General features: G+C 65.2%; 54 protein-coding genes (1 of these 54 only partly in view). 26 read left to right on the plus strand and 28 right to left on the minus strand.

Features of this window, described 5'->3' with window-relative positions:
* Positions 1-132: 132 nt before the first annotated feature.
* The 3 genes from ACQR1F_RS16145 to mbfA all read right to left on the minus strand — a co-directional run bounded on the left by ACQR1F_RS16145 (position 133) and on the right by mbfA (position 3,264).
* Positions 133-1,602 (minus strand): amidase, encoded by a 1,470-nt coding sequence (locus ACQR1F_RS16145; RefSeq protein ID WP_316216413.1) that lies wholly within the window; start codon positions 1,600-1,602, stop codon positions 133-135.
* Between the two features lie 82 nt (positions 1,603-1,684).
* The gene (locus ACQR1F_RS16150; protein WP_315805201.1) at positions 1,685-2,215 is read right to left on the minus strand and encodes a cytochrome b; all 531 of its coding nucleotides are present in this window, start codon (positions 2,213-2,215) and stop codon (positions 1,685-1,687) included.
* A 77-nt stretch (positions 2,216-2,292) separates the two neighbouring features.
* On the minus strand, positions 2,293-3,264 hold the full coding sequence (mbfA, locus tag ACQR1F_RS16155; protein ID WP_315805200.1) for an iron exporter MbfA: 972 nt from the start codon (positions 3,262-3,264) through the stop codon (positions 2,293-2,295).
* Between the two features lie 201 nt (positions 3,265-3,465).
* Here mbfA and ACQR1F_RS16160 point away from each other — a divergent pair, with 201 nt between their 5' ends.
* Positions 3,466-4,188 carry a hypothetical protein gene (locus ACQR1F_RS16160; RefSeq protein WP_315805199.1) on the plus strand — a complete coding sequence of 241 codons (723 nt, stop codon included), beginning with the start codon at positions 3,466-3,468 and terminating at the stop codon, positions 4,186-4,188.
* Between the two features lie 69 nt (positions 4,189-4,257).
* On the opposite strand, the gene ACQR1F_RS16165 is transcribed toward ACQR1F_RS16160, so the two are convergent.
* From ACQR1F_RS16165 to ACQR1F_RS16180, 4 genes are all read right to left on the minus strand, one after another.
* Positions 4,258-4,644 carry a hypothetical protein gene (locus tag ACQR1F_RS16165; RefSeq protein WP_316216414.1) on the minus strand — a complete coding sequence of 129 codons (387 nt, stop codon included), beginning with the start codon at positions 4,642-4,644 and terminating at the stop codon, positions 4,258-4,260.
* A 95-nt stretch (positions 4,645-4,739) separates the two neighbouring features.
* Complete coding sequence (locus ACQR1F_RS16170; protein WP_316216662.1) at positions 4,740-5,810, minus strand: alpha/beta fold hydrolase; 1,071 nt, start codon at positions 5,808-5,810, stop codon at positions 4,740-4,742.
* A 229-nt stretch (positions 5,811-6,039) separates the two neighbouring features.
* A complete protein-coding gene (locus ACQR1F_RS16175; RefSeq protein WP_316216415.1) occupies positions 6,040-7,578 on the minus strand; it encodes an acyl-CoA synthetase in 1,539 nt (512 codons plus the stop codon).
* Positions 7,579-7,748: 170 nt separating this feature from the next.
* The gene (locus tag ACQR1F_RS16180; protein WP_315805196.1) at positions 7,749-8,921 is read right to left on the minus strand and encodes an acetyl-CoA C-acetyltransferase; all 1,173 of its coding nucleotides are present in this window, start codon (positions 8,919-8,921) and stop codon (positions 7,749-7,751) included.
* Between the two features lie 138 nt (positions 8,922-9,059).
* Here ACQR1F_RS16180 and ACQR1F_RS16185 point away from each other — a divergent pair, with 138 nt between their 5' ends.
* The 8 genes from ACQR1F_RS16185 (at position 9,060) to ACQR1F_RS16220 (ending at position 18,273) form a co-directional block, all read left to right on the plus strand.
* Positions 9,060-9,719 (plus strand): TetR family transcriptional regulator, encoded by a 660-nt coding sequence (locus ACQR1F_RS16185; RefSeq protein ID WP_316182859.1) that lies wholly within the window; start codon positions 9,060-9,062, stop codon positions 9,717-9,719.
* Between the two features lie 90 nt (positions 9,720-9,809).
* Complete coding sequence (locus ACQR1F_RS16190; RefSeq protein ID WP_316216416.1) at positions 9,810-10,568, plus strand: SDR family NAD(P)-dependent oxidoreductase; 759 nt, start codon at positions 9,810-9,812, stop codon at positions 10,566-10,568.
* Between the two features lie 156 nt (positions 10,569-10,724).
* Positions 10,725-11,531, plus strand: a complete 807-nt coding sequence (locus tag ACQR1F_RS16195) for an enoyl-CoA hydratase/isomerase family protein (RefSeq protein WP_316216417.1) — start codon at positions 10,725-10,727, stop codon at positions 11,529-11,531.
* Positions 11,532-11,572: 41 nt separating this feature from the next.
* Complete coding sequence (locus ACQR1F_RS16200; protein WP_434913453.1) at positions 11,573-13,441, plus strand: AMP-binding protein; 1,869 nt, start codon at positions 11,573-11,575, stop codon at positions 13,439-13,441.
* A gap of 135 nt (positions 13,442-13,576) precedes the next feature.
* Positions 13,577-14,704: an acyl-CoA dehydrogenase family protein gene (locus ACQR1F_RS16205; protein WP_315805191.1), complete on the plus strand. Its 1,128-nt coding sequence runs from the start codon at positions 13,577-13,579 to the stop codon at positions 14,702-14,704.
* Between the two features lie 122 nt (positions 14,705-14,826).
* Positions 14,827-16,071, plus strand: a complete 1,245-nt coding sequence (locus ACQR1F_RS16210; protein ID WP_434913454.1) for an acyl-CoA dehydrogenase — start codon at positions 14,827-14,829, stop codon at positions 16,069-16,071.
* Positions 16,072-16,193: 122 nt separating this feature from the next.
* Positions 16,194-17,441 carry an acyl-CoA dehydrogenase gene (locus ACQR1F_RS16215; protein WP_434913455.1) on the plus strand — a complete coding sequence of 416 codons (1,248 nt, stop codon included), beginning with the start codon at positions 16,194-16,196 and terminating at the stop codon, positions 17,439-17,441.
* Positions 17,442-17,625: 184 nt separating this feature from the next.
* The gene (locus ACQR1F_RS16220; protein WP_315805269.1) at positions 17,626-18,273 is read left to right on the plus strand and encodes a nitroreductase; all 648 of its coding nucleotides are present in this window, start codon (positions 17,626-17,628) and stop codon (positions 18,271-18,273) included.
* Between the two features lie 636 nt (positions 18,274-18,909).
* Here the strand turns inward: ACQR1F_RS16220 and ACQR1F_RS16225 are convergent.
* The 4 genes from ACQR1F_RS16225 to ACQR1F_RS16240 all read right to left on the minus strand — a co-directional run bounded on the left by ACQR1F_RS16225 (position 18,910) and on the right by ACQR1F_RS16240 (position 22,471).
* Positions 18,910-19,593 (minus strand): acyl-homoserine-lactone synthase, encoded by a 684-nt coding sequence (locus ACQR1F_RS16225; RefSeq protein WP_434913456.1) that lies wholly within the window; start codon positions 19,591-19,593, stop codon positions 18,910-18,912.
* Positions 19,594-19,675: 82 nt separating this feature from the next.
* On the minus strand, positions 19,676-20,410 hold the full coding sequence (locus ACQR1F_RS16230; protein ID WP_315805187.1) for a LuxR family transcriptional regulator: 735 nt from the start codon (positions 20,408-20,410) through the stop codon (positions 19,676-19,678).
* Positions 20,411-20,567: 157 nt separating this feature from the next.
* The gene (locus ACQR1F_RS16235) at positions 20,568-21,362 is read right to left on the minus strand and encodes an enoyl-CoA hydratase/isomerase family protein (RefSeq protein ID WP_434848591.1); all 795 of its coding nucleotides are present in this window, start codon (positions 21,360-21,362) and stop codon (positions 20,568-20,570) included.
* A complete protein-coding gene (locus tag ACQR1F_RS16240; RefSeq protein ID WP_434913457.1) occupies positions 21,359-22,471 on the minus strand; it encodes an ion transporter in 1,113 nt (370 codons plus the stop codon). The genes ACQR1F_RS16235 and ACQR1F_RS16240 overlap by 4 nt, the downstream gene beginning before the upstream one ends.
* Before the next feature lie 293 nt (positions 22,472-22,764).
* Between ACQR1F_RS16240 and ACQR1F_RS16245 the strand changes: the two genes are divergently transcribed.
* From ACQR1F_RS16245 to ACQR1F_RS16260, 4 genes are all read left to right on the plus strand, one after another.
* A complete protein-coding gene (locus tag ACQR1F_RS16245) occupies positions 22,765-23,433 on the plus strand; it encodes a Crp/Fnr family transcriptional regulator (protein ID WP_315713745.1) in 669 nt (222 codons plus the stop codon).
* Positions 23,434-23,453: 20 nt separating this feature from the next.
* Positions 23,454-24,335, plus strand: coding sequence for a DUF6537 domain-containing protein (locus ACQR1F_RS16250; protein ID WP_434846269.1), 882 nt, complete (start codon positions 23,454-23,456; stop codon positions 24,333-24,335).
* A 316-nt stretch (positions 24,336-24,651) separates the two neighbouring features.
* Entirely contained in the window at positions 24,652-25,002 is a 351-nt protein-coding gene (locus ACQR1F_RS16255) for a DUF3307 domain-containing protein (protein WP_315805268.1), read from the plus strand.
* A 139-nt stretch (positions 25,003-25,141) separates the two neighbouring features.
* Positions 25,142-25,534 carry a hypothetical protein gene (locus ACQR1F_RS16260; RefSeq protein WP_315805267.1) on the plus strand — a complete coding sequence of 131 codons (393 nt, stop codon included), beginning with the start codon at positions 25,142-25,144 and terminating at the stop codon, positions 25,532-25,534.
* A gap of 24 nt (positions 25,535-25,558) precedes the next feature.
* Here ACQR1F_RS16260 and ACQR1F_RS16265 read toward each other — a convergent pair whose 3' ends face one another.
* Positions 25,559-25,879: a YkgJ family cysteine cluster protein gene (locus ACQR1F_RS16265; RefSeq protein WP_434848588.1), complete on the minus strand. Its 321-nt coding sequence runs from the start codon at positions 25,877-25,879 to the stop codon at positions 25,559-25,561.
* The gene (locus ACQR1F_RS16270) at positions 25,872-26,570 is read right to left on the minus strand and encodes a helix-turn-helix transcriptional regulator (RefSeq protein WP_315713748.1); all 699 of its coding nucleotides are present in this window, start codon (positions 26,568-26,570) and stop codon (positions 25,872-25,874) included. The genes ACQR1F_RS16265 and ACQR1F_RS16270 overlap by 8 nt, the downstream gene beginning before the upstream one ends.
* A gap of 219 nt (positions 26,571-26,789) precedes the next feature.
* Here ACQR1F_RS16270 and ACQR1F_RS16275 point away from each other — a divergent pair, with 219 nt between their 5' ends.
* The gene (locus ACQR1F_RS16275; protein WP_316182870.1) at positions 26,790-27,518 is read left to right on the plus strand and encodes a glutathione S-transferase family protein; all 729 of its coding nucleotides are present in this window, start codon (positions 26,790-26,792) and stop codon (positions 27,516-27,518) included.
* A 190-nt stretch (positions 27,519-27,708) separates the two neighbouring features.
* Here ACQR1F_RS16275 and ACQR1F_RS16280 read toward each other — a convergent pair whose 3' ends face one another.
* Positions 27,709-28,332, minus strand: coding sequence for a pyridoxamine 5'-phosphate oxidase family protein (locus ACQR1F_RS16280; protein WP_434913458.1), 624 nt, complete (start codon positions 28,330-28,332; stop codon positions 27,709-27,711).
* A 120-nt stretch (positions 28,333-28,452) separates the two neighbouring features.
* Between ACQR1F_RS16280 and ACQR1F_RS16285 the strand changes: the two genes are divergently transcribed.
* The gene (locus ACQR1F_RS16285; protein ID WP_316238204.1) at positions 28,453-29,337 is read left to right on the plus strand and encodes a LysR family transcriptional regulator; all 885 of its coding nucleotides are present in this window, start codon (positions 28,453-28,455) and stop codon (positions 29,335-29,337) included.
* 5 nt (positions 29,338-29,342) lie between these two features.
* On the opposite strand, the gene ACQR1F_RS16290 is transcribed toward ACQR1F_RS16285, so the two are convergent.
* A complete protein-coding gene (locus ACQR1F_RS16290) occupies positions 29,343-29,756 on the minus strand; it encodes a PaaI family thioesterase (RefSeq protein ID WP_315805179.1) in 414 nt (137 codons plus the stop codon).
* 407 nt (positions 29,757-30,163) lie between these two features.
* On the opposite strand from ACQR1F_RS16290, the gene ACQR1F_RS16295 reads away from it, so the two are divergent.
* From ACQR1F_RS16295 to ACQR1F_RS16310, 4 genes are all read left to right on the plus strand, one after another.
* Entirely contained in the window at positions 30,164-31,183 is a 1,020-nt protein-coding gene (locus ACQR1F_RS16295; protein ID WP_316182874.1) for a TRAP transporter substrate-binding protein, read from the plus strand.
* A 252-nt stretch (positions 31,184-31,435) separates the two neighbouring features.
* The gene (locus ACQR1F_RS16300; RefSeq protein WP_315805177.1) at positions 31,436-31,945 is read left to right on the plus strand and encodes a TRAP transporter small permease; all 510 of its coding nucleotides are present in this window, start codon (positions 31,436-31,438) and stop codon (positions 31,943-31,945) included.
* Positions 31,946-31,951: 6 nt separating this feature from the next.
* Positions 31,952-33,271: a TRAP transporter large permease gene (locus ACQR1F_RS16305; RefSeq protein WP_315805176.1), complete on the plus strand. Its 1,320-nt coding sequence runs from the start codon at positions 31,952-31,954 to the stop codon at positions 33,269-33,271.
* The gene (locus tag ACQR1F_RS16310; RefSeq protein ID WP_434913459.1) at positions 33,271-33,750 is read left to right on the plus strand and encodes a DUF3237 domain-containing protein; all 480 of its coding nucleotides are present in this window, start codon (positions 33,271-33,273) and stop codon (positions 33,748-33,750) included. The genes ACQR1F_RS16305 and ACQR1F_RS16310 overlap by 1 nt, the downstream gene beginning before the upstream one ends.
* Before the next feature lie 180 nt (positions 33,751-33,930).
* On the opposite strand, the gene ACQR1F_RS16315 is transcribed toward ACQR1F_RS16310, so the two are convergent.
* Positions 33,931-34,257, minus strand: a complete 327-nt coding sequence (locus ACQR1F_RS16315) for a hypothetical protein (RefSeq protein WP_434913460.1) — start codon at positions 34,255-34,257, stop codon at positions 33,931-33,933.
* Between the two features lie 923 nt (positions 34,258-35,180).
* Between ACQR1F_RS16315 and ACQR1F_RS16320 the strand changes: the two genes are divergently transcribed.
* The 6 genes from ACQR1F_RS16320 to ACQR1F_RS16345 all read left to right on the plus strand — a co-directional run bounded on the left by ACQR1F_RS16320 (position 35,181) and on the right by ACQR1F_RS16345 (position 41,572).
* Positions 35,181-35,984, plus strand: coding sequence for a crotonase/enoyl-CoA hydratase family protein (locus ACQR1F_RS16320; RefSeq protein ID WP_315805726.1), 804 nt, complete (start codon positions 35,181-35,183; stop codon positions 35,982-35,984).
* 1 nt (position 35,985) lies between these two features.
* Positions 35,986-37,887, plus strand: coding sequence for a feruloyl-CoA synthase (locus tag ACQR1F_RS16325; protein ID WP_434913461.1), 1,902 nt, complete (start codon positions 35,986-35,988; stop codon positions 37,885-37,887).
* A gap of 26 nt (positions 37,888-37,913) precedes the next feature.
* Complete coding sequence (locus ACQR1F_RS16330) at positions 37,914-38,678, plus strand: SDR family NAD(P)-dependent oxidoreductase (protein WP_434873385.1); 765 nt, start codon at positions 37,914-37,916, stop codon at positions 38,676-38,678.
* Positions 38,679-38,887: 209 nt separating this feature from the next.
* Positions 38,888-39,307, plus strand: coding sequence for an acyl-CoA thioesterase (locus tag ACQR1F_RS16335; RefSeq protein ID WP_316238200.1), 420 nt, complete (start codon positions 38,888-38,890; stop codon positions 39,305-39,307).
* A gap of 213 nt (positions 39,308-39,520) precedes the next feature.
* Positions 39,521-40,666: an ABC transporter substrate-binding protein gene (locus ACQR1F_RS16340; protein WP_315805730.1), complete on the plus strand. Its 1,146-nt coding sequence runs from the start codon at positions 39,521-39,523 to the stop codon at positions 40,664-40,666.
* Positions 40,667-40,765: 99 nt separating this feature from the next.
* Positions 40,766-41,572 carry a shikimate dehydrogenase family protein gene (locus tag ACQR1F_RS16345; protein WP_315805731.1) on the plus strand — a complete coding sequence of 269 codons (807 nt, stop codon included), beginning with the start codon at positions 40,766-40,768 and terminating at the stop codon, positions 41,570-41,572.
* Between the two features lie 29 nt (positions 41,573-41,601).
* On the opposite strand, the gene ACQR1F_RS16350 is transcribed toward ACQR1F_RS16345, so the two are convergent.
* Genes ACQR1F_RS16350 through ACQR1F_RS16360 form a run of 3 tightly spaced genes read right to left on the minus strand, consistent with a single transcriptional unit; the run spans position 41,602 to position 45,137 of the window.
* Entirely contained in the window at positions 41,602-42,327 is a 726-nt protein-coding gene (locus tag ACQR1F_RS16350) for an ABC transporter ATP-binding protein (RefSeq protein ID WP_316216437.1), read from the minus strand.
* On the minus strand, positions 42,324-44,093 hold the full coding sequence (locus ACQR1F_RS16355) for a branched-chain amino acid ABC transporter ATP-binding protein/permease (RefSeq protein ID WP_434838552.1): 1,770 nt from the start codon (positions 44,091-44,093) through the stop codon (positions 42,324-42,326). The genes ACQR1F_RS16350 and ACQR1F_RS16355 overlap by 4 nt, the downstream gene beginning before the upstream one ends.
* Before the next feature lie 3 nt (positions 44,094-44,096).
* Positions 44,097-45,137, minus strand: coding sequence for a branched-chain amino acid ABC transporter permease (locus ACQR1F_RS16360; protein WP_316177177.1), 1,041 nt, complete (start codon positions 45,135-45,137; stop codon positions 44,097-44,099).
* Positions 45,138-45,333: 196 nt separating this feature from the next.
* Between ACQR1F_RS16360 and ACQR1F_RS16365 the strand changes: the two genes are divergently transcribed.
* On the plus strand, positions 45,334-45,840 hold the full coding sequence (locus ACQR1F_RS16365) for a MarR family winged helix-turn-helix transcriptional regulator (protein WP_315713766.1): 507 nt from the start codon (positions 45,334-45,336) through the stop codon (positions 45,838-45,840).
* Positions 45,841-45,858: 18 nt separating this feature from the next.
* Here ACQR1F_RS16365 and ACQR1F_RS16370 read toward each other — a convergent pair whose 3' ends face one another.
* The 9 genes from ACQR1F_RS16370 to ACQR1F_RS16410 form a co-directional block, all read right to left on the minus strand.
* On the minus strand, positions 45,859-47,139 hold the full coding sequence (locus ACQR1F_RS16370; protein ID WP_315805735.1) for a glycerate kinase type-2 family protein: 1,281 nt from the start codon (positions 47,137-47,139) through the stop codon (positions 45,859-45,861).
* Positions 47,140-47,167: 28 nt separating this feature from the next.
* Positions 47,168-48,391, minus strand: coding sequence for an ABC transporter substrate-binding protein (locus tag ACQR1F_RS16375; protein ID WP_434913462.1), 1,224 nt, complete (start codon positions 48,389-48,391; stop codon positions 47,168-47,170).
* 249 nt (positions 48,392-48,640) lie between these two features.
* Entirely contained in the window at positions 48,641-49,864 is a 1,224-nt protein-coding gene (locus ACQR1F_RS16380) for an ABC transporter substrate-binding protein (RefSeq protein WP_315805737.1), read from the minus strand.
* Between the two features lie 313 nt (positions 49,865-50,177).
* On the minus strand, positions 50,178-51,401 hold the full coding sequence (locus tag ACQR1F_RS16385) for an ABC transporter substrate-binding protein (protein WP_315805738.1): 1,224 nt from the start codon (positions 51,399-51,401) through the stop codon (positions 50,178-50,180).
* Between the two features lie 10 nt (positions 51,402-51,411).
* Positions 51,412-52,428 (minus strand): branched-chain amino acid ABC transporter permease, encoded by a 1,017-nt coding sequence (locus ACQR1F_RS16390; protein WP_316238196.1) that lies wholly within the window; start codon positions 52,426-52,428, stop codon positions 51,412-51,414.
* A 2-nt stretch (positions 52,429-52,430) separates the two neighbouring features.
* Positions 52,431-53,309: a branched-chain amino acid ABC transporter permease gene (locus tag ACQR1F_RS16395; RefSeq protein WP_315805740.1), complete on the minus strand. Its 879-nt coding sequence runs from the start codon at positions 53,307-53,309 to the stop codon at positions 52,431-52,433.
* A 13-nt stretch (positions 53,310-53,322) separates the two neighbouring features.
* Positions 53,323-54,036 (minus strand): ABC transporter ATP-binding protein, encoded by a 714-nt coding sequence (locus ACQR1F_RS16400; protein WP_315805741.1) that lies wholly within the window; start codon positions 54,034-54,036, stop codon positions 53,323-53,325.
* The gene (locus tag ACQR1F_RS16405; protein ID WP_434913463.1) at positions 54,033-54,830 is read right to left on the minus strand and encodes an ABC transporter ATP-binding protein; all 798 of its coding nucleotides are present in this window, start codon (positions 54,828-54,830) and stop codon (positions 54,033-54,035) included. Before ACQR1F_RS16405 ends, ACQR1F_RS16400 begins: the two co-directional genes overlap by 4 nt.
* A 66-nt stretch (positions 54,831-54,896) precedes the next feature.
* A protein-coding gene (locus ACQR1F_RS16410) for an IclR family transcriptional regulator (protein ID WP_315805743.1) crosses the window boundary here: on the minus strand, positions 54,897-55,464 show its 3' portion. 329 nt of this gene lie beyond the right edge of the window; only the last 568 of its 897 coding nucleotides appear in the window; its start codon lies beyond the right edge, outside the window — the gene reads right to left on this strand; the stop codon is at positions 54,897-54,899.

The following is a 55,464-nucleotide window of genomic DNA, read 5'->3' on the forward strand; positions in this document are numbered from 1 at the left end:
CCGCAGAAGAATCCACGCCATGCACCATGTCCAGTCTGTCTGAACCGGACAGCCGTGGGTCAAGCCCGGCCATGACGATGTAGGACGACGGCGGAATTTGGTGAGGCGCTGTTGAAGAAGCCGAAGCGCCAACTAATTCGCGAACCGCGGCGGCGGAACGAAGCCGCCGAACTCGCGCTCGATCAGGTCGGCGAGCTTGAGCGGCGTGCGGTCTTCGAGGAATGGGCCGACGATCTGCACGCCCACCGGCAAGCCGTTGGCGAGGCCGAGCGGGATCGTGGTCGCCGGCAGTCCGGGCAAGGTGGCGATGCCCGGCCAAGCGAGCTGATCGGCGTAGCAATGCTCGACGCCGTCGATGCTGATGCGGCGCTGCTCCTGGTCGGGCGAATGATCGTGCGGATAGGCCGGAGTCGGCATGATCGGGCAGATCACGGCGTCGAACTGCTCGAACAGCGTTCGCCATTGCGCGCGCAGCCGCGCCCGCGCCCCGCCGGCCTGAACCCAGTCGCGATGGCTGAGCGCGATGCCGCGCAGTCGCTCGGCCGCGAGGCTCGCCGCCTCCTTCGGCAATTGCGCGGCCGCCTGGCTGGCGCCGGCGTGGACCTCCGCCGGCATGGTGGCGCCGATGAAGCCGAGCAGCAGGCGCATGTAGAGCCGGCTCGATGCGGCGAAGTCCGGCAGCAGCGGGCTCTCTGTCGCGACGTTGACGCCGGCCCGTGCCAGGTCGGCCGTCAGCCGCTCGATCGCGCCGCGCACGGCGCTGTCGGTCGGCAGCAGCGGATCGCTCGCGACCACCAGCACGCGGAAATCCTGCAGGCGACCGTGACGCGCCGGCGGCAGGTCGAGGCGATACGCCTTGCCGGCCTCGAGCGGGTCGGGGCCTGCGATCACATCGAGCAGCAGCGACAGATCGGCGGCCGAACGGGCCATCGGGCCGACGACGGCGAGGTCGGCCTCGCCGGGCAGCGGCTGAAATGGCGGCGGCGTGTGGCCGCGCGAGGCCACCAGGCCGTAGCTCGGCTTGTGCGCGGTGACGCCGCAGTGAAACGCGGGGACCCGCAGCGAGCCGCCGATATCGGACCCGAGCGACAGCGAGCCGTAGCCGGCGGCCAGGGCCGCGGCCGATCCGCCTGACGAACCGCCTGGCGTGCGGCCGAGATCGTAGGGATTGTTGGTGATGCCGTAGATGTCGTTGTAGCTCTGCCAGTCGCCGAGCCCGAGCGGCACGTTGGTCTTGCCGAGCACGATGCCGCCGGCATCCTTCACGCGCGTCACCGTCAGCGCATCCTCGGCCGCGATGAAATCCCTGTGCTGCGGAAAACCCCAGGTCGTCGGCAGGCCGGCGACGTTGTAGGATTCCTTCACCGTGAGCGGAAGGCCGAGCAAAGGCCGCCGTTCGCCGCGCGCCAGCGCCGCGTCGGCGACGTCAGCGGCAGCGAGCGCGCGCTCGAAATCGCGCACGCAGACGGCGTTGATCTCGGAGTCATGACGTTCGATGCGATCGATGGCGAGCCTGGTCAGCTCCACCGACGAGATCTGACGGTCTGCCAATGCCTTCGCCGTGTCGACGGCGGTTGCGAACGTCCATTGCGGTGCGGCCAATGTCGATCCTCCCGGTGCGATGTTTGCCGGGAGTCTAACCGATGCGGATGGCGATCACTTGACCAAAATTGCGGACTATCCTCTAGCCCGGCAGCATCCGCTGCATGACGCGGTCGCGATAGATGAAGACGTGCGCGATTGCGGCGGCGACGTGAGCGACGATCAGGATCAGCAGCAGCCATTCGGATGCCTGGTGCAGCCCGTCGATGGCGCGGTTACCGGCCGGGTTGCGCGCCGCCAGCATCGGCAACGGAAGCAGGTAGAAGAACGACACGCTCCAGCCGCGGAAGGAGGCGAACAGCCAGCCGGTGATGGTGCTCGCCATCACCATCACATAGAGCATCCAGTGCACGACCTCCGAGCTCAGCCGCTGCCAGGGCGGCAGCGAACTCTCCGGCGCGACCGGATGGGTGAGCCGCCAGACGAAGCGCACGGCGATCAATGCCAGAATGGTAAGGCCGAACGAAATGTGCAGGATCATCGGCGCGCCGGGGGGCGTGTTGGCATGCAGGTCCGGCATCAGCCAGCCGATCGGATACTGGATGGCGAGCAGCGCCACCACCAGCCAGTGCAGGATCTTCGCGGGCGTGCCGTAATGCAAGCGTGGCGTCATGACGATTTTCCGTTGTGATCGGTCCGGCGCCATCAGCCTCGCGGCTGGACGTTTTGCAAGACGCCGGGGTGCGGAGGCTAGGCCGCTCCTATGAGAATTCCGACGCCGAGCACGATGATGCCGCCGAGCACGATCTGGAACACCGCCTGCAGGAACGGCGTGTCCATGTAGCGCGCGCGGATATAGGCGATCGCCCACAGCTCGAAGAACACCACGAGGCTCGCGATCGCGGTCGCGATCCAGAACGCGTTGGTCCAGGAGTCCGGGACGAGATAGGGCATCGTGTGCCCCAGTCCGCCGAGCGTCGTCATCGCGCCGCAGACGGCGCCGCGCAGCCACGGCGAGCCGCGTCCCGTCAGTGAGCCGTCGTCGGACAGCGCCTCGGCAAAGCCCATGCTGATGCCGGCGCCGATCGAGGCGGCAAGGCCGACCAGGAAGGTCTGGAAGTTCTGATGCGTGGCGAAGGCGGCGGCGAACAGCGGCGCCAAGGTCGACACCGAGCCGTCCATCAGGCCGGCGAGACCGGGCTGGACATATTGCAGCACGAACACGCGCCGCCGCGTCTCATCCTCCTTGTGCCGGACGTCCGGACTGAGGATCTTGTCGGTCAGTTTCGCCGCAACCTTCTCGTGGCCCTTCTCGGCCTCGGCGAGATCGCCGAGCAGCCGGCGCACGCCGACATCCTTGGCCTGCTCGGCGGCCTTGGCGTAGAAGCGCTCGGCCTCGAACTCCATCGTGCCGACCTCGCGGCGGATGGCGTCGAGCGACAGGTTCTTGGTCAGCCAGATCGGCCGGCGCTGCAGGAAGCCCTTGACGTTCTCGCGCCGGATCGGCGGCAGGTTCTTGCCGAAGCGCTCCTCATAGAGCTCGAGCAGCATGTGGCGGTGGCCCTTCTCCTCCTCGGCCATCTGCTCGAACAGCTTGGCCGAGTCCGGATAACGTTCCGCCAGATCCTCCGCGAAGCTCATGTAGATGCGGCCGTCTTCCTCTTCGGCCGAGATCGCGATTGCCAGGATCTCGCGCTCGGTGAGGTCGGCGAAGTTCTTCATTCCAAGGTCCCCGGATCTGTCGCTCTCAACATTCGGCTGTTTAGAACGTTTCTAAAGTCTATATGGACTTGCCGCATCGCGGTCAAACTCCGGCCGCCGAGTGGTCGCGAACGCTTTCGTGACCCCGCATTCAAGCTCCAGTCATGGAACTGCGAGGATAGTCCGTCGTTCGCGTTCCGCTCAGCCACCTAAGGAGTTCCAATGGACAGCGTCAAATACCGGCTCAACGATCCTGGATTGGCGCCGCGCCGCACCCGGATGGATATTCCGGGCTGGGCAGGCGAACGCCAACCACGCGCGAATGGCTCGCATGAGCAGGTCTGGCATTGCGTACCATTCTCGGAAGGTGCGCAATATGGCATCGAGCTGTTTTATCCCTACGACTTCGAGCTGCAGGTCACCACGCGCGACGGCAAGCTCGAACTGTCCGGCGACTGGGGCGAGCCGCCGAGCCCGAGCCTGCAATGGCCGCCATTCCGCAATTTCGGCGATGCCTTCTACACCTACCAGATCCTGCTCGATCTCAAGGTGCCCAAGGGTTTCGCGATCCGGACCGAGCCGCATCCGCGCTTCTACACCGATCGCAGCGATACCTGCCCGATCGCGGTGCCGGCGCTGGTGCGCAATTTCTGGCCCATGCTGTTCTTCTGCGTCTTCAAGGCGCCCGCGGAAGGGCGGACGCATATCTTCCGTCCGGGCGAGCCGTTCGCGCAGGTGATCGTGATTCCGGAGGAGGCGAACTTCACGGTGGAGCCGATGAGCCCGGACGAGGCAGCCGAGCGCGAGCTGCAGTCACGCCGCATCCACGCCAGCCGGCCCGTGCTCGCCAAGGAGACCGAATGGGTGTCCAGCACCGATACCGTGTTCGACGGCACCTATCGCCATCTGCATCGCGCGGCAAAGGACAAGGCGCGCAAGGCCTGACCCTTCTTCCTTAAACGAAAGGGCGCCGACCTCACGGTCGGCGCCCCCCGAGCTGTCACCTCTCAACGATCAATAGCGATCGTAATACCAGTGGTGATGGTGATGATGGTGGTGGTGATGGTAGTACCGGCGCGGCACCACATAGACCCGGGGGCCGTAGCCGTACCCATAGCCGGGGCCGTAGCCATAGCCGCGCCAGTAGCCATGGTGGTGATGGTGATGATGATGGTGGTGATGGTACCACTGCGCGAGCTGCACCTTCGGCTCGGCCGCCGGCGGTCCCTGCTCGTCGAGCGCCTGCAGCACCCTGGCGGCATCGGGGATCGGCTCGAGCAGGTCGGCGTAGGAATTGGCCTTCAGGACATCGGTCGGGGCCGGAGCCGCCGACGCCTGCACCGTGCCGAGCGCGCCGACAGCGGCGACGGCGCCCAACAAGCCTGCGATCTTCTTATCCATAAATCATCTCCTGATGCGCATTGCCCGGATGCGGAAACGTCAACCCCGAATGTTCGTTCCTCGATTCGCCTGATAGTTCGAAACGGCGTCCGAAATCAGGCTGTCAGTCTGTTCAGGAACGTTAACAGGAGCTCATTGACTCGTTCATGTTGCTCCTGCTGCACCCAATGACCGGCACGATCGATCAGCTCGCACAGCATCATGTTGGTGCACACTCGGGATTGCATCGCTTCGAACACGCCGGGCCGTTGGTAGATGCCCCAGTCTTGCAGGCCGGAGATGAATGCAGACGGAACGTCGATGGTGCGATCCGACCACGTCTGCAATTCCGCTTCGAACAGGCCTGACGTGCCGCAGCGATACCATTGCAGCGCGCCCTGGAAGCCGGTCCGTTCATATTCGGCGGTATAGACCGCGAGCTCGCTGTCAGGCAGCCAGCGATTGGCCGCGATCGCCGCCGCGTCAGGCATCTCCTCGGCGGCGGTCTCGGCCATCGTCTTGCCGAGGTCCATTACGTAGTAGGTCGGCAGCTTGGCGAGCTCGGTCGCGTCCCAGGCCTGCAGGGGGTAAGGGACGTTGCCTGCCCAGTCGGCACTCTTGTGATGATAATAGGCGCGCAGGAAATCATGCAGCCCCTGCGGTGGATGATGCATGTCCGTACTGGCCTGCCGCGTCGCGTAATACCATTGATAGTGCTTGCGCGGCCGCGGCAGCGCCGCCAGTTCGCGATGCACGGGATCCTCCTGCGGCGCGAGGGCGTGGCTGGCGATGTCGAACGGCGCTGCGGGTGGCCCGGGAAACGGTGCGCTCATCATCACGACCGACCGGAAGACATCGGGGCGGATCACAGCGCACCACGCCGCGACGGGGCTGCCGAAGTCGTGGCCGATGACGGAAGCGACATGGCGATGGCCGAAGGCATAGACCACGCCGAGCGCATCACGGACCAGATTGGTGAATCGAAACGGCGCGAGATCACCGTCATAGTCCGCGCTCCAACCCGTGGTGCGGCCATAGCCGCGCTGGTCCGGCGCCAGCACGTGATAGCCGGCCGCCGCCAGCGCCGGCATCACCTTGCGCCAGCTATAGGCGAGCTCGGGAAAGCCGTGCAGCAGCAGCACGCAGGGACGGCCGGGCGTCTCGAACCCGGCTTCCAGCACATGCATGCGCAGGCCGTTGATGCCGTCGACGAAGCGCGAGCGGATGGTGGGCGCAAGGGGGAGCGGGGGAAGAGACTGAGACACGGCGTGTACTCTCCTCGCGTCGTCCCGGCGAACGCCGGGATCCACAACCACAGGACAATGTGGTGAGGCTGACTGGCAGCTCCAGCCTTCGCAAAACTCAAGACGGTGACTATGGGTCCCGGCTCAAGGCCGGGACGACACCGTTGGTGGGCTAAGCCGCGCCCTTCTTCGGCCAATAGCGCTCGCGCAGATGCCGCTTGACCAGCTTGCCGGTCGGTGTGCGCGGCAGCTCCGGCTCGAAGTCGATCGAGCGCGGGCATTTGATCGGTGACAGATGCTGGCGGCAGAACAGCATCAATTGCTGCTCGAGCTCCTTGCCGGCGCGCGCCATGTCGTGTGGCTGCACCACCGCCTTGACCTCCTCGCCCATCTCCTCGTTCGGCACACCGAACACGGCGACATCGGCGACGTCGGGATGCGTGATGAGGACGTCCTCGGTCTCCTGCGGGTAGATGTTCACGCCGCCGGAGATGATCATGTAGGACTTGCGGTCGGTCAGATAGAGAAAGCCGTCGGCATCGAGATAGCCGACGTCGCCGAGCGTTGACCATCCCTTGTCGTTGTAGGCGCGCTTCGTCTTCTCCGGATCGTTGTGATAGGAGAACACCGGCGCGTCGGCGAAATAGACCGTGCCGATCTCGCCGGTCGGCATCTCCTGATCGTCTTCGCCGAGGATCTTGATTTTGCCGACCACGGCACGCCCGACGCTGCCGCGATGCTCTAGCCACTGCTTCGAGGTGCAGACGGTGACGCCGTTGCCCTCGGAGCCCGCATAATACTCGATCAGGATCGGCCCCCACCACTCGATCATCCTGGCCTTGACGTCGACCGGGCAGGGGGCCGCAGCATGGATGGCGCCCTTGAGCGTTGAGACGTCATAGCTCTTGCGGACGTCCTCCGGCAGCTTCAGCATGCGCACGAACATGGTCGGCACCAGCTGGGACTGCGTGACCTTGTATTTCTCGACGAGTTTCAGGAACTCCTCGGCGTCGAAATGCTCCATGATGATGGAGGTACCGCCGAGCACCGAGACCATCATGTTGAAGCGCAGGGGGGCTGCATGATAGAGCGGTGCCGGCGACAGATAGATGCTCTCGGCATTCATGCCGCACATGTCGGCGCAGAGCACGCGCAGGAACTGGTTGGGCTGGTCGATCGGATTGCCTTCGAAATCCTTCTTGATGCCCTTGGGACGCCCCGTGGTGCCCGACGAATACAGCATGTCGTAACCGGCGACCTGATCGGCGATCGGCGTCGTCGGCTGGGCGCCGGCCTCCTTGTCCCAGGAGCGGAAGCCGGGCTCGGGCTCGTCGACCATGAAGAACAGCGGGCCGTCCTTGGCGGTGGCGAGATCGCGCACCTGCTCGGCGCATTTCGGCGAGGTGATGAAGACCTTGGCGCCGCAATCCCTGATGATGTAGGCGATCTCGTCCTTGGTGAGATAACGGCTGATCGCGGTGTAGTACAGGCCGGAGCGCTGCGCCGCCCAGGCGATCTCCATGAACGCGAGCCGGTTCTCCATCAGGAAGGCGACATGGTCGCCGGCCTTCAGCCCCAGCGCACGGAACAACTGCGCGCCCTGGTTGGAGAGCTCGTCGAGCTCGCGATAGGTGATGGCCTTGCCGGTGCCGGCCATCTGGTAGGCGATCTTGTCCGGATGGTTCTTGGCGTGAATGGAGGGGTGGGTCATGAGGGCTCACCGCTAAATTAGGAAAATGGTGTCGTCCCGGCCTTGAGCCGGGACCCATAACCACAGGGGCCTGTGGTGAGAGCGAGCTGTGGCTCCAGCTCGCCCGACATTCAATTCGGTGGCTATGGGTCCCGGCGTTCGCCGGGACGACACCGCTATTGGGGCGCGACTTACAGCCGCTCGACGATCGTCACATTCGCCATGCCGCCGCCTTCGCACATGGTCTGCAGGCCGTAGCGCTTGTTGCGCTGCTTCAGCGCATGCAGCAGCGTGGTCATCAGCTTGGTGCCGGAGCCGCCGAGCGGATGGCCGAGCGCGATCGCGCCGCCGTTGACGTTGAGCCGGCTGGGATCGGCGCCGGTGGTCTTCAGCCACGCGGTCGGCACGGAAGCGAATGCCTCGTTGACCTCGTAGAGGTCGATGTCGTCGATCGACATGCCGGCCTTCTGCAGCGCGCGCTGCGTGGCCGGCAGCGGCGCCTCCAGCATGATCACAGGATCGCCGCCCATCATCGTCATGTGGTGGACACGGGCGATTGGCTTGACGCCGAGCGACTTCAGGCCGCGCTCGTTGACGACCATCACGCCCGAGGCGCCGTCGCAGATCTGGCTCGCGGTCGCCGCGCTGAGCTTGCCGTTCTCGGCGATCAGCTTGACGCCCTTGATGCCGTCGAGGGTGACATCGAAGCGGATGCCTTCGTCGATGTGATGGGTGTCGGTCGAGCCGTCGGCCCTGACGATCTCGAGCGGGATGATCTCGTCCTTGAAGTGGCCTGCCTGCGTGGCGGCAATCGCGCGCTGATGGCTGTTATAGGCGTATTCGTCGAGCTCATCCTTGGAGAGACCGTACTTCTCCGCCATCATTTCCGCGCCGGTGAACTGGCTGAACTGGATGTTCGGATAGCGGCTCTCGATGCCAGGGCTCTTGTAGTGTCCGAAGCCGTTCTTCGCCGGAAGCGTGGAGGAGAGACCCATCGGCACCCGGGTCATCGACTCCACGCCGGCGGCGATCACGACATCCATCGCGCCCGACATCACTGCCTGCGCGGCGAAATGCAGCGCCTGCTGCGACGAGCCGCACTGCCGGTCGATCGAAGTGCCAGGCACGCTCTCCGGCAGCTTCGAGGCCATCACCGCATTGCGCGCGATGTTGTTCGACTGCTCGCCGGTCTGCATCACGCAGCCCATGATCACGTCCTCGACCTGGTCCGGCGCGGCGCCGGAGCGCTCGACCAGCGCGTCCAGCACCTTCGCAGCGAGGTCGGCCGGATGCCAGCCGGCCAGGCGGCCTCCCTTGCGGCCGCCGGCCGTGCGTGCAGCCGCGACGATGTAGGCTTCCGCCATGACGTGTCCTCCCTAGACTTGGTGTTCGTGATTGGCTGCGATTTAAATGCGCGATTGAGCCTTAGTCAATCGATCAATTAACTCTTGAGATCAACTCCGGCTTCGGCTTATCTGCCTCGATCAAGCGCGAGACATGTCTTGGGACCCCAGCTTCAGAACAGTGTGCCGGAGAAACTTCCCGCGGGGCGGAATGCGACGGCGGAGAAGCTGCTGGACGCCGCCAGCGAGCTGATGATCGCGAGGTCCTCGATCGAAATTTCGCTGAGCGACATCGCGCAGAAGTCCGGGGCCAATGCCGCGCTGGTCAAATACCATTTCGGCAACAAGGACGGCCTGCTGCTGGCGCTGCTCGCACGCGACGCCGCGACCGAGGTCGCCAATCTCGAATATCTGCTGGCGCAGCCGCTGCCGCCGACGGCCAAGCTGAAGCTGCACATCAGCGGCATCATCCGCGCCTATCACCGGTTTCCCTACATGAACCGGCTGATCCATTATCTGCTGCACGAGAGCAGCGCCGAAGCGGCCGACGAGGTGTCGAAGTTCTTCGTGGCCCCGCTGCTCGATTTCCATCGCAGGCTGATCGAGGAGGGCGTCGCTGAGGGCGACTTCCGCGCCGTCGATCCGGTGCTGTTCTACACCAGCCTGATCGGCGCCTGCGATCATTTGTTCTTCGGCCGCCACGCCATGTCGCGCGCGATCGGCGTCGGCCCCGTCACCGATGACGTCTGCCGCCAGTACATCGCCCATATGGAGGCGCTGATCTGCGGCGGCATATTGAAACGCGCGAATGGCGAATAGGGGGTAGTGAATAGGGGGATGCCCTACCTTCCCTGTTCGCTACTCCCTACTCGCCATTCGCCAACAACAAACAAACGGAGGAAACGCACCATGCAACTCAACAACGTTGCCGTTCTGATCACGGGCGGTGGATCTGGCCTCGGCGCCGCCACGGCGCGCGCCATGGCGGCCAAGGGCGCGAAGATCGCCGTGCTCGACCAGAGCAAGGAGAACGCGGAGAAGGTGGCGGCCGAGCTGAACGGCGTCGCCATTCATGCCGACGTCACCGACGAGGAGCAGGTCAAGGCCGGGATCGCCAAGGCCGAAGCCGCGCATGGAGTGGCCCGCGTGCTGGTGAACTGCGCCGGCATCGGCGGCTCGCAGCGCATCGTTGGCAAGGACGGCGTCTATCCGCTCGCCAAGTTCGCGCGCATCATCAACGTCAACCTGATCGGCACCTTCAACGTGCTGCGCCTGTTCGCCGAGCGCCTCGTCACCGCCGAGCCGATCGGCGAGGAGCGCGGCGTCGCCATCAACACCGCCAGCGTCGCGGCCTATGAAGGCCAGATCGGGCAGATCGCCTATTCGGCGTCGAAGGGTGGTGTCGTCGGCCTGACCCTGCCTGCCGCGCGCGATCTCGCCAGCCAGAAGATCCGCGTCAACACCATCGCGCCCGGCCTGTTCCTGACACCGCTGCTGATGGGGCTGAACGAAGAAGCGCGCAAGAGCCTGGGCGCCCAGGTGCCGCATCCGGCCCGGCTCGGCGACGCCTCCGAGTACGGCAACCTCGCCGTCCACATCGTCGAGAACCCGATGCTGAACGGCGAGACCATCCGCCTCGACGGCGCCATCCGCATGGCCCCGCGCTAGGCGGCATTCTCCGCTGTCGTCCCGGCCTTGAGCCGGGACCCATACTCCGCGGCGTCTGTGAGAGGCACTCTGGCAGACGCCGCGCTCTAACCAATCAGGCCGGTGGCTATGGATCCCGGCGTTCGCCGGGATGACACTGAGGCTGGAGCGCGCGCCATGTCCCAACCGCTGCTGATCGAACACGACAATGGTGTCGATCGGGTGACGCTCAATCGTCCGGAGAGCCTGAATGCGCTCGACCCGGCCTTGATCGACGCGCTTAATTCCTATTTCGAAAGCCTGCAGCGCAATCGCACCACGCGGGTCGTCGTGCTCAGGGGCGCCGGCAAGAATTTCTGCGCCGGGCTGGATCTGAAGGCCGCGATGCAGCGGCGCGGCGGCGCCAATGAGCCGCCAAGCGTGACTGAGTCTTTGGATTCGCAGCGGCGCATCGCCGACATCGTGATGCTGATGCGGCGCTGCCCGCAGCCGATCATTGCGCTGGTGCAGGGCGCGGCGGCCGGCGGCGGCTTCGCGCTGGCGCTCGCGGCCGATATCCGCATCGCCGCGCGCTCGGCGCGGATGAACTGTGCCTTCATCAAGCTCGGCCTGGGGGGCTGCGACATCGGCACCAGCTACTTCCTGCCGCGCCTCGTCGGCGTCTCCGTCGCATCGGAGCTGATCCTCACCGGCCGCTTCATCGGCGCCGAGCGCGCGCTCATGGTCGGCCTGGTGTCGGAGATCGTCGAGGACGATATGCTCGAGAACGCGGCCGCGCCGTTCGTCGACGCGATGATGACGGCCTCGCCGGTCGGACTTCGACTGTCGAAGGAATGCCTCAACATGAGCGTCGATGCGTCGTCGATCGAAGCCGTCATCGCGATGGAAGATCGCAACCAGGTGCTGTGCAGCCGCTCGGAGGATTTCAAGGAAGGCATTACAGCCTTCCTCGAGAAGCGAAAGCCGGTCTATACCAACCGCTAGATATCAAGATCCGCAAAGGACGATATTTCGGGAGACGCAAAATGGACGGGACGGCAGCGAAGGTGTTGGAGAAGCCGGCATTCCGCAAGGTCAACTGGCTGGCGCGCGACATCGACGTCGAGCGCCGCACTGACGGCACGATCATCATCAAGTCGCGCATTCCGCTGCAGGCCTATGAGCCGCATCTGGCGGCGCCGCTCGCCCGCTGGGCCAAGGAGGCGCCGACGCGGACCTGGCTCGCGCAACGCAGCGGGGCCGAGCGGCAATGGCGCAAGCTGTCCTATGCCGAGGCCAAACGCACGGTCGATGGGCTGACGCAGGGCCTGCTCAATTTGAGGCTGGACGGCCGGCCCGTCGCGATCCTCTCCGGCAATTCGATCGAGCATGCGCTGATGACGTTCGCGGCCATGCAGGCACGGTCGCCGGCGGCGCCAGTGTCTCCGGCCTACTCGTTGATGAGTCACGATCACCTCAAGCTGAAATACCTGTTCGGACTGGTGAAGCCGGGCGTGGTCATGGTGCAGGACGGCCCGACCTTCGAGAAGGCGCTGAAGGCGCTCGATCTCGACGGCGTCACCGTCGTTCATGTCGCGCGTCCGTGCGAGGGCGTTGCGAGCATCAGCTTCGCTGATCTCGCCGCGACGCCGGTCACCGGCGCGGTCGACGCGTCGATTGCGCAGATCACACCGGACACGGTCGGCAAGCTGCTGTTCACCTCCGGCTCGACCGGCATGCCCAAGGCGGTCATCAACACCCAGCGCATGATGTGCGCCAATGCGGCGATGATGATGCAGACGCGGCCGCGCGGGCCGGAGGCGCCGATCTCCACGGTGCTCGACTGGATGCCGTGGAATCACACCATGGGCGGCAATGCGCTGTTCAATCCGCTGCTGATCGAGGGCGGTACGCTCTACATCGACGACGGACGGCCGATGCCCGGCATGTTCGACGAAACCATCCGGAACCTGCGCGAGGTGTCGCCGACCTATTACGCCAATGTGCCCGCCGGCTATGCGGCGCTGGCGGCGGCGATGGAGAAGGACGACGCGCTGTGCCGCTCGTTCTTCAAGGATCTGGGCATCATGGCCTATGGCGGCGCGCGGCTGCCGGACGATCTCTACGAGCGGATGCAGGCGCTGGCGGTGAAGACCACAGGCGAGCGCATCGTGTTCTACACCGGCTGGGGCTCGACCGAGACCGCGCCGACCTCGACCGGCACCTATTGGAACACCGAGCGCGTCGGGCTGATTGGGCTGCCATTCCCCGGCGTCGAGCTGAAGATGGTCCCGGTCGGCGACAAATACGAGCTGCGCCTGCGCGGCATCAACGTGATGCCCGGCTATTTCGGTCAGCCCGAGCTGACGAGGAAGGCGTTCGACGAGGAGGGCTTCTACTGCATCGGCGACGCCGGCGTATTCGTCGATCCCAACGATCCGGCGCAAGGCATCATCTTCGCCGGCCGCGTCGTCGAGGATTTCAAGCTCACGACCGGCACCTTCGTCCATGTCGGCTCGCTGCGCACCGATGCGATCGCAGCCGCAACGCCGGCGATCCACGATGCACTGGTGACCGGGCAGGACCGCGAATATGTTGGTCTGCTGGCGTGGCCGAACCTGCACGCCTGCCGCCAGTTGGTCGGCGATCCCAATGCGACGTTCGAGGATGTGGTGAAGCATCCCGGGGTCATCGACTGCGTCCGCCGCGGCCTTCAGGCGTACAACAAGGACTGCGAAGGCGCGAGCAGCCGGCGAATCGGTCGCGCGATGCTGATGGTCGAGCCGCCGTCGATCGACGGGCACGAGCTGACCGACAAGGGCTACATCAACCAGCGCGCCGGCCTCGAGCGCCGCGCCGCGCTGGTCGAGCGGCTTTATGCGGCTACGCCCGACAGCGACGTGATCGTGCTGTGATGCGGAATTTTAGAACCGTCATTCCGGGGCACTCGCGAAGCGAGTGAACCCGGAATCCAGAGATGAATCAGATCGAGATTCCGGGTTCGATGCTGCGCATCGCCCCGGAATGACGATCAGGAAGCAGGTGAGGCCATGAACTTCGATTTCTCCGACGACCAGAAGCAGTTGCGGGACCAGGCGCGGAAATTCCTCGCCGAGAAGTGCCCGCCCAAGGCGGTGCGCGTGGTGCTCGACGGCAAGGAGCCGTATGACCGCGCGTTGTGGAAAGGCTTTGCCGAGATGGGCTTCCTCGGCGTCGCCATTCCGGAGGAGTATGGCGGTGCGGGCGCCGGCCATCTCGAGCTTTGTGTGATCGCCGAGGAGGTCGGCCGCGCGCTGGCGCCGGTGCCGTTCTCATCGACCGTGTATCTTGCCGCGGAGGCGCTGATGCTGGCCGGCAGCGATGCGCAGAAGCAGGCCTGGCTGCCGAAGATCGCGAGCGGCGAGACGATCGGCGCCTTGGCGCTGTTCGAGGGCACCGGCAATCCGTCGCCGAAGGCGATCAGGCTCGAGGCTGCCAACGGCGTGCTCAACGGCACCAAGAAGCCCGTCGCCGACGGCGCCATCGCCGATCTCGTCATCGTTGCCGCGCGCACCGGCTCGACCGGCCGCGACAGCGACATCTCGCTGTTCCTGGTCGACACCAAGGCGGGCGGCGTCGAAGCCAAGGCGCTGACCAATCTCGATCCGACGCGCGGCCAGGCCGAGCTCACCTTCAAGAACTGCAAGGCGGAGCCGCTCGGCGCCGCCGGCGAGGGCTGGAGCATCATCACCCAGGTGCTCGACCGCGCCGCGGTGCTGACGGCGTTCGAGCAGGTCGGCGGCTCCGACCGCGCGCTGGAGATGGGCCGCGACTACGCGCTCGATCGCATCGCCTTTGGCCGTCCGATCGGCTCGTTCCAGGCGGTCAAGCACATGCTGGCCGACATGTATGTGTCTGCGACCCTGGCGCGCTCGAATTCCTACTACGGCGCGTGGGCGCTCTCGACCAACGCCCCGGAGCTGCCTGAAGCCGCGGCCTCGGCGCGCATCAGCGCGACGCAGGCGTTCCAGCACTGCGCCAAGAACAACATCCAGGTCCATGGCGGCATGGGCTTCACCTGGGAGTTCGACTGCCACATGTACTACCGCCGCGCCAACGCGCTCGCGCTCGGTCTCGGCAGCCTGTCCTATTGGGAGGACCAGCTGATCGACCGCATGCGCAAGCGCAATGCGGCGTGACGCACGATGGGAATCCGTAGGGTGGGCAAAGCGAAGCGTGCCCACCATCGGTGGCGCAGGATTGAATCGGTGGCCACGGCGCGTTGCGCCTTCGCCCACCCTACGAGATGAGAGGCTTGCCGATGAACTTCGATGACACTCCGCAGGAGGCCGCGTTTCGCAGCCAGGCGCGGGCCTGGATCGCTGCCAACGCGCCGAAGCAGTATGAAGACGAGCTGCGCGCGACCTCGCTCGGCCGCGTCGCGCTGAAGGACGCCAATATCCTCGAGGTTGCCAAGGCGTGGCAGAAAAAGAAGGCTGATGCCGGCTGGGCCTGCCTGCATTGGCCGAAGGACTATGGCGGACGCGGCGCCTCGCCGATCGAGCGCGTGATCTGGCAGCAGGAGGAGGGGCCCTACGGCAAGCTCTCCGGCCTGTTCATCATCGGCCACGGCATGTGCGGGCCGACCATGATGGCCTACGCGTCGGAGGAGCATAAGCGGCAGTATCTGCCGCCGCTCGCCTCCGGCGAAAAGGTCTGGTGCCAGCTGTTCTCCGAGCCGGCCGGCGGCTCCGACGTCGCCGGCCTGCGTACCCGCGCCGAAAAGCGCGGCGACGATTGGGTGATCAACGGCCAGAAGATCTGGACCTCGGGGGCGCATTATTCCGACTACGGCATCCTGCTGACGCGCACCGATCCGACCGTGCCGAAGCACAAGGGCCTGACGATGTTCTTCCTGGACATGAAGAGCCCTGGTGTCGAGGTCCGGCCGATCAAGCAGGCGAGCGGGCACTCGGATTTCAACGAGGTCTATTTCACCGACGTCGTGATTCCGGACTCGCAGCGGCTCGGCGCCGTCGATGACGGCTGGAACGTCGCGCTCACCACCTTGATGAACGAGCGCATGTCGATCGGCGCCGGCGTCGCCACCGGCTTCCCGGAGCTGTTCGACTTCTGCTCCAACCTGATGCTGGACGATCGTCCCGCGATCGAGGATCGCAACGTGCGCTCCAAGCTCGCGAGCTGGGCGGTGAAGGCGAGCGGGCTGAAATACACCAGCATGCGCGCCATCTCGGCGCTGTCGAAGGGCGAGCGGCCGGGACCTGAGAACTCGATCGGTAAGCTGGTCGCCGGACCGATGATCCAGGACGTCGCAGCCTACGCGCTCGACCTGCAGGGTGCGGCCGGCGTGCTCAGCGGTCCCGAGGCCGAGCTTGCGGGCAAATTCCAGGCGATGCTGCTGCGCGCGCCCGGCACCCGTGTCGAAGGCGGCACCGACGAGATCATGCGCAACATCATCGCCGAGCGCGTGCTCGGCCTGCCCGGCGACATCCGTGTCGACAAGGACGTGCCGTTCAACCAGGTGCCGACCAAGGGACGTGCCTAGCAAGCGGAGTCGTAGGGCGGGTTAGCGCAGCGTAACCCGCCCTTGGCTCGTGCAATGCTGATCAAAGCGGCGGGTTACGCCTTCGGCCAACCCGCCCTCCGCATACGAAGCGAGGTTAGATCATGAACTTCGACGATACCCCTGAAGAAGCCGCCTTTCGCGACACCGCGCGCGCCTGGATCGCGGCCAACGCGCCGAAGGAGCTGGAGGGCGAACTCGCGAGTTCCTCGCTCGGGCGCATTAGGCTCAAGCACGCCGATATCGTCGAGGTCGGCAAGGCCTGGCAGAAGAAGAAGTCCGATGCCGGCTGGGCCTGCCTGCACTGGCCGAAAGCGTATGGCGGCCGCGGTGCTACGCCGATCGAGCGCGTGATCTGGCAGCAGGAGGAGGGCGTCTATGGCAAGCTGACGCAGCCGTTCCAGATCGGCGAGGGCATGTGCGGCCCGACCGTGATGGCCTATGGCAGCGAGGAGCATAAGCGGCGCTATCTGCCCAAGCTCGCCTCGGGCGAGGAGATCTGGTGCCAGCTGTTCTCCGAGCCCGCCGGCGGCTCGGATGTCGCGGGCCTGCGCACCCGCGCCGAGAAGCGCGGCGACGACTGGGTCATCAACGGGCAGAAGATATGGACCTCGGGCGCGCACTACTCGGATTACGGCCTGCTGATCACGCGCACCGATCCCAACGTGCCCAAGCACAAGGGCCTGACGATGTTCTTCCTGGACATGAAGAGCCCGGGCGTCGAGGTCCGTCCGATCAAGCAGGCCAATGGCATGCAGGAGTTCAACGAGGTCTATTTCACCGACGTGGTGATCCCCGACAGCCAGCGGCTCGGCGCGGTCGGCGACGGCTGGAACGTGTCGCTCACCACCTTGATGAACGAGCGCATGTCGATCGGCGCGCGGCTCGCCACGGGCTTCCCGGAGATGTTCGAGTTCTGCGCCAACCTGATGACCGAGAATGGTTTGGCGATCGATGACCGCGCCACGCGTTCGAAGCTGGCCTCCTGGGCGGTCAAGGCGAGCGGATTGAAGTACACGAGCTACCGCGCGATCTCGGCGCTATCCAAGGGGGACCGGCCGGGTCCCGAAAACTCGATCGGCAAGCTGGTCGCCGGCGTCATGCTGCAGGATATCGCGACCTACGCGATGGATCTCGAAGGCGGCGCCGGCGTGCTGACCGGCGCGGACGAGGCGGTGACGCAGGGCCAGTTTCAGCAGATGCTGCTGACCTCGCCCTCGATGCGCATCGCCGGCGGCACCGACGAGATCCTGCGCAACATCATCGCCGAGCGCGTGCTCGGCCTGCCCGGTGACATCCGGGTCGACAAGGACGTGCCGTTCAACAAGGTGCCGACCAAGGGACGTAGCTAACCCTCATGCTGAGGAGCTGGGCAGCAGCGTCTTGAAGGATGAGGCCGATATCCGGGCCTCATGGTTCGAGACGGCGCTGCGCGCCTCATCATGAAGGGACGTTTCTCCGTTGTAGTGAGAACCATAAATGAAAGCTGACGCCGCAGCCGCACAGGCCACTCCCATCACCGTTCTCGAAGAGCTGATGGCCGCGCGCTTCTCCTGTCGCAGGTTCCTGCCCGAGCCCGTGCCGCGCGCCACCATCGAGCGCATCCTGGAGGCGGCGCAGAAAACCGCGTCGTGGTGCAACAGCCAGCCGTGGCGTGTCGAGATCACCTCCGGTGTGGCGACCGAGGCGTTCCGGAAGGTGATGTATGCGGCGGCCTCCAGCGGCAAGGCGGCGTCAGGCGACTTTCCTTTCCCGCGCGAATACACCGGTGTCTATCTCGAACGGCGGCGCGAGAGCGGTTTCCAGCTCTACAACGCGCTCGACATCCCGCGCGGCGACAAGGCGGGCTATGCCCGGCAGGCGCTGGAGAACTACAATTTCTTCGGCGCGCCGCATGTGGCGATCATCCACAGCGACGAGGCGCTCGGCACCTATGGCGCGATCGATTGCGGCGGCTACGTCACGAGCTTCATGCTGGCGGCGCAGGCGCTCGGCATCGCCACCGTGCCGCAGGCGGCGCTGGCGTTTCATTCCGACGTGGTGCGGCAGCACTTCGGGCTCGGCGCCGACCGCAAGGTGGTCTGCGGCATCTCGTTCGGCCATCCCGATCTCGGTGACAAGGCCAACTCCTACCGCACCCGCCGCGCCACGGTCGCGGAGACCGTCCGCTTTCACGACAAATAACTTCCCGTCCGTGGGGTCGCGCGCGCCTATTTGTTGCCGGTGGAGTTCCGTTATCCGGGACTCCGGAGGAGGGCGAGACGACCCGCGAGTCCATTTTTGTAAACCGAGTTTGCTGAACAAGGAGCAGCTCGGGCGGCGGCGCCATGATTTTGCCGAGGTGTCGTCCGAGTTCGGCAAGCGCGTTTCGGCAACGATGCGCGCGCTCTCCTGTCCGACCTTCACATCGAAAGCCGCCCTGAAATCAACAGTTTGTGTCTGTGATGCGCCAACCGAGACGCGTTGCTACGGGGACCAGACGTGTTGCGAGAGTCGGTGCAGGAGCGCTAATGGCTGCTGTTTGTCGAATTGGGCGCGCACTTTTCCTTCAGCTCGTGGGCTTCAAGCAATGATATTGACAAAATTCTCTCTAACATTTTGAGTTGCATCGCCCGAGCGTCAACGATGCAAAATTGCAGACGCTCGATGATCTTCTCGATTGAAGGTTCAGTCACGGCTCGAAACCTGAAGTGTCAGCGATGGATTCCATGAACACGCCGTCCAACCTTTATGCCCTCGAGGTGGATGAGGCGACGCTCCTTGGTCACCGCCTCTTGAAGGCCTTCCATAAGCTCAGGCTGAAGCGGCACCGGGAACAGCTCATTGCGCTGGCTGAGCGGCTGGTGGAAGATGAAGAAAGATATCCGGCAGGGCCTGGCGGCTGACGTCTTCGAGCCCTTGCCACGTCAGCGTCGGCCGCGTCAGGCCGATCTGCTCGCAGAGTGACTTCCATGTCGTTTCATCGCAGTCGACGAGCACGGCCATCACCGACATCCCGTCCATCATGTGAGGTACGCCGAGCGGCCGCGCCTTCCAGCCGCACTTCTCGAACCGCGGCAGCCACCAGGTTTCGAGCACGATCGAAAAGCCGGTCAACCCGATCGAGATGCCGTATTCCATGATTGCAGTGAGCAGCAGCATGTCGATCCGCGGGCCGGCATGCTCGCCGCGGCGCTCCGGGATCACGAAGATGCGCGACAGTTCGTAGACGTCGGGGCGCTGGATCGGGCCGCGCAGATTCAGATACGGGAAGATGTCGCTCATCAGCGTCGGCAACAGCGTCGGCACCGCGCGCATCGAGCCGATCAACTGGCCCTTGTCGATGCAGAACAGATAGACCGAATCCTCGGTGTCGAACTGATCGATCTCGCGCCCGTCCGGACGATCGAGCGCCATCCAGTTGCGCTGCTTGACGTAGATCTCGTGGCGCAGACGGTAATATGAATCGAAATATTTCTCGTACAGAGCGCGATTATCTTTTCGAACGACATGAATCTCAGGCATCGAAACCCCCGGTCGTCTGAATCAAATTGGGGTTTGCAGATTGCCGATGCGCTCGAATTGATCCAGTGGGAGAAACGCCAGATCAGATCGAGATCTCGCCGTTGACAAGAGCGGTCGCAACCGTCGCCGTCTTGTTCTTGGTTGCTAGCTTGCGCTGCGCCTCTTCCAGATGCCACCTGACGTTGCGTTCGGAGACGCCGAGGATGCGTGCCGTCTCCCACGCGGTCTTGCCGCGCGCCGCCCAGCTCAGCACCTCGGCCTCGATCCGCGACAGGCGTCGGCCCTGGTTGCTCGCGGCGGAGCGCGCCAATGCGCGAAGCCTGCTGTGCGTGAAGATGCTGATCAGGTGCAGCGCGCCCCGCGCATCGGGAGCGAGATTCGGATTTTCGCCTGCAAGGCTGACGGCGCCCACGGCATCGTCGTAGTGGATGGGGACGCAGAAGCCTTCGTTCAATCGGAAGTCCTTCGCGCGCATCATCACCTCATGCGCGCCGGGCTCGTCCTCGCGGTCATAGGGAGCCTCCGACCACGCGAATGGATTCAATGTCGAGATGCAGTGTCGCGGAATCGGATCGCAGCGGTGAAACTGCTCGCGCGCATACATGTCGAACCATTCCCGCGGCCAGCCGTTGGCGAGAATGGTTTGCTGCAGCGATTGGCCCGAGGTCGGCACGCCGGCCATGATGTAGGCGTGAAAGCCCAGGTCGCTGATCATCTTCTCGAACTGGGAGAGCACGCTCGCGCTGGTCTTCGACGCTTCGATCGCATCGACGTACTCCAGAGCTCGTCGTCCCCAATACGCGTCCATCACTTGCATGTGAAAGTCTCCGCCCGTGGTTCAAGCTAGCCACGGACAAAAGGCTGTCAACCGCAAATTGGAGATTTAGGTCGATAGTTCGTTGAGCGTGTGTCGGAGCACCGGCTGGATACAGACATTTGCATGCAAAATTTATGAGTTCGGAGCGCGGCTGCGCTCAGAATTTCGGGGTTCTTTTCTCTGCAAACGATTTCATGCCTTCCTGGATTTCGGCGCCGCGCATGCTGTCCTGATGCCTGCGGCGCGCCGCCGCATCGTCGAGGGCTCCGCGCGCGAAATCGTTGATGGCGCGCTTCATGCCGCGCATGGCCTGGGGGGCGTTGCCGGCCAGGACCGTCGCCAGCCGGTCGACCTCCGCATCGAGCGCATCGGCCGTCACCATGCCGGTGAGATAGCCGATGCGCAGCATCTCGGCCGCGCCGATCTTCTCCGCCGTCAGGAACAGACGCTTCGCATTATCGACGCCGAGGCGGGACACGTAGCGCTTGATGCCGTTGGGGTAATAGTGCAGCCCGAGCCGCGCCGCCGGCATGAACATCTCGCTGGTATCGACTCCGATCCGGAAATCGCAGGCCAGCGCCAGATCGGTCGAGCCGCCATAGACCCCGCCGTTGAGCCGGCAGATCGTCGGCAGGGCGAGGTCCTCAAGCCGGTCGACGACCTCCTCGAATGCCGGGCTGGAAGCCTCGGCCTTATCCGCCGGCGTTGCGCCGATGGCGCCAAGGTCGAAGCCGGCGCTGAACGCCCGCCCGGTGCCGGTCAAGACCAGCACGCGCAAGGCGGCGTTGGCCTCGACCCGGTCGAACAGCGCCAGCAGCTCGGCGAGGTCCTCCGGCTGGAGCCGGTTGAGATGGCGCGGACGATTGAGCCGAATGGTGGCGCGGGCGCCGTCGATGGTGAGGAGCGGCATGCTCGGCGCGTCATCGGCCTGGGTGGTCCGTCCGGTCGTCATGTCCTGTTCTCCATGGTTCGGCGCCTCGCCTCGGCAGCGATGCTCTGCGCCAGATCGGGGTGGCGTGCCATCAGCACGCGGAAATCGACGAGGTCGAGGACCAGCAGCTTCGACAGCCCTGTCGTGCTGATGTCGGCCGAGCGCAGGTTGTTCCCGAGCAAGGCCATCTCGCCGAAGAACGCGCCCTCGCCGAGCCGGACCTTCTTGCCGGGAAGGTCGACCTCGACCTCGCCGGAGGCGATGAAATACATGCAGTCGCCCGGCTCGCCCTTGCGGATCACGGTGGCGCGGGGCGGCAGGTCGATGGTGCGCAGCATTTGCGTGACGTCGGCGATCGTCGAGGGCCCGAGGCTGGCGAAGAACGGTACCTTGCTGACCGATTCCCAGGTCTTGAGAAAGTTGTCGCGCCGGGTTTCCGCGGCGAAGCCGGTCGCCAGGATGCCGGTCCATAGGCCGAACACGCCGAGGCCGGAGATCATCACCGTGGCGGCGACCACCCGCCCGAGCGGCGTGACCGGCACCACGTCGCCATAGCCCGTGGTGGTGAGGGTCACGACCGCCCACCACAGCGCGGACGGGATGGTGCCGAAGGTGGCCGGCTGCTCGTCATGTTCGAGCGCGTATTCGGCGACCGATCCGACAAACAGCACCACCAGGAACAGCACCAGCACCGACAGCAGCGGGCGCGCTTCCAACACCAGCACCCGGCGGAGCCGGCGCAGGCCGGGCACGCCGGGGATCACCTTGAGCACCCAGATGACCGCCAGCAGCCACGCCGTGCGTGCCTCCATGCCCGAGACCAGCGCGGTCGGCACGGCGAGAGCGGAGATCGTGTCCAGCAGTCCCCGGCCCGACATGAGGTAGGCGGCGACGCGATGCGCCCGGGCCGCCTGCTGAACCCGAACCGCCCATTCGACGACGAAAAAGACAAGGCATCCGCACAGCAGGGCGATGATCCAGCGCCGTCCGGCCTCGTAGGCCGGGTCCATCGTCAACAGCACCGTGGCGCTCATGCCGAGCGCCACGGCCGCAAAGGCCGCCTTGGTCATGTTGCGTCCGGCCAGCGCGGTGACGAATGCCGCCAGGGCAGGGTGCTGCGGTTTGGTCATTGCTGGCGGGCGTCGGTCGCTGATCTCAGAGCCGCAGGAGATCGCGGCGGCGGCAAGGTGCCCCGATCGGGGGAATCCCGTCAACGATGCGGGCCGGTCGGTTGCGCGGGTGCCTCCGGCAGGTCCAAGCCGTCCTACTTCGAGCGGGAATTTTTGAGTGTCGGCTCAAATACCGGTTCAAACGTCGTCTGTTCGCCGTATATCAGAGGTCGGCATGGACACGCTAAATTAGGCAAAAGGAGGCCGGAACCGAGCGTCCGCCCTCCTGCGTCCCAAGAGTCTGGTTGATCCCAATGGATACCTCACACCTGGTCGAACATGCGGGCGCCGCCGGCAGCCTCTTCGCCTCGATCTTCGTGGTCGCCACGCTGTCGATGCGGACCATGATTCCGCTGCGGGTTTTCGCCATCCTCACCAACATCGTCCTGATCGCGACCGCGGTGCCGATGCACAACTATCCGGTCCTGATCCTGCACGGGGTGCTGCTGCCGCTCAACAGTTACCGGCTCCACCAGATGCTGCAACTGGTCCGCGACGTGAAGCAGTCGGTCAACAGCGACCTCTCCATGGAATGGCTGAAGCCGTTCATGACCGAGCGCAAATGCGGTCCCGGCGAGGTGCTGTTCTACAAGGACGAGAAGGCCGACAGCATGTACTACATCGTCAGCGGCCGCTTCCGCCTGGTCGAATCCGGCATCGAGCTGCCGGTGGGCGCGATCGTCGGCGAGTTCGGCATGATTTCCCCGTCCAATACGCGCACGCAGACCTTGGAATGCGTCGAGGGCGGGCTGATCCTGTCGGTGTCCTACGACCAGGTCGAGCAGCTCTACGTCCAGAACCCCGCCTTCGCCTTCTACTTCCTGCGCCTCGCCAGCGCCCGGCTGTTCCAGAACATCGAAACGCTCGAGCGGCGGCTGGCGCAACAGACCACCGCGCCGGCGCCCGTCGCCAAGCCGGCGTGATCCGGGGAGCCTGAAGCCCAGTGGAAAGCGTCCGGTCCTCGCTGCGATATCTGTTCGCCGACGTCATCGGCGACGACGATGGCGAGCCGCCTTTTCTGCCTCAGGGCCTGCCTGACGCCGCCGTGCCGACGGTGAGCGATGGCATCCATCTGCTGATGGAGTATCAGGGCGCGAGCTATGCGCAGCTCTACGTCGATCGCATCAAGCGATTCGTGCGCAGATCGAACGTCGATGCCGGCATGCTGTCTCAGATCGCGCAGCTGCTGGCCGCCCGCATGGCCTACGAGGATCCGATCCGGATCGCCCAGCTCAGATTGATCAGCCTCGACATGGGGCAGCGCCCGGGGGGACGCGAGAGCGATGACGTGCGGCGGTTTCGCCTCGACGAACTGATCGGTGCGCTGCCGCAGGCCGTGGCGGAATCGTTGCTGGCAGCCTTCGAGCAGGTCGGCTGGCTGGGCCGGCGCCGGGTCAAGGTCCGCTTCTCGGTTCGATCGCCGCTCGCCATTCGCCGTCTCAAGCTGATGGCCGGCCTGCGGCGCTGGCGGCTGCAATCGGTGCGCTATGGCGAGGAGCGCGCCTGGGCCGAACGGTGGCTGCACATGATCGCGCGCGCGCTGGACAAGCAGCCTGCGGCGGCGTCCGCCGTGATCGGCACGGCGACCATGATCCAGGGGCAGGGCGACGGCTACCGGCAGGGTCTCGCCGATTGGCATGCCATCATCGATGGCCTGGCCAAGCCCACCTTCGATGGCGTGCTGCCGATCTCGGATCTCGCCTCCGCCATCGCCGAGGCGCGCGCCGTTGCGCTGGCAGAGCCGGGACAGGGCGCGCTGAAGCGGACCATCGCGCAGATCCGGGCGAGGGCGCTGTCGGCACCGAAGACCGACGCCGCGGAATGAAACGCCGCGACTGCGGCCGGTTCGCAGATGCACGGTGGCGGGTAACCTTACCCCCGCGGAATTGCCGGGAAGAGTAGCAGGGTGCGATTTGAGGTTCCCTTTCGCGTGCAATTCGCTACCGGAGATGTCATAAGCGTCGCATACGCGTCGAATTGGCCGGGTATTCTCATCAGATTGCGCTGAACGCCTCCAGTTCCCCGTGCGTCCAAGGGTTGGTTCCCAGGGTTGGTTCCAAGGGTTAGTCGTAGCGAGAGCGTCAGCTTTGTCTTTTCCCTCTTTGTCGTCGCAGGTTCCGGTTGGTGCGCTGGTCGGCTGGATGCTGCTGCTGACCTTCAAGCACATCATTGGCGACTTCGTTCTGCAGAACGCCTGGATGGCCTATGGCAAGGACCAGCGGAAGGGCTGGGCGCTGCCGCTGTTGGTGCACTGCCTGATCCATCTCGCCGTCGCCATGGTCCTGATCCTGATCGTCGCGCCGCGATTCTGGTTCGTCGCCGTGATCGACTTCGCCATTCACATCACCATCGATCGCATCAAGGGCATCTGCTCGTCGCGGTTCGGCATGAACACCGAGCACCGATGGTTCTGGACCCTGATCGGCGTCGACCAGGCGCTGCATCACCTCACCGGATTCGGGCTCTCGATCTTCATGGCCGCGAACGGCTGAGTCCGGTCGCGGTGCGTCGCGGCGAAGCTGCGCCGACGGCGGCAGCCCCGTGTCAAGCCGGGGGTGGGACGACCGTTCGGTTTGGTTAACCGGACGTTAGCGATTCGCGCCGCATCGTCGCGCCATGGCAATCAAACAGATGCTTCAAAGTCGCGATGCGTTCGACAGCGATTCGTGCCCGGTCGGCGACGAGCTTCTCGGCGAGCTCTACCGTGCCGACGCCAACGGGCTGCCCGCGCTGGTCGAGAGCGTCTCCGCCGATGTGAGGGCCATGCTGGCGCTGTTCTGTTACAGGCGCACGCATCTTCACCCGCTGGCGCTTGCGATTGCATCCACCTGCAGCGAGCAGGACCTGTCGCAGTTCGGCGGCCGGGTCGGATCGGCGCTGTATGCGCAGTCCCGCGGCGGTCGGGCGGGTCCGGCCAGCGCGACCTCGAGCCGCAAGCCGATCTCGCTGTCGACCAAGCCGCTCTCGGTGATGAAGCCGTTCGAGGACGATCTCGACGACAGCCCCGAGCCGGTCACGGCCTGACTCCCCGTCTTCCTGGCCTTTGGCTCAGGCGAGCACCGGCAGACCGAACTTGCGCCGGGCCATCGCGCATTCGGCGTCACCCGGCATGCAGATGCGGCACACCTCAGGGCGGATCGCGTAGATCCGGCACGAGACCGCGCGCGCGATCTCGCCATCGAGCCCGCAGCAGCGGTCGCCGTCGCAGCGCATGCCCGACAGCCGCTCGTTGACCAGCTCGGCCGGGATCAGGTCGAGGGCTTCATCCTCCTCGATCGTGAAGCGCGGCCAGTTCGACGAATAGGCGCAGCACGCGCCGCAGCTCTGACAGGGGCTGCTGTCAGTCTCGCCAGACACCGGTTCAGACATCCTTGGGAACCTCCCACACCAGGCTGCGCCGCCATTTGGCGCGCAGCGCCTCGCGCCTTTCAGGATATTTGTCGTCGAGATAATCCGCCTCGACGACACGGTCGGTCCTGAAGCTGCGGAAGTCGCGACGCAGCTCGCACCAGGCGGCGAGGATGCGCACCGCGTCATGATAGCCGATCGCGATCGGCCAGATCACGCGCTCGCTGTCGCGGCCCTGCTCGTCGCGATAGCGTAAGCGGATCTTGCGTCCCTCGTGGATCTGCGAACGCGTGCGTGACATGTCGATGCGGTCCGGCTCGCGCATCCACGGCCGCGGCGCGCGGCTCGCCGGCTCCAGTACGAATGGCCTTAAGCGCTCCGGCACGGTGTCTGCGATCTTGGCCATCAGGTCTTCCGCCGCGCGCGCCAGCACCGGGTCGGCGTTGACCGCGACCCATTGCGCGCCAAGCACCGCCGCCTCGATCTCGTCCGGCGTCAGCATCAAGGGCGGCAGATCGAAACCCTTCTCCAGGATGTAGCCCATGCCGGCCTCGCCGCGGATCGGCACGCGCTGCCCGATCAGGGTGGCGATGTCGCGATAGATCGTGCGCTTCGAGGTCTCGAGCTCGGCGGCGATCGCATCCGCCGTCAATGGGCGGCGCGTGCGTCTCAGCACCTGGATGATCTGGAACAGCCGGTCGGCGCGTCTCATGGTGTGTCCTGCGAGCGGCGAGCACCCCCGCCGATGCTGACAGGATGCTGGCAGCAGCCTGTCCTTATACCGGGCCAACAACGAGATTGAAGGGGTGATGTCGATGATGATGTTTTATGGCCTTGGCCTGGCCACCACGCTACTGCCGCTGCTGACACCATGGTGGCAGCAGCACGTTCGTAGCGTCCGGCGTCTGCTCAGGAAGTCGGGAGTGCTGTCATGATCACATTGTTCGGTTTGGGCGCGGGCTTCGGCCTGCCGGAGATCAGCCCCTTCGTCACCAAGACGGAGGTGCAATTGAAGATGGCGGGCCTCGACTATCGGAAGCAGCGGGCGATGCCGCCGGCGTCGCCGAAGGGGCAACTGCCCTTCATCGACGATGGCGGCGAGCTGATTGCCGATTCGACCTTCATCCGTGCCCACATCGAGCGCAAATACGGCTTCGACTTCGATTCCGGACTCGACGTGCGCGCGCGGGCGCAGGCCTGGGGGTTCGAGCGCATGATCGAGCATCATCTGTATTTCGCGCTGGTCGGGGCGCGCTGGGTCGATCCGGTCAACTTCGCCAAGGGGCCGGCGCATTTCTTCGACGGCGTGCCGGCCGACAAGCGCGAGAAGCTGCGCGAGGACGCGCAGTTTCGTGTCGCCGAGAACTATCTGATCTCCGGGCTCGGCCGGCACGCGCCGGACGAGGACGTCGATCTCGCCGCGCGCTCGCTGCGCGCGCTGTCGGTGCAGCTCGGCGACCGGCCTTATCTGATGGGTGATCGTCCATGCGGCACCGACGCGACCGCGTTCGCCGTCATCGCCGGCATTCTCACGCCGTTCTTCGACTCCGAGCTCCGCCGCAGGACCGAAAGCTTCGGCAATCTCGTCGCCTATGCCGAGCGCATGATGGCGCAGTACTATCCTGAGTTCGATTGGGGCAGGGCGGCCGAGGCCGCCTGAGTTCTTAAGCCCCACCCACGTCATTCCGGGGGCAAGGCCGCAGGCCTTGAACCCGGAATCTCGAGATTGTTTTGCGCTCTACTCATGTCGAGATTCCGGGTTCAATCGCCCGTGCACTACCGCGCACGAACGATTTGCCCCGGAATGACGACCAAGCACAGGTCCACAGTGCTGAAGGCAGAGGACTTCGTCAGAGGGCCTCGCCCTTCAACCGCGTCACCTCCGCCTCCAGCTCCGCGATGCGCGCATCGCGCACGGCCAGCGCTTCCGCGACGTCGGCCGCGTCGAACTTCTGCGGGATGTGCTGCGGGCAGTTGGTGTCCCAGGCGCTGATCGTGAACAGCATTACCTGCTCGGGCCGCGCCCTGTAGCCTCTCGGCATCAGCGAGGCCGTCAGCGCGGCATCATCCTCGACCACTCGCGCCGTCCCCCAGATCTTCACCCGGCGGCGATGCGCGTAGTCCATGATGAAGATGTAGGCGTGCGGGTTCTCCGACAGATTGCCCTGGGTGATGTATTGCCGGTTGCCGCTGAAGTCGGCGAACGCCAGCGTGCGGCTGTCGAGCACCTTGAGAAAGCCCTTCGGTCCGCCGCGATGCTGGATATAGGGCTGGCCGTCGGCCGAGGCGGTCGCGAGATAGAAGCTCGTGGCCTCGGCGAGGCGGCCGGCGAGATCGGCGTCGACCTCGTGGCGAAAGCCGCGGCTCTGCTCCACATGCGCGTAGCTCTCGCGCGACCCCTTGCGGGCCTGGATCGCCTTGACGGCGGGTGAGAACATGACGTCGCCGGGTGCCTGGATGGTTGGCTGGGTCATCGCAATGACTCCTTGTCGCTGCGGCCGTGGCTGCCGCCGTGAAGGCAATATGGTCCCAATCCCCCAGGGAAATAATCTGACCAGTTGACATTGGATCGTTGCAGATGTTGCAATAATCCCATGGACCGCATCGATGCCATGCAGGCGTTCGTCACCGTCGCCGAGCTGAACGGCTTCGCACCGGCGGCGCGCCGGCTCAAGCTGTCACCATCGGCGGTCACCCGTTTGGTCGCCGCGCTCGAAGCGCATCTTGGCGTCCGCCTGCTGCAGCGGACGACGCGCTCGGTGACGCTGACCGATTCCGGACGACGCTATCTGGAACGCGCTGGCCGCATCCTGGCCGATCTGGCGGAGGCGGAGCGCGCCGCGGAGAGCGAGCGCCTACAGCCGGTGGGGCGGTTGGTGGTCTCGGCGCCGGTCGGTTTCGGCCGGCTCCATGTCGGTCCGGTCATGGCCGCCTATCTGAGCCGCTATGCCGAGGTCGCGGCCGAGCTGCGCCTCGAGGACCGCCAGATCAATCTGGTCGAGGACGGCGTCGACTGCGCCGTTCGGATCGGCCATCTCGGCGATTCGTCGCTCGTGGCCCGCCAGGTCGGCAGCATGCGCCGGATCGTGGTCGGGGCTCCCGCCTACTTCAAAGGCCAAGGCGAGCCGCGGACGCCCGATGCGCTGGCGAAGCACCAGACCATCCAATTCGGCCCGGCCGACGAATGGCGCTTCGTCAAGGAGGGCAGGGAACTGCGGATTGCGGTCAGCCCGCGGCTCGTTACCAACAATGCCGACGCCGCGATCCAATATGCCGAGGCGGGCGGCGGCGTGACACGGGTGATGGCCTATCAGGCCGCCGACGCGCTGCGTGGCGGCCGCCTCAAGCGGGTGCTGGCGAAATACGAGCCGCCGCCACTTCCCATCCACATCGTGTTCCCGAGCTCCCGGCTCCTATCAGCCAAGGTCCGCGCCTTCATCGACCTGATCGCCACGACCTGCGACTGGCGCTTCGGCTGACGACGTCACTCCTTCTTCGGCACCACGCGAAACGTCGCGTTCGCCCGCGCGATCACGGCGTCGTCGGCCAGCACCAGGCTCTGCACGAAGCAGACGGTGCGTCCGCTCTTGATGACGTCGCTCTCGACGCTGAGCCACTGCCCGATCCCGGCGCTGCCGATGTAGTCGACTGCGAGGTTGATCGTCACCAACGACGCCTCCCAGCCCAGCGTCTGGGCGCAGCTATAGCCCATCGCATTGTCGGCCAGCGATGCGATCAGGCCGCCATGGATCAGCCCGCGCGAATTGGTGTGCGGCACGGCGAGCCGCAGGCCGAGGATGACGGCCTTGTCGGTTCTCCTGGCGTAGAGCGGCTCCCAGGGATCGGTGAACGGGCTCTTGCGGAAATGCGGCTCGAAGCCGGCGGGAATGCTGCTCACGGGTGTCTCGATCGTTGCTGGCGATGTCCGCAGTCAACGACGTCTCCGCGCGTTTTGCACCGCCTACAAAGTTTCAAACGTGTTTTGCGCCGATGTTTGAAACGGTGCGCGCCGACGCCGGCGGAGATGGCGCACGATGTCGCAGGGCCGCTCGACCCCTCGTGGCAATTTCGCGGTGTGCCGACGCAGCCGTGCAATTTCGGGTGCACTCAAGATGCTTAACGTGTTAATGAATTGGTCGCGCGGCTGCAACTTTCGTCTGCCAGGCTTGCGCTGGCTGGCGCGATAGGGGCAGGCTCGCGCGTGCCGCGACGGCGGGTCTGCCGTCACGCTTGCAATGATGGTTATATGCTATAACAATGAAGCAAAGGGCCCTCGAAGGCCCATGATGGAAGGAGAGGATCCCGATGAGGAAGACGCTTCTGGCGTTGGCGCTGGCTGCCGGTGTGACCACCCCCGCGCTCGCGCAAGACAAGACGTTCGAGCTGAAGATTTCGCACTGGGTGCCCGCCAGCCATCCGCTGCAGAAGGCGCTGGAGGATTGGGCCGCATCGGTCGAAAAGGCCTCGGGCGGCACCATCAAGGGCAAGGTGTTCCCGGCCCAGCAGCTCGGCAAGGCGTTCGACCATTACGACATGGCGCGCGACGGCATCGCCGATGTCACTTACGTCAATCCCGGCTATCAGCCCGGCCGTTTCCCGATCATCGGCGCCGGCGAGCTGCCGTTCCTGGTCTCCGACGCCAAGGGCGGCTCGGAAGGTCTGGACGCGTGGTACCGCAAATATGCCGAGAAGGAGATGAAGGACGTCAAGTATTGCCTCGCCTTCGTCCACACGCCCTCGGCTTTCCACACCCGCACCAAGAAGGTCGTCGTGCCCGAGGACGTCAAGGGCATGAAGATCCGCCCGGCCGATGCGACGATCGCCAATTTCGTCACCCTGCTCGGCGGCACCAATGTGCAGTCGTCGGCGCCGGAAGTGCGCGACATCATCGAGCGCGGTGTCGCTGACGGCGTCACCTTTCCGGCGGGCTCGCTGGTGCTGTTCGGAGTCGACAAGGTCACGAAGTACCACATGGACGCGCCGTTCTACGTGACGACCTTCGTGTTCGTCATGAACAAGGACAAGTACAACCAGATGTCGGCGATGCAGAAGAAGGCGATCGACGACAATTGCAACACGGAGACCGCCGGCAAGGTCGGCGAGCCCTGGGGCAAGTTCGAGGACGCCGGCGTCGACAAGATCAAGGCCGAGTCCGGCCAGGAGGTCTACAAGCTGACGCCGGAGCAGACCGCTTTGTGGAAGAAGGCCTCCGAGCCGCTGTTCAAGACCTGGGCCGACGGCGTCAAGAAGACCGGCGTCGACGCCGAGGCCGCCATGACCGAGCTGAAGGCCTCGCTCGCCAAGTACAACGCGCTGGCGCAGTAGCGCTCTTTACATCGCGCTGTTGCGCAGCAGACGGTGCGCTCCCTCTCCCCGTTCTGACGGAGAGAGGGTCGGGGTGAGGGGCAGCCGCACGGGTGGTGCGAGCCGTTAGACCTGTACCCCCTCACCCCAACCCTCTCCCCGCCTTAGCGAAGCTTCGCTTCGCCCTGGCGGGGCGAGGGGGCCCACCGCCTGCTGCGCGGCAGCGCGCGCTCCAATCTTCAAGCCTACGACCAGATTTCAAACGGGGACGCCATGCAGCGCGCCTACATGGACCGGATCATCGATGCGATCGAATGGATCGCCGCGTTCTTCGTCGGCATCGTCGCGCTCGACATCTTCCTGTCGGTGCTGCTCCGCAATACGCTGAACTATTCGATCCCCGATTCCTTCGACATCGGGCGCATGCTGCTCGGCATCCTGATCTTCTGGGGCATCGCTGCGACATCCTATCGCGGCACACACATCACCGTGGATCTGATCTGGGGCAATGTCGGCCCGCGCTATCAGCGCTGGATCGACATCTTCGCAACGCTGGTGCTGCTGTTCGTCGTCACGGTGCAGACCTGGACCCTGTTCGACAAGGTGCGCGGCACCTATGAGGACAACGTCCTCACCTTCGATCTGCACATGCCGACCTGGCCGTTCTTCGCCATCGCCTGGATCGGCGACGTTTCGGCGGTGCTCCTGATCGCCATCCGGACCTATCGCCTGATCTTCCACCCCGAGGAGATTCATGACCCTCACGTCAAGCCCACGGAGTAGTGCCGCATGAGTACGGATGCGGTTGCCGTCATCGGCTTCGTTGCGCTGTTTGCGCTGATGCTGCTGCGCGTGCCCGTCGGCATGGCGATGGGACTCGTCGGCGTGTCCGGCTTCGCCTATCTCGTCAACGGCACGGCGGCGTTGAAGCTGGTCGGCCAGACCTCGATGCGCACGGTCACGGACTACACGTTCGGCGTGATCCCGATGTTCCTGCTGATGGGAACGTTCGTGTCCAACTCCGGCATGAGCCGCGAGCTGTTCCGCGCCGCCAACGGCTTCGTCGGCCATCTGCGCGGCGGGCTCGGCATCGCCACCGTCGCCGCCTGCGGCGGCTTCGCTGCGATCTGCGGCTCGTCCGTGGCGACTGCCGCGACGTTCTCGGCGGTGGCCTATCCCGAGATGCGCCGCTTCGGCTATCCGCAGTCCTTCGCCACCGGCGTCATCGCCGCGGGCGGCACGCTCGGCGCGATGCTGCCGCCGTCGACCGTGCTCGCCGTCTACGGCATCATCACCGAGCAGGACATCGGCAAGCTGTTCATCGCCGGCATCATCCCCGGCCTGTTGGCGATGACCATGTACATGATCACCATCACGGTGATCGGCCGTGTCAGGCCGGATTTTCTCCCGAAGGGCGAGGCGCCGCCGTGGCGCGAGCGCATCGCGGGCCTGAAAGGCATCTGGGCGCCGGTGCTCCTGTTCCTGTTCGTGATCGGCGGTCTCTATGGTCTGCCGTTCCTGCCGCGCTTCACGCCGACGGAAGCCGGCGGCGTCGGCGCCACCGGCGCATTCCTGATCGGCGTGTTCACCGGCCGGCTCGACAAGGACAAGATCCTGGCTTCGCTGCTGCAGGCCACGCGCACCGCGGCCGCGGTGTTCACCGTGCTGATCGGCGCGCTGATCTTCGGCTACTTCCTGACGGTGACGCAGACGCCGCAGAAGGTGACGGAGTTCCTCACCGGCCTCGGCCTCGGCCCCTACGGGGTGCTGGCGCTGATCATGGTGATGTATCTCGTGCTCGGCTGCCTGATGGATGCGATGGCGATGATCATCCTGACCGTGCCGATCATCTTCCCGGTCATCTCCCATCTCGGCTTCGATCCGATCTGGTTCGGCGTCATCATCGTGATGACCGTCGAGCTCGGCCTGATCCATCCGCCGGTCGGCATGAACGTCTTCGTCATCAAGAGCGTGGTGAAGGACGTGTCGTTCTCGACGATCTTCAAGGGCGTGCTGCCCTTCGTCGTCACCGACCTGATCCGCCTGGTGATCCTGATCGCCTTCCCGCTGCTGGCCACCTGGCTGCCGCAACAGATGATGGCCCGCTGATGACGACCCCGATCCTCGAGACCCGCTACGTCTTCACCCTCACCGTGATGATCGGCGACGTCACCAGTGCCGGCGAGACCGGCATCGGCGTGCGCCGGATCATCCCGATCCATGGCGGCGAGGTGAAGGGCCCCGGCCGCGCCGGTGAGGGCATCAGGGGCAGGATCTGCAATTTCGGCGCCGACTTCCAGGTCATCCGTCCGAACGAGCTGATCGACCTCGAAGCCAAATATGGCTTCGAGACCGACGACGGCGCGACGATCTACGTCGAGAACCGCGGCATCCGCTTCGGACCGGTCGACCTGTTGCAGAAGCTCAAGCGCGGCGAGCCCGTGGACCCCAAGCTGATCTACTTCCGCACCCATCCGCGCTTCGAGACCGGCCACGAGAAATATCGCTGGCTTATGGAGCACGTCTTCGTCGGCTCCGCCGCGAGGCACGCGGACCGCGTCATCATCGACGTGCACGTGGTGCTCTAGGCCGCACGGCCTGCCCCAACTCCGTCATTGCGAGCGCAGCGACGACGTGGCCGACGTGCTGCTTATGGCCGGGCTTGTCCCGGCCGTCCACGTCGCTAGCCTGCTGGGGAAGACGTGGATGCCCGGGACAAGCCCGGGCATGACGGAGCCAAAATAATGGCAGTTGGTCTCTCGTTGAGACTAGTCCTCGTCGTCCCAATCCGCCGCCCGGCCATAGCCGCCGTGGTCGCAATTGCGATAGCGCTGGGCCGGCACGTAACGGTAGCGCTCGTAGCCGTAGCCGTCATACGCCGCGTCGCGATAGTGCGACCGGTAGACCGGCGCGGGCTCATAGGCTTGCGCTTCCGACGCCAGCGCGCCGCCGACGAGAGCGCCGACCAGGAGACCACCGATGAGCGCCGCGTTGCGGCCGTCATGGGCCTGAGCCGGCGCCGCGCCGGCGAGCAGGGTGGCGGTCACGGCGAGCGCGGCGATGCCGCCTGCGAGAGATGTCTTCAGCGAAACCATGATCCCCTCCATTGGGAAGTGTGGTGACGGTAGAGGTTCTACAGCGCGCGCTTTGAAGGCACCCTGAATGCGATGTTGTCGGCCGTTCACTTTGCTGTCGGCCACGCTGCCCGCCGCAACGGCGGTGTCGTCCCTGCGAACGCAGGGACCCATACCGCGGAATCTGTCGGTTGGGCATAACTGGCAGTCCTCATCTCACGAGGGCCGGTGGTTATGGGTCCCTGCGTTCGCAGGGACGACAGCGGAGAGCGGTGAGGCGCCGTTGCCTCCGATCCTTGATTTTTGCAAAACAAAAATATCTTGCGTTTTTCCAGAAGTTATGATCATATCGCGCCATCCCGTCCCAAGCCGAGGGGCGTAGCGCGCGATCGTCACGACACGCGGGGCGGGGAGCGGTGGCCGCGATCATGTCGCAGCGTGTCTTCGGGCGCGCGGACGAACGATGTGACGCGGACGTGAAATCGCAGCGTCCTGATACCCCGACGCTGGTATCAAGCCGTGATGGCGCCGCAGGCGCTGCGCGGTGATGGTGGCCAAAAAGCCCGGCGCACCAGGGAGACTGCGTATAAGCGTGAAGACCATCGCGCAGGGAAGGCCGGGCGTTCTCGGCTGCACCTGTGGTACCTGCCGCCTGCATTCTTTTCGCAGGCGGGCCGCAGGCGTCAGCCGACGCCTGGCCTTCCCTGCGCCCTCCGCACCGGAGGGTGAACACGATCAGCAAAGCCCCGGGCGTGATTTCGCCGCGGGAATGCCGGATCATGTCATTTGCCTTTGCGCGCAGGCGGGCCTTACCATGCTGCGTCTGGCCGCGCCCCCCGCGGCTTGTTGTTTTGCATCGCACAACATGATGTCGGGCGCCGCTTATTGACTCCCGCGAAGATCGTTATAAAACATAACTATTCTGAACAGGACACAATCAAGCGATGGGAAACGCCGACACCGCCACGCCAGCGGGCGATCCGTCTCTGCTGCAGATCGAACAGCAGGGCGCCGTCCTGACGATCGGGCTCAACCGCCCGGCCAAGCGCAACGCGCTGAATGACGGCATCATCCTCGCCATCGGCGAGCGCTTCACCAGCCTGCCCGACGACGTCCGCTGCGTCGTGATCCACGGCCTCGGCGACAATTTCTCTTCCGGCCTCGATCTCTCCGAATTGCGCGAGCGCGACGCGACCGAGGGCCTGGTGCACTCGCAGATGTGGCATCGCGTGTTCGACCGCATCCAGTATTGCCGCGTGCCGGTGATCGCCGCACTGAAGGGGGCCGTCATCGGTGGCGGTCTCGAGCTCGCCTGCGCCGCGCATATCCGTGTCGCCGAGCCGTCGGCTTACTTCGCGCTGCCCGAAGGCCAGCGCGGCATCTTCGTCGGAGGCGGTGGCTCGGTGCGGCTGCCGCGCCTGATCGGCGTCGCCCGCATGATGGACATGATGCTGACCGGTCGCGTCTATTCCGCGACCGAAGGCTCGTCCTACGGCTTCGCCCAATATCTCGTCGAGGCCGGTGCCTCGATGACCAAGGCCATGGAGTTGGCCGCCAAGATCGCGGGTAACGCGCCGCTGACGAATTTCGCGGTGCTGCAGGCGCTGCCGATGATCGCGGAGGCCAATCCGCAGACCGGTCTGCTGATGGAATCGCTGATGGCCACCGTCGCGCAGAGCGACAAGGAGGCCAAGAGTCGCATCCGCGCCTTCCTCGATCACAAGACCGCCAAAGTGAAGCCGACGTGACATGACCACACAAACAATAAGAAGCACACAGGGAGGAACGGACGACACGGCGCGCACCGCCAGTGTTCATCCGTTGCGCGCGATCTCGTTCAACGATCCCGCGGTCACCGTCGATCGCCGCGACGACGGCACCATCTATCTCCGTCCGAAGCAGCCGCTCGGCGACTATCCGCAGCGGATCACGGATCGGCTGCATCACTTCGCCAAAGCCACACCAGAGCGCGTGTTCATGGCCGAGCGCGTCGGGCCCGAGGGCTGGCGCGAGCTGACCTATGCCACACTGCTGGCGGCGAGCCGGCACATCGCCTCGGGGCTGCTCGCCCGCGGACTCTCGCCGGACCGCCCGGTGATGATCCTGTCGGGCAATTCGATCGATCATGCCCTGGTCGCGTTCGGCTCGCTCTATGCCGGCGTGCCCTTCTGCCCAGTGTCGCCGGCCTACTCGCTGGTGTCGCGCGACTACGGCAAGCTCGCTTATCTGATGAAGCTGCTGACGCCGGGCCTCGTCTTCGTCGACGACGCCGACAAGTTCGCCGACGCGCTCGTCGCCAACGTGCCCGATGGCACCGAGATCGTGGCCTCGTTCGGCTCGGTGCCGGGCCGCAAGGTCACGATGCTCGCCGATCTCATCGCGTCGCCGCTGTTTGCAGGCCTCGATGCTATCAACGACAAGATCGGTCCGGACACGATCGCGAAATTCCTGCTCACCTCTGGCTCGACCGGCAATCCGAAGGCCGTGATCAATACCCAGCGCATGATCTGCGCCAACCAGGTGATGATCCGCGAGACGCTCGCCTTCCTCAAGGACGAGCCGCCCGTCATCATCGACTGGCTGCCCTGGAATCACACCTTCGGCGGCAACCACAATATCGGCCTGACCTTGTTCAACGGCGGCTCGATGTATCTCGACCAGGGCAAGCCGGTGCCTGGCGGCATCGAGGAGACCGTGCGAAACCTGCGCGAGATCTCGCCGACGGTCTATTTCAACGTCCCCAAGGGCTATGAGTCGCTGCTGCCCTATTTCCGCGAGGACCCGGCGCTGCGGAAGTCCTTCTTCCAGCGGCTGCACGCGATGTTCTTCTCCGGCGCCGCACTGGCGCCGCATGTCTGGAACGAGCTCGACGAGCTCTCGGTGGCCGAGACGGGCTATCGCGTGCCGATGCTGACGGGCCTCGGCTCCACCGAGACCGCACCGTTCTTCATGTCGGTCAATCCACGCACCAGCCGCTCCGGCCATGTCGGCCTGCCGGTCTCCGGCAACGAGGCCAAGCTCGTTCCCAACAACGGCAAGATGGAAGTGCGCGCCAAGGGGCCGAACGTGACGCCGGGCTATTGGCGCCTGCCGGAGGTCTCGGCCGCGGCCTTCGATGACGAAGGCTACTACAAGATGGGCGACGCGCTGAAGCCCGTCGATCCCGACGACTTCAATGCCGGCTTCGATTTTGACGGTCGTGTTGCCGAGGACTTCAAGCTGGCGAGCGGCACCTGGGTTTCCGTCGGCCCGTTGCGGGCCCGCTTCGTGGCTGCGTGCGCGCCGCTGGCGCGCGACGTGATCATCGCCGGCATCAACCGCGACGAGATCGCGGCCATCGTCGTGCTCGATCTCGATGGTTGCCGCCTGATCAACGCGACCTTGCCGTTCGACGACCTCGCCGCCACGGCGGCCGATCCGCTGATCATCGAGGCCTTCCGTCAGCGCTTCGCAAAATTCCTGCAGACCGCGACCGGCTCGTCGACGCGCATCACGCGCGCCGTCCTGCTCGGCGTGCCGCTGTCGATCGACAAGGGCGAGGTCACCGACAAGGGATCGATCAACCAGCGCGCCGTGCTGGAGAACCGCAAGGACCTGATCGAACGCATCTACGCCGCGACGCCGGACGACGACATCATCATCGCCGGCTGATCGACGCATCCAAGGGAGAAACGACAATGTTGTTGAAGGACCAGGCCGCCATCGTCACTGGCGGCGCTTCCGGCCTCGGGGCCGCCACCGCCCGCAAGCTCGCTGCGCAGGGCGCCAAGGTCGCGGTGTTCGATCTCAACGCCAAGCTGGCGGCGGAGGTCGCGGCCGAGATCAAGGGCGTGCCGGTGGTCTGCGACGTCTCGGACGCCGCCGGCGCGGAAGCGGCCGTTGCCAAGGCCGTCGAGGCGCTCGGGCAGCAGCCGCGCGTGCTGGTCAACTGCGCCGGCATCGGCGTCGCCAAGCGCGTGGTCGGCCGCGACGGCCCGATGCCGCTGGCCGATTTCGAGAAGGTCATCAAGGTCAACCTGATCGGCTCGTTCAACATGCTGCGCCTGGTCACCAACGGCATGACCAAGCTGGAGCCGCAGGCGACCGGCGAGCGTGGCGTCGTCATCAACACCGCGTCCGTTGCCGCCTATGACGGCCAGATCGGACAGTCGGCCTATTCGGCCTCCAAGGGCGGCATCGTCGGCATGACCCTGCCGATCGCGCGCGAGCTCGCACAGTTCGGCATCCGCGTGCTGACCATTGCGCCCGGCCTGTTCCTGACGCCGCTGCTCGCCAACCTGCCGCAGGAGGCCCAGGACTCGCTCGCCGCCGCGATCCCGTTCCCGCGCCGTCTCGGCCACGCCGACGAGTTTGCCGCGCTGGCGCTGCACATGGTCGAGAACGCCTACCTCAACGGCGAAGTCGTCCGCCTCGACGGCTCGCTGCGCATGGCGCCGAAGTAGGATTGATGCGCCGAGCTACTCGCCAGAGGCTCGCTGCCAGCCTCTCCCCGCGCGCGGGGAGAGGCCGGATTGCATCGCCAGATGCAATCCGGGTGAGGGGGCTCTCCGCGAGTCTGGTGCGCGTGGCTGCCCCTCACCCCAGCCCTCTCCCCGTAAAGAACGGGGAGAGGGAGCGCACCGTCTACACGGCTGATAGCGAGGCCAAACCAATGTTCATCCACCGCCGCGACGTGCAGATCCAGTGGGGCGACTGCGATCCCGCCAATATCGTCTACTACCCGCGCTATTTCGCGATGTTCGACGATGCAACCTCTGTCATGTTCGAGGCGGCCGGGTTCTCCAAGCAGGACATCGTCCGTCGCTACGGCCTGGTCGGCATCCCCATGGTCGACACCCGCGCCAAGTTCTACATCCCATCGACCTATGGCGACTGGATCACGATCGAGAGCCGGATCGAGAGCATCAAGCGCTCGTCCTTCGACGTCACCCATAAGGTGTTCAAGGGCGAGGCGCTGGCGATCGAGGGATTCGAGACGCGGGTGCTGGTCGGGCGCGATCCGGCCGACCCGGACAAGCTGAAGTCGGCGCCGTTTCCCGAGGAGATGCGCGCCAAGTTTCTCGGTGGATGAGGCTGGAATGGGTGCGACATGCGACCGTCTTAAGGATGTTCAGCTGTCATGCTTTGGTCGACTGGTGAGGCGTGATCTTCTCGTGTTCAATGCTATGATCACGTTTGGACACATATCGGCCGGCCATGTTGGAAGGCGCCCCGGACAAGGGGCGGGACTGCAAACAGGATCGGCGGATCACGAGCTGAACCGAAAAGATCAAGGGAGGATTTTATGAGGAAGGCCTATCTGGCGGCGGCTGGCGTCATCGCGATGCTCGCAGCTGCTCCTGCGCTGGCGCAGACCAGCGAGATCACCATCGGCATCACCACGACCACGACGGGGCCGGGCGCGGCGCTCGGCATCCCCGAGCGCAATGCGCTCGAGTTCGTGCCGAAGGAGATCGGCGGCGTGCCGCTCAAGGTGATCGTGCTCGACGATGGCGGCGATCCGACCACGGCGACGACGAATGCGCGCCGCTTCGTGACGGAGTCGAAAGCCGACATCATCATGGGCTCGGCGCTGACGCCGCCGACCATCGCGGTGTCCAACGTCGCCAACGAGGCCGGCATTCCGCATTTCGGCCTGGCGCCGTTCCCGGTCACGCCTGAGCGGATGAAATGGTCGGTGGTGATGCCGCAGCCGGTGCCGATCATGGGCAAGGTGCTGTACGAGCACATGAAGGCGCACAACATCAAGACCGTCGGCTACATCGGCTACTCCGACTCCTACGGCGATCTCTGGTTCAACGATCTGAAGAACCAGGCGGTGCCGATGGGCATCACGATTGCCGACGAGGAGCGGTTCGCGCGCCCCGATACGTCGGTCACCGGCCAGGTGCTGAAGCTGGTCGCCGCCAATCCGGACGCGATCCTGGTCGGCGCCTCCGGCACCGCGGCGGCGCTGCCGCAGACCGAGCTGCGCGAGCGCGGCTACACCGGCCTGATCTATCAGACCCACGGCGCCGCGAGCATGGACTTCATCCGCATCGCCGGCAAGGCGGCGGAGGGCGTGATCATGGCCTCCGGCCCGGTGATGTCGCCGGAGACGCAGGACGACAGCGCGCTGACCAAGAAGCCCGGCCTCGAGCTGAACAAGGCCTATGAAGCCAAGTATGGCCCGAACAGCCGCAGCCAGTTCGCCGGTCACTCCTTCGATGCGTTCGAGATCCTCAAGCGCGTCATCCCGGTGGCGCTGAAGACCGCCAAGCCCGGCACGCCGGAGTTCCGCGAAGCCATCCGCCAGGCGCTGATGACCGAGAAGGACATGGCGGCCTCGCAGGGCGTCTACAACTTCACCGAAAAGGATCGCTCGGGCCTCGACGACCGCTCCCGCATCATCCTGACCGTGAAGGACGGGAAGTACGTCCCGGCGAAGTGAGCCGCGAGACCATAGCTTCTGATTGAGAAAGGCCGGCTCCGTGAGCCGGCCTTTCGGCCATTTGGACGAGGATCTTTGTAGTTTTCCTGGAGGCCCGCCATGATCCCAGCCCCCACCGGCGCCACAAGGCTCCACATCATCATCGGCGATCCGATCGCACAGGTGCGTGCGCCGGCCGGCGTGAGCCAGGCGTTTGCCGAGCAGGGCAGCGATGCGATCCTCGTCCCGGTCCAGGTCGCGCCGGGCGATCTCGCGGACTTCCTGGCGGCAATGACTCGGGTCAGGAATCTCGACGGCATCGTCGCGACGATCCCGCACAAGTTCGCCTGCTACCGCGCCTGCGCGACCGCCACCGAGCGTGCGCAGTTCATCGGCGCCGTCAACTTGATGCGGCGTGGTGAAAGCGGCGGGTGGCACGGTGACATGGTCGATGGCCTCGGCTTCGTCGGCGCGGCGAAAGCCAAGGACTTCGATCCCGCAGGCTGCCGGGCGTTGCAGATCGGCGCGGGCGGAGCGGGTTCGGCGATTGCGCTGGCGCTGATCGATGCCGGCGTGCGCGAGCTTGCCATTCACGACAGCGATCCCGGACGCCGCGATGTGCTGATCGCGCGCCTCAACGAGCGGGGCAAAGGCCGCGCCGTTGTCGGCGGCACCGATGCCAGCGGCTTCGACCTGGTCGCGAATGCGACGCCGGCGGGCATGCAGCCCGGCGATCCCTTGCCGGTCGACATGGCGACCGTCAGCCCGTCGGCCTATTGCGGCTGCGTGATCACCCGGCCGGAGGTGTCGCCGTTCATCGCCGCTGCGCGCCAGCGCGGCTGCCTGACGGCGACCGGCACCGACATGTACCGGGCGCTGGAGCGCGTGATGGTCGATTTCCTGCTGTCGAAGGAGGCGCCCTCCTGAAGCAGCGCCTCACCCCATCGACATCAGGCTCAGCTCGCAGCCGCCTCGGCGAAGCCGAGATAGCTCGCCGCCACGCGCTCGTCGGTGGCGATCTCGCTGGCCTTGCCGTTGAGCACGAACTCGCCGAGCTCCATGACATAGGCGCGGTCGGCGACCTTGAGCGCGGCCTTGGCGTTCTGCTCGACCAGCAGCACCGAGACGCCTTCCTGGCGCAGCCTGGCGACGATCTCGAAGATGCCGGCGACGATGATCGGCGCCAGACCGAGGCTGGGCTCGTCCAGCATCAGCATCTTCGGCGCGCCCATCAGCGCCCGGCCCATCGCCAGCATCTGCTGCTCGCCGCCGGAGAGCGTGCCGGCAAGCTGCTTGCGCCGCTCCTTGAGCTTCGGAAACAGCGTGTAGACGTGCTCGAAGCCGCGCGCGGCGTGCGCCTTGCTCATGCGGAACGCGCCGAGCTGCAGATTGTCCTCGACGTTCATGGTGGCGAACAGCTCGCGATGCTCCGGCACCAGGCACAGTCCACGCGCGACGCGGTCCTCGATCTCATAGCGTGCCAGGTCCTCGCCCAGGAAGGAGACGCGGCCCTTCAGCGGAAACACGCCCATGATGGCACTGAGCAGCGTGGTCTTGCCGGCGCCGTTGGCGCCGATGATGGTGACGATCTCGTTCTCGGCGACGGTCAGCGAGACCGATCTGACAGCCTCGACCTTGCCGTAGGAGACGTGGACGTCGGCGACTTCCAGCAAGGTGCTCATGCAGCGGCTCCGAGATATGCCTTGATCACCTCGGGATTGGTCTTGATCGCGGCTGGTGTGCCCTCGGCGATCTTGGTGCCGAAATCGAGCACCACGATGCGGTCGGCGAGATCCATGACAAATCCCATGTCGTGTTCGACCAGCAGCACCGACATGCCGCCGGCGCGGAGGTCGCGCAGCAGCGCGCCGAGGCGCTGCTTCTCCATGTGGCGCAATCCCGCGGCCGGCTCGTCGAGCAAGAGCAGCATCGGATCGACGCACAGCGCGCGGGCGATCTCGACGATGCGCTGCTGGCCGAGAGACAACGAGCCAGCAAGCTGGTGCATCTGGTCGCCGAGCCCGACGCGCTCGATCTGGCGCGCGGCTTCCGCGAGCAGCTTGGCCTCGTCGGCGCGATCGAGCCGGAACATGCTGGTAAGCGCATTGGAATGGCCGCGCAGATGGGCGCCGATCGCGACGTTCTCCAGCACCGTCATGTCCGGCACCAGCTTGACGTGCTGGAAGGTGCGGGAAATGCCGAGCTTGACGACGTCCTGCGGCGGGGCGTTGCCGACGGCCTTGCCGAGCACCGAGATGTTGCCGGAGGTCGGCGGCAGCACGCCGGTGATCAGGTTGAAGGTCGTGCTCTTGCCGGCGCCGTTCGGGCCGATCAGCGCGACGATCTCGCGGGCCTGGACGTCGAAGGAGACGTTGTTGACCGCAACCACGCCGCCGAACTGCTTTCGCGCGTTGTCGACCTGCAGCAGGACGTTGGGCGTCGTCGCGGACCGCTCGCGGGCCGGCAGCTTGATTGTGGTGTCCGGCTTCTTCGCCAGCGGCTTGAACGGCAGGCGCGCCGTCAGCCACGGCCACAGGCCGGTCGGAGCGAGCTGGAGGAGCGTCACGAGCAGGATGCCGAACACGATGGTCTCGAGCTGGCCCTCGCCATGCAGCAGCAGCGGGAGGTAGCTTTGCAGGACCTCCTTCAGCACAACGACGATCGCAGCACCCAGCACGCCGCCCCAGACATAGCCGGCGCCGCCGACGACGGCGACGAACAGATATTCGATGCCGGCCTGGGCACCGAACGGCGTCGGGTTCACGGCGCGGGTGAAGTGCGCATAGAGCCAGCCCGAGAGGCCGGCGAGCACGGCGGCATAGATGAACACCAGCAGCTTGGCGCGGGGTGCGTAGACGCCGAACGCTTCCGCCGCGATGTGGCCGCGGCGCAGGGCGCGAATGGCGCGGCCGGTGCGGGAGTCCAGCAGGTTCATCGTCAGCAGCGCAGAGATCAGAACGGCGGCCCAGATCGCGAAATAGATCGTGCCGGGATCGAGCATCTTGAGGCTGCCGATCGACAGCGGCGGGATGCCGGAGATGCCGTCATTGCGGCCGAGGAAGGCGAGCTTGCTGAACAGGTAGTACAGGCCGAGACCCCAGGCGAGCGTGCCGAGCGGCAGATAGTGGCCGGACAGTCTGACCGTGACGAGGCCGAGCAGCACCGCGGCGAGGCCGGAGACCAGCAGCGACAGTGGCAAGGTCAGCCAGGGCGAGATGCCATACTGCGCCGAGAGCACCGCGGTCGTGTAGGCGCCGAAGCCGACGAAGGCGGCCTGGCCGAACGAGGTGAGGCCGCCGACGCCGGTCAGCAGCACCAGGCCCATCGCGACCAGCGCGGACAGGCCGATATTGTCGAGCAGCACGATCCAGAACGGCGGCATGCCCGGAATGAACGGGATCGCCGCAACGATGACGGCAAAGACGATGAGAGGCCAACGCTCGCGCACGGCTCAATCCTTCTCTTCTTCGACCGCGGGCGCGGCGAGCGAACGCAGCAGCAGGACCGGGATCAACAGCGTGAAGACGATCACTTCCTTGAAGTTCGAGGCGTAGAACGAGGAGAACGCCTCGACGATGCCGACGACGAGCGCGGCGACGGCGGTCAGGGGATAGCTGATCAGGCCGCCGATGATCGCGGCGATGAAGCCTTTGAGGCCGATCAGGAAGCCGGTGTCGTAATAGAGCGTCGTGATCGGGACGATCAGGATGCCCGAGAGCGCGCCGATGCTGGAGGCCAGCAGGAAGGCGATCTGGCCGGACAGCGTGGTGCGGATGCCGACGAGGCGGGCGCCGAGCCGGTTGACGGCGGTGGCGCGCAGCGCCTTGCCGTAGAGGGTCAGGCCGAAGAACAGCCAGAGGCCGACGATGAAGGCGATGGTGATGCCGTAGACCGCCATGCCCTGTCCGGTAAAGCGCAGCGAGCCGAGCGTCGCGCTGGCATTCAGCAGCGTCGGGCCACGCTGGCCTTCGGCGCCGAAGAACAGCAGGCCGAGGCCCTGCAGCGCCAAGTGAACGCCGACCGAGGCGATCAGCAGCACCAGCACCGAGGTGTGCGCGAGCGGCTGGAACACGATGCGGTAGAGCGACAGGCCGATGCTGGCCACGATCAGCAGCGATAGCACCAGGCTGACGCCGGCGGGCATGCGCTGGTTCGCCGCCCACATGCTGGCGAGCAGAATGGCCACCGGGAGGACCACGTTGAGGCCGAAGGTGCGCGCGATCTTCGGCGCGTGCAGCGTCTTGCGCATGGCGTAAAGGTCGAAGGCGAAGGCCACGAGCCCGATCACGACGGCGAGCTTCGCCGTGCCCGGCATTTGGCCGGCAGCGAGCGAGGCATAGGTGAGGGCGCCGTAGGTGACGAATTCGCCCTGCGGGATCAGGATCACCCGGGTGACGGCAAACACCAGCACGAGCGCCAGCCCGAGCAGCGCGTAGATCGCGCCATTGGTAATGCCGTCCTGCAACAGGAACAGCAGGATCGTTGTGTTCAAGACCGGACGCTCCCCCTCTGTGGTGACCGGATGCGGGCGACGCCATGCGCCGTCCGCAGGTCGGGGCAGTTGAATTGGGCTGCCCGTGTTTGATATAGTGGATAACAATTATCGATTATAATCTCAAGGCCGCTGTTCCGGCTGCGGCGTTCGAGACCAGGGATGGAAGCAAATGCGATGAATTTGGCGGACCGTGATGGCCGATAGCGCCAAGCCCGTCAGCAAGAGGGAAAGCCGCAAGGAAGCTGCCGTAGCGGCCGATGAGACGCAAGCGGTCCAGCTCGGCGAGCTGTCGGATCTGCTTGGCTATGTGCTGAAACGGGCGCAGTTGAAGGTGTTCGAAGACTTCCTGCGCTGCGTCGCGCCGCTGCAACTGACGCCGGCCCAGTTCTCGGTGCTGCTGCTGCTCGACGCCAATCCGGGCCGGAACCAGACCGAGATCGCCAACACCCTGGGCATCCTGCGGCCGAACTTCGTGTCCCTGCTGGACAGCCTCGAGAGCCGCGACCTGTGTGCGCGAGTGCGTTCGGCCAACGACCGGCGCTCGCACATCCTGATGCTGACCGAGAAGGGCCGCGCCGTGCTGGCCCGCGCCAAGAAGCTGGTGGTGTCGAAGCACGAGGCGCGGCTCAACGAGCTGCTGGGCCCGGATGGGCGCGACGCGCTACTGGCGATGCTCACCAAGATCGCGGAGGAGTTCTGAAGGACGCAGGCGCGCCCCTCAATCGACCAGGATGACCCTGACGTCGTTCACGTTGGTGAGCGTCGGTCCGGTCTGCAGCAGGCCGCCGGTCGCGGCGAAAAATGCGGTGGCGTCGTTGTTGGCGAGATAGGCCTGCGGATCCAGCCCCTGCGCCCGCATCGCGGCGATGACCTCGGCATCGACAAGCGCACCGGCCGGATCGGAGGCGCTGCCGCCGCCGCCATCGGCGCCGTCGGTGTCGCCGGCGAGCGCCGCTATGCCCTCCATGTCCTTGAGGAGGTCGGCGAGCGCCAAGGCATATTCCTGGTTCGGGCCGCCGCGGCCCTGGCCGCGCACCGTCACGGTGAGCTCGCCGCCGGAGATTATCGCCATGCGGCGGCCGAGCGCGCGGGCCTCGCGCGCCAGCTTGGCGTGATCGGCCGCGACATCGCGGGCCTCACCCTCGAGATCGGCGCCGAGATCGAGCACGTCGTAGCCCGCCGCCTTGACGCTGGCCACGGCGGCCTCGAGCGAGCTGGCGGGGCGCGCGATCAGCTCGAACGAGGCGCGGGCGAAGGCGGCATCGCCGGGCTTGCAGCTCTCATTGGCGGCATCATCGAGCGCCCGGCTGATCGCCGGGTCGACCTCGAGCTTGTATTTGGCGACGATGCCGCGGGCATCGGCCAGCGTGGTCGGATCGGGCACCGTCGGACCCGATGCGATCGCCGAGGGATCGTCATGCGGCACGTCGGAGATCGCCAGGGTCACGATCTCGGCCTTCTGCCCGGCCCGCGCCAGCCGGCCGCCCTTGATCCGCGACAGATGCTTGCGGACCGTATTCATTTCGCCGATCGGTGCGCCCGAGCGGAGCAGCGCGCGGGTCAGTTGCTGCTTCTGCGCGAAGCTGACGCCGTTCACCGGCGCGACCCAATTGGCGGACCCACCACCGGAGAGCAGCACCAGCATCAGGTCGCCGGGCTCGGCGGTTGCCGCCAGTTGCAGCGTCTCGTCGGCGGCCTTCAGCCCGGCCTCGTCTGGCATCGGATGTCCGGCCTCGATGACCTTCACCCGCCGGGTCGGCACGCCATGGCCATGGCGGGTGGTTGCGATGCCGGTCAGCTTCGCGGGATCGAATCCCAGCGTGTCCAGGTAGTGGCGCTCGGCCGCGACCGCCATCGCGGCCGCGCCCTTGCCGGCGGCGAGACAGATGATTCGTCCTTTGGGAGCCGCCGGCAGGAATGCCGGCAGCACCATGTCAGGATGCGCCGCGGCGACCGCGGCATCGAAGATCGCGCGCAACAACGGACGGCGGCTGGTCATGCGGCGCCGCCCACGTGCCGTGCGCAGCCTATTTCAGTTCGCCGCTCATGACCTCGCCGAACAACTGCCAGCGCTCGCCCTTGAACTGCATCAGCTGCAGCTGCTCGATCGGCTGGAAGTCGTCCGGACCGGTGGTCAGCGTGATGCCGGGCAACAGCCCGCCCTGCGCAAACTGCTTCAGGCTTGCCGCCTGCTTCATGACATTGGCGCGGGTCAGTTCGTCGCCGCATCGCTTCAGCACCTCGACCATCGTGGTGGCGATGTTGTAACCGGTCAGCGCCGACGAATCCACGGGGTTGATCTCCGGCAGATATTTGGCGAGCAGTTCCCTGAACGCGCCGAGACCGGGGTCGTTGGCCCATTGCGGATCGGAGGCATCCTTGGCATAGGCGGCCGAGATCACCCCTTGCGAGTTCTCGACGCCGGCCGGCCGCATCACGGCCGCGGTCGAGGCGCTGACGTTCGAGATGATGGTCAGCGGCTTCCAGTTCATCTCGCCGAGCTTCTTGATCGCCTGGGCGCCGGACTTCGGTGTGGTGAACAGCACGACGATGTCGGGATTGGCCGACTTCATCTTGACGATGTGCGACTCCACCGTGGGTTCGGCGATCTCATAGCTCTCCTCCAGCACGACGCGGGAGGTGTCGCCAAGGCCGTCCTTGAGACCCTTCAGATAGTCCTTGCCCATGTCGTCGTTCTGGTAGAGCACCGCGATCTTGCCGGTCGGCTGCTGCGCGGTGAGGTATTTGGCGTAGATGCGGGCTTCCGACTGATAGCTCGGCAGCCAGCCCATGGTCCACGGATTGGTCTTGGGCTCGTTCCACTTGGTGGCGCCGGTCGCGACGAACAGCTGCGGCACCTTCTTGGCGTTCATGTATTTCTGGATCGCCGTGTTGGGCGCAGTGCCGAGCACGCCGAACAGGAACAGCACCTCGTCGCTCTCCACCAGCTTGCGTGCCTGCTCCACCGTCTTCGGCGGCGAATAGGCGTCGTCGTACGAGATGAAATTGATCCTGCGGCCGTTGATGCCGCCCTCATCATTGACCTTCTTGAACACAGCCGACATCGCCTTGCCGACCGAGCCGTAGGCCGAGGCCGGGCCGCTATAGGGCACGATGTTGCCGATCTTGATCTCGGTGTCGCTGGCGCCGGTGTCGTATTTCTTGTCGGCATAGGCGCCGCCGGCAGCGGCGCCAACCAAGGCGAGGCCGAGCAGGCTGGAGAGCGTGCGGCGGGTGAGGGCAGTGGTCACGTGGGGACTCCTTCTCGGCCTTGGAGCTTGGCCTTGTTGTTGGATTCGCCCGCAGCACGGGCGACTCGTTTCACTCCGGACGAGTCCCCATAGCGCAGCCGCGCGCTCGGCGTAACCGCCGCCGCTGCATGACCGCCTCTCTTTCAACTCCTAGCTTAAGAAATTCTTGGCAAAGACAGCAAAGATGCCTGGAGAGAGCGCCTCCTGCGGCGCGAAGCCGCAGGAGGCGGTTTCAACTGCGTTCCGTCGTTAGCCGCCGACGTCGGCGGAAATCACGTCGCCGAACAGCTCCCATTTCTCGCCCTTGAAGCGCATCAGCTGCAACTGGCTGACGGGCGCGAAGTCGGTTGCCGAGGTGTTGATCGTGATGCCAGGCAGCAGCATCTCGGTGCGGAAGTTGCGCAGGGATGCGGCCTGCTTCATGACGTTCTCGCGGGTGAGGTTGTCGCCGCACTGCTTCAGCACCTGCACAAGCGTCTGGGCCACGCTGTAGCCGACGACGGTGCCGCCATCGAGCTTGTCGCCATCCGGGAAATCCTTCGCCATGAAGTCGAGGAACTGTTTCATCCCGGCATCATCCTTCCATTGCGGATCGGAGACGTCCTTGAGATAGGCCGCCGAGAGGATGTCCTGTGAATTCTCATAGCCGGCCGGTTTCAGCACGCTGCCGACGGAGGCGGAGACGTTGTTGAGGATATGCAGCGTCTTCCACTCGATCTCCTTGACCTTCTTAATTGCCTGCGCCGCAAATTTCGGCGTGGTGATGTTCACGAATACGTCGGCGCCGGTGGACTTGAGCTTGACGATGTGATTGTCGATCGAGGGTTCGGCGGTCTCGTAGCTCTCCTCCATGACGATCATTGAGGCGGCCTTGGCTCCAAGCCCATCCTTCAGCCCTTTCAGATAGTCCTTGCCGTAATCATCGTTCTGATACAGCACCGCGATCTTCGCGTCCGGCTTTTCCTTCAGCAGATATTTTGCGTAGATTCTGGATTCGCTCTGGTAGTTGGGCTGCCAGCCCATGGTCCAGGGGAAGTCCTTCGGATCGTTCCATTTGGTGGCGCCGGTGGCGACGAACAGCTGCGGGACCTTCTTCGAGTTCATGTATTTGTGGATCGCCGAGTTCGGCGGCGTGCCCAGCGAATTGAAGATGAACAGCACTTCATCGCTCTCGACCAGCTTGCGTGCCTGTTCGACCGTCTTCGGCGGCGAATAGGCGTCGTCATAGGAGATGAAGTTGATCTTGCGACCGTTGATGCCTCCCTCGGCGTTGATCTTCTTGAAGTAGGCCGCTTCCGTCTTGCCGATGATGCCGTAGGCCGAGGCCGGCCCGCTATAGGGCATGATGTTGCCGATCTTGATCTCGGTGTCGGAGGCGCCGGTATCGTATTTCTTGTCGGCGGCGATTGCGGAGCTCGAGGCGAGAACGATGGCGGCAGCCGAGGCGAGGGCGGCCCTTCGCGTGATCATCATGGTGCGTTTCTCCCGTGTTGGTTTGGTTGACGTGTCTCGGCCGCCTTGATGGCGGCTCTTGTTCTGGCTGGAACTATAGCAGAGCTGCACCGGGGTGGTTGCGACATCACGGCACGGTCCGTGTTTTCGCGGTGCCTTGGCGGTCCATATCATGTGCAACTGCGAGAGGTCTCCGCAATCTCGGCGGGTGAGTGCTCTGCAAGAACAGCCTGAGATGAATAGTTCGACGCCGATCCAGATATGAAAAAGCCCTCCGCGCCGATGGCGCGGAGGGCCAGTGGAGATCGGCACCGCTTTCTGCGGCGATGCGCGATTACTCGATGGCGCCGCTGATCGCCTCGCCGAACAGCTCCCACTTCTCGCCCTTGAACCGCATCATCTGCAATTGCTCGATGGGCGCGAAGTCGGTAGCCGAGGTGTTGATCTTGACGCCCGGCAGCAGCGTGTCGGGCGCGAAGTCCTTAAGGCTCGCGGCCTGCTTCATCACGTTGGCGCGGGTCAGGTCGTCACCGCACATCTGCAGCACCTTCACCAGCGTCTGCGCGGCGCCGTAGCCGTAGACGGTCGAGCTGTCGAGCTTGTTGGCGTCGGGATAGTACTGCGCGAGGAAGTCGAAGAACTTCTTCATGCCGGGATCATCGTTCCACTGCGGATCCGCAGCATCCTTGGCGTAGGCGGCCGAAAGAATCCCTTGCGAGTTCTCGAAGCCGGCCGGCTTGATCACGCTGCCGACCGAGGCCGACACGTTGACGACCAGATGCGTCGGATGCCAGTCGATCTCGGCAAGCTTCTTGATCGCCTGCGCCGCGAACTTGGGCGTGGTGACGCTGAAGAAGACGTCGGCGCCGGAGGCCTTCAGCTTGACGATGTGGCCGTCGATCGAGGGTTCGGACGTCTCGTAGCTCTCCTCCATGACGATCATGGACGCGGCCTTGTCGCCGAGGCCGTCCTTGAGGCCCTTCAGATAGTCCTTGCCGAAATCGTCGTTCTGGAACAGCACGCCGACCTTGGCGCCGGGCTTGTCCTTGAGCAGGTACTTCGCGTAGATGCGGCCCTCGCTCTGGTAGCTCGGCTGCCAGCCCATGGTCCAGGGGAAGTTCTTCGGGTCGTTCCACTTGGTGGCGCCGGTGGCGACGAACAGTTGCGGGATCTTCTTGCCGTTGAGATATTTCTGGATCGCCGAGTTCGAGGGCGTGCCGAGCGGGTTGAAGACGAACAGGACCTCGTCGCTTTCGACCAGCTTGCGCACCTGCTCGACCGCCTTGGGCGGCGAATAGGCGTCGTCATAGCTGACGAAGTTGATCTTGCGGCCGTTGATGCCGCCCTCGGCGTTGATCTTCTTGAAATACGCCTCCTCGGTCTTGCCGATCACGCCGTAGGCGGACGCCGGTCCGCTGTAGGGCATGATGTTGCCGATCTTGATCTCGGTATCCGACGCGCCGGTATCGTATTTCTTCTGGGCGAGTGCTGCGCCCGAGGTGAGGGCGATGACCGCCGTCGCGATCGCGGCGATTCGTAGTTGTTGAACGACCTGCAAGAGTTCCTCCTTAGTTCTTTCTGAGTTTGCCGAGCAGCTGCTGCGCCACCATCGCCACCTGCCGCGAGCCGTGCGGCACGAGGAAGATGACGAGGAACAGCAGCACGCCGAACACCGCGCCGGACAGGCCCTTCGAAATGCCTTCGGCGATGTTGGGAACGAAGATGATGAAGGCCGCGCCGACGAACGATCCGGGCAGCCAGCCGACGCCGCCGACGACCATGCCGAGGAACAGCGAGATCGCGAGCACGATCGTGTAGCTGTCGGGTGCCACGAACTGCACGGCGATGGCGCCGAGGCCGCCGGCGACGCCGGTGATGCCGGCGCTGACGCCGAACGCCAGCGTCTTGTAGGTCGCGACGTCGATGCCCATGGCGGATGCCGCGATCTCGTTGTCGCGGATCGCCATGAAAGCCCGCCCCGACCGCGAGCGCAGGAGGTTCACCGAGAACACGTAGATCGCGATCGTGATCGCCAGTGTGAAGTAGTACAGCCACATGTCCTGCGACATCGGCAGGCCGAACGGCGCGTCCGGCTTGGTGACGACGAGGCCCTGCACGCCGCCGGTCCATTCCTCGAAGAAGCCGAGCTTGAGGATCTGCGGCATCGCGGTGGCGAGCGCGAAGGTGGCGAGCGCGAGATACACGCCCGAGAGCCGCAGCGCCGGCTGGCCGAACAGGAAGCCGGCGCCGAAGCAGATCACGCCGGCGACCGGCAGGGTCAGCGCGTAGTTGACATTGTACTGCTCCATCAGGATCGCCGACGTATAGGCTCCGATGGCGTAGAAGGCGCTGTTGCCGAGCGAGAACTGGCCGGATCCGCCGGTCAGGATGTTCAGCGCCAGCACGGCCAGCCCGTAGATCAGCAGCATCGTCATCTGGAAGATGATGAAGTTCTTGACGAACAGCGGCACCACCAGGAGCAGCAGCACGACCACGAAGGTGGTGCCGGAGCTCAGGGTCATGGCCCGCTTCGGAACGGCCTCGACCGCGGGCGCCTGGGATGTGATGTCCTCGATTGCGCTCATGATCAGACTCGCTTCACGATGTTGCGGCCGAACAGGCCGGCGGGCTTGATGACCAGGACGGAGATGATGAGGGCCAGCGCGATCGGCAGCTTCATCTCGTTGCCGACATGCGGGATGTAGGTTCCGGCGAGATTTTCGAAGATGCCGACCAGGAAGCCGCCGAGCACCGCGCCGAACGGGCTGGTCAGGCCGCCGAGCACGGCGGCGGCGAACCCGTAGATCAGCACGCCGCCCATCATGTTCGGCTCGAGGAAGACCACCGGCGCGATCAGCATGCCGGCGATCGAGCCGATCGCCGCCGCCATGCCCCAGCCGAGCGCGATCATCCACGACGTGTTGATGCCGACCAGCCGCGCCGACTCGGGCACCGCCGCCGCCGCACGCATCGCAAGCCCGACCCTGGTGTACTGGAAGAAGAAGTACAGGCCGATCAGCAGCAGCAAGGTGATGCCGATCATGCCGGCCTGGTGCGTCGAGATCAGCTGGCTGCCCAGGAACGGCGACGATCCGAACGGCGTCGGATACTGCTTGATGGTGAAGTCCCAGGTCAGTCCGGCAAAGGAGTTGATGATCGAGTACAGCGCGATGAAGCCGGCGACCTGGGTCAGGATCGGTGCCTTGGTAAGCGGCTTGAACAGCACGCGCTCGATCGCGATGCCGCCGGCAAAGGACAAGGCCAGCGTCGCCACGAAGGCGACCCAGTAGGGCAGGCCCCATTGCATCAGCTGCCAGGAGATGAATGTCGAGAACATCGCCATCTCGCCTTGCGCGAAGTTGAGATGGTCGATCGCCTGGTAGATCATCACGACCGCGAGCGCCATGCAGGCGTAGATCGCGCCAGTCGCAATGCCGGCCAGGACCTGGTTGGTGAACAGCTCCATTGTCCCGCCTCCGTTAGTAGCCCAAATAGGATTTGCGGACGTTCTCGTCGTTCGCGATGTCCGAGGCCGCGCCGGACATGACGATGCGGCCGGTCTCGATCACATAGGCCTGATCGGCGAGCTCCAGCGCGAGCTGCGCGTTCTGCTCGACGACGAGGATCGAGACCTTTTCCTCGCGGTTGATCTTGCCGAGGATGCCGAAGAGGTCGCGGACCACCAGCGGCGCGAGGCCGAACGACGGCTCGTCGAGCAGCATCAACCTGGGACGCAGCATCAGCGCCCGCGCCACGGCCAGCATCTGCTGCTCGCCGCCGGACAGGGTGCCGGCCTGCTGCGTATGACGCTCCTTCAGCTTGGGGAAGTAGGAATACATCCGCTCGATGTCGGCGACGATGCCCGCCTTGTCGGAGCGGGTGATGGCACCGAGCTGCAGGTTTTCTTCCACCGTCATGTTGGTGAAGGTGCCGCGACCCTGCGGCACATGGGCGATGCCGAAGCGCACGATGCTCTCGGTCGATTTGTTGTTGAGCGGCTTGCCCTCGAACTCGATCGCACCGGTCGAGCGCACCATGTTGCAGATCGCGCGCAGGGTGGTGGTCTTGCCGGCGCCATTGGCGCCGAGCAGGGTCGTCAGCGAGCCTTCGTTGAGAGAGAAGGAGAGGCCGTGCAGGGCCTGGACCTGGCCGTAATAGGCGCGCAGGTCCTTGACGTTGAGCAGCGCCGTCATTGATCCTTGCTCCCGAGATAGGCCTTGATGACGTCGGGATCGGCCTGCACCTGCGCGGGCGTGCCCTCGGCGAGCTTGCGGCCGAAATTCAGCGCCACCACGTGGTCGGCGATCGACATCACCAGTCCCATGTGATGCTCGACCAGCAGCACGGTGATGTGGCGGTCGTCGCGGATACGGCGGATCAGGTCGCCGAGCACATAGACTTCCTCGTGATTGAGGCCGCCGGCGGGCTCGTCAAGCAGCAGGATCTTCGGGTCAGCGGCGAGCGCGCGCGCCAGCTCGACGCGCTTCTGGGTGCCGAACGGCAGCCCGGACACGGTCTTGTGCGCGACCTCCTCGAGGTTGAGATAGGCGAGAATCTCGTGAACCTTGGTATTCACCGAAGTCTCGCTGCGGCGGATCCAGGCGAGACGAAGCGAATCGGAGATGATGTCGCTCGAGGTCCGCGCATGCGTGCCGACGCGGACGTTGTCGAGCACCGACAGGTTCGGGAACAGCGCCACGTTCTGGAAGGTGCGGCCGATGCCGATCTCGGCGATGCGGTGTGGCGGCCGCTTCAGGATGCTGTGGCCTTCCATCAGGATGTCGCCGGAGCTCGGCTGGTAGAGCCGGCTGAGGCAGTTGAATAGCGTGGTCTTGCCGGCGCCGTTCGGGCCGATGAGGCCGAGGATCTGGCCCTGGCGCATGTCGAACGAGACGCCGTTCAGCGCCACGATGCCGCCGAACACGACGCTGACGTCGCGGACGGCGAGCAGCGGATCGTTGGTCTGGGCGAGTTGTGCCTGCGTCATCTCGTCTCGCCCCTCCCGAAATCGTTCAGGTCAGGACGCGGCGCCAGCCGACCGCGATGATGCAGGCTATCTGATACCCTCGGCAACACGGGCAACTTTTCCTCCTGGCTTCGGCTTTTTATTGAGTTCTTTGTGAGACGAATTGTTCGCATGAACATTCGTCTGATTAGTTTGCGGCGCAAGTCCGCCAAGCGCTGCTTCGATTTTCCTTACCATCGCCACGAGACGAGGTCCAATGTCGGTGAGCAGGCGCTCTTCCGTGAAGCGGAATGCAGGCGCGCCGCAATTGATCGCGTAAGGACCCGTTCCATCGTTGAGCCTCAACGCCGCGCCGACGGCGTGAACGTCATCCTGCCATTCGCCGGCCGAGATCGTGAAGCCGTACTTGGCGACGGTTTCGCCGGCGCGCTCGATCCCGTCACGGATCTTGGGCCAGCGGTTGCCGTAATGCTCGCGCATCTCGCGCATCAGCACGGCGCGTTCCTCTTCGGGCAGCGCCCAGAGATAGGCCCGGCCCATCGCGGTGGTCGCAATCGGAATGCGCGAGCCCACGTCGAGCTCGACGTTGACGACGCCGTGCCGGCTCTGGCCGATATAGATCATGCTGAGCCGGTCGCGGCCGCCGATTGCCACC

It is taken from the genome of Bradyrhizobium sp. HKCCYLS3013 (assembly GCF_051167615.1).
In the GTDB taxonomy this organism is placed as follows: Bacteria; Pseudomonadota; Alphaproteobacteria; order Rhizobiales; family Xanthobacteraceae; genus Bradyrhizobium.

What these genes read in the sequence shown, in the direction of transcription:
- ACQR1F_RS16160 (WP_315805199.1), top strand. Translation starts at nt 3,466, where the DNA reads ATGGACAGCGTCAAATACCGGCTCAACGATCCTGGATTGGCGCCGCGC.
- ACQR1F_RS16245 (WP_315713745.1), top strand. Translation starts at nt 22,765, where the DNA reads ATGGATACCTCACACCTGGTCGAACATGCGGGCGCCGCCGGCAGCCTC.
- ACQR1F_RS16310 (WP_434913459.1), top strand. Translation starts at nt 33,271, where the DNA reads ATGACGACCCCGATCCTCGAGACCCGCTACGTCTTCACCCTCACCGTG.
- ACQR1F_RS16190 (WP_316216416.1), top strand. Translation starts at nt 9,810, where the DNA reads ATGCAACTCAACAACGTTGCCGTTCTGATCACGGGCGGTGGATCTGGC.
- ACQR1F_RS16380 (WP_315805737.1), bottom strand. Translation starts at nt 49,864, where the DNA reads ATGATGATCACGCGAAGGGCCGCCCTCGCCTCGGCTGCCGCCATCGTT.
- ACQR1F_RS16255 (WP_315805268.1), top strand. Translation starts at nt 24,652, where the DNA reads ATGCTGCTGCTGACCTTCAAGCACATCATTGGCGACTTCGTTCTGCAG.
- ACQR1F_RS16320 (WP_315805726.1), top strand. Translation starts at nt 35,181, where the DNA reads ATGGGAAACGCCGACACCGCCACGCCAGCGGGCGATCCGTCTCTGCTG.
- ACQR1F_RS16235 (WP_434848591.1), bottom strand. Translation starts at nt 21,362, where the DNA reads ATGACGACCGGACGGACCACCCAGGCCGATGACGCGCCGAGCATGCCG.
- ACQR1F_RS16165 (WP_316216414.1), bottom strand. Translation starts at nt 4,644, where the DNA reads ATGGATAAGAAGATCGCAGGCTTGTTGGGCGCCGTCGCCGCTGTCGGC.
- ACQR1F_RS16365 (WP_315713766.1), top strand. Translation starts at nt 45,334, where the DNA reads ATGGCCGATAGCGCCAAGCCCGTCAGCAAGAGGGAAAGCCGCAAGGAA.
- ACQR1F_RS16240 (WP_434913457.1), bottom strand. Translation starts at nt 22,471, where the DNA reads ATGACCAAACCGCAGCACCCTGCCCTGGCGGCATTCGTCACCGCGCTG.
- ACQR1F_RS16275 (WP_316182870.1), top strand. Translation starts at nt 26,790, where the DNA reads ATGATCACATTGTTCGGTTTGGGCGCGGGCTTCGGCCTGCCGGAGATC.
- ACQR1F_RS16210 (WP_434913454.1), top strand. Translation starts at nt 14,827, where the DNA reads ATGAACTTCGATGACACTCCGCAGGAGGCCGCGTTTCGCAGCCAGGCG.
- ACQR1F_RS16330 (WP_434873385.1), top strand. Translation starts at nt 37,914, where the DNA reads ATGTTGTTGAAGGACCAGGCCGCCATCGTCACTGGCGGCGCTTCCGGC.
- ACQR1F_RS16175 (WP_316216415.1), bottom strand. Translation starts at nt 7,578, where the DNA reads ATGACCCACCCCTCCATTCACGCCAAGAACCATCCGGACAAGATCGCC.
- ACQR1F_RS16230 (WP_315805187.1), bottom strand. Translation starts at nt 20,410, where the DNA reads ATGCAAGTGATGGACGCGTATTGGGGACGACGAGCTCTGGAGTACGTC.
- ACQR1F_RS16295 (WP_316182874.1), top strand. Translation starts at nt 30,164, where the DNA reads ATGAGGAAGACGCTTCTGGCGTTGGCGCTGGCTGCCGGTGTGACCACC.
- ACQR1F_RS16305 (WP_315805176.1), top strand. Translation starts at nt 31,952, where the DNA reads ATGAGTACGGATGCGGTTGCCGTCATCGGCTTCGTTGCGCTGTTTGCG.
- ACQR1F_RS16315 (WP_434913460.1), bottom strand. Translation starts at nt 34,257, where the DNA reads ATGGTTTCGCTGAAGACATCTCTCGCAGGCGGCATCGCCGCGCTCGCC.
- ACQR1F_RS16260 (WP_315805267.1), top strand. Translation starts at nt 25,142, where the DNA reads ATGCTTCAAAGTCGCGATGCGTTCGACAGCGATTCGTGCCCGGTCGGC.
- ACQR1F_RS16205 (WP_315805191.1), top strand. Translation starts at nt 13,577, where the DNA reads ATGAACTTCGATTTCTCCGACGACCAGAAGCAGTTGCGGGACCAGGCG.
- mbfA (WP_315805200.1), bottom strand. Translation starts at nt 3,264, where the DNA reads ATGAAGAACTTCGCCGACCTCACCGAGCGCGAGATCCTGGCAATCGCG.
- ACQR1F_RS16180 (WP_315805196.1), bottom strand. Translation starts at nt 8,921, where the DNA reads ATGGCGGAAGCCTACATCGTCGCGGCTGCACGCACGGCCGGCGGCCGC.
- ACQR1F_RS16220 (WP_315805269.1), top strand. Translation starts at nt 17,626, where the DNA reads ATGGCCGCGCGCTTCTCCTGTCGCAGGTTCCTGCCCGAGCCCGTGCCG.
- ACQR1F_RS16340 (WP_315805730.1), top strand. Translation starts at nt 39,521, where the DNA reads ATGAGGAAGGCCTATCTGGCGGCGGCTGGCGTCATCGCGATGCTCGCA.
- ACQR1F_RS16265 (WP_434848588.1), bottom strand. Translation starts at nt 25,879, where the DNA reads ATGTCTGAACCGGTGTCTGGCGAGACTGACAGCAGCCCCTGTCAGAGC.
- ACQR1F_RS16390 (WP_316238196.1), bottom strand. Translation starts at nt 52,428, where the DNA reads ATGAGCGCAATCGAGGACATCACATCCCAGGCGCCCGCGGTCGAGGCC.
- ACQR1F_RS16325 (WP_434913461.1), top strand. Translation starts at nt 35,986, where the DNA reads ATGACCACACAAACAATAAGAAGCACACAGGGAGGAACGGACGACACG.
- ACQR1F_RS16270 (WP_315713748.1), bottom strand. Translation starts at nt 26,570, where the DNA reads ATGAGACGCGCCGACCGGCTGTTCCAGATCATCCAGGTGCTGAGACGC.
- ACQR1F_RS16400 (WP_315805741.1), bottom strand. Translation starts at nt 54,036, where the DNA reads ATGACGGCGCTGCTCAACGTCAAGGACCTGCGCGCCTATTACGGCCAG.
- ACQR1F_RS16405 (WP_434913463.1), bottom strand. Translation starts at nt 54,830, where the DNA reads ATGACGCAGGCACAACTCGCCCAGACCAACGATCCGCTGCTCGCCGTC.
- ACQR1F_RS16215 (WP_434913455.1), top strand. Translation starts at nt 16,194, where the DNA reads ATGAACTTCGACGATACCCCTGAAGAAGCCGCCTTTCGCGACACCGCG.
- ACQR1F_RS16370 (WP_315805735.1), bottom strand. Translation starts at nt 47,139, where the DNA reads ATGACCAGCCGCCGTCCGTTGTTGCGCGCGATCTTCGATGCCGCGGTC.
- ACQR1F_RS16195 (WP_316216417.1), top strand. Translation starts at nt 10,725, where the DNA reads ATGTCCCAACCGCTGCTGATCGAACACGACAATGGTGTCGATCGGGTG.
- ACQR1F_RS16225 (WP_434913456.1), bottom strand. Translation starts at nt 19,593, where the DNA reads ATGCCTGAGATTCATGTCGTTCGAAAAGATAATCGCGCTCTGTACGAG.
- ACQR1F_RS16150 (WP_315805201.1), bottom strand. Translation starts at nt 2,215, where the DNA reads ATGACGCCACGCTTGCATTACGGCACGCCCGCGAAGATCCTGCACTGG.
- ACQR1F_RS16285 (WP_316238204.1), top strand. Translation starts at nt 28,453, where the DNA reads ATGGACCGCATCGATGCCATGCAGGCGTTCGTCACCGTCGCCGAGCTG.
- ACQR1F_RS16395 (WP_315805740.1), bottom strand. Translation starts at nt 53,309, where the DNA reads ATGGAGCTGTTCACCAACCAGGTCCTGGCCGGCATTGCGACTGGCGCG.
- ACQR1F_RS16350 (WP_316216437.1), bottom strand. Translation starts at nt 42,327, where the DNA reads ATGAGCACCTTGCTGGAAGTCGCCGACGTCCACGTCTCCTACGGCAAG.
- ACQR1F_RS16170 (WP_316216662.1), bottom strand. Translation starts at nt 5,810, where the DNA reads ATGCATGTGCTGGAAGCCGGGTTCGAGACGCCCGGCCGTCCCTGCGTG.
- ACQR1F_RS16300 (WP_315805177.1), top strand. Translation starts at nt 31,436, where the DNA reads ATGCAGCGCGCCTACATGGACCGGATCATCGATGCGATCGAATGGATC.
- ACQR1F_RS16280 (WP_434913458.1), bottom strand. Translation starts at nt 28,332, where the DNA reads ATGACCCAGCCAACCATCCAGGCACCCGGCGACGTCATGTTCTCACCC.
- ACQR1F_RS16200 (WP_434913453.1), top strand. Translation starts at nt 11,573, where the DNA reads ATGGACGGGACGGCAGCGAAGGTGTTGGAGAAGCCGGCATTCCGCAAG.
- ACQR1F_RS16335 (WP_316238200.1), top strand. Translation starts at nt 38,888, where the DNA reads ATGTTCATCCACCGCCGCGACGTGCAGATCCAGTGGGGCGACTGCGAT.
- ACQR1F_RS16345 (WP_315805731.1), top strand. Translation starts at nt 40,766, where the DNA reads ATGATCCCAGCCCCCACCGGCGCCACAAGGCTCCACATCATCATCGGC.